Origin of the sequence: Streptomyces sp. NPDC048057 (assembly GCF_040653095.1) — a bacterium.
Lineage (GTDB): Bacteria > Actinomycetota > Actinomycetes > Streptomycetales > Streptomycetaceae > Streptomyces.
In genome coordinates this window covers 169,391-224,577 of the sequence record NZ_JBEZNF010000001.1, presented here as the reverse complement: position 1 = coordinate 224,577, position 55,187 = coordinate 169,391, and the positions used below count along the sequence as shown (strand labels likewise).

The following is a 55,187-nucleotide window of genomic DNA, read 5'->3' as shown; positions in this document are numbered from 1 at the left end:
CTCTGCGAGGTCGAGTGCAGCGCGCTCACGGGGGCGTCGGGCGCGGGCGGGACCGCTGAGGTGGCGGGGCTGGCGGAGCCCGTCGGACCTGCCGGCATTCCGTGCGCCGCCACCTGCGACGCCCCGGCGTCCGGTACGGGCGGCGCACCGACGTCCGGCGTGGGACCCGCCGTACCGGAACCGGCACCGGAACCGGCACCAGAACCCGCATCGGCACCACCGGCACCGGTGCCTGCGCCGGGACCGGCTGGCCCCGGCACCACCTGCGGCGCGTACTGCTGGGCGTCGAGCGCCGCCTGAGCACCATGGCTGCTGCCGATCTCCCGCCAGAGCACCACCGCCTGGGCCAGCAGCGTCGCCGCCAGCACCTTCTGGCCGAGCAACAGGAAGCGGACCGCCCGCTCGTGGGTGAAGTACGCCCTGGCCGCGTTGTCCCCCGCCTGGTCGGCGGCGCGCTGGCCCTGATCCAGCAGTCGGCCCCACACCCCCACCCGCAGTGACCGCGCCAGCAGGGGCGACACCGCCCGAGCGAGGCGCACCGCGCGGTCCGCCTGTCCGTGCCGCTCGGCGAGTTGCGCCGCGATCTCCAGTGCCCGCGCATGATCGGCGACGTCCGCAGGCGTGACGCCCGGGGCGGTCGCCCACTGCGCGAAGTGGTCGCAGAGCCGGTCGGCGGGGAAGGGCTCGGACACCCGGCGCCGCACTTCGGGCACCGCGTCCGCGGCGGCCCGGTAACCCCGCTCCGTGGCGACGACGAGGCCCAGCCCCGCCAGCTCGGTGCAGAGGGCGTCCGGGTCGGACACGTCGCACAGGGTGCCGACGTGCCCTGCGGACAACTCCGCGCCCTGCAACGTCGCGAAGAGGTTCAGCGCACGCAGCTGCGCCGCGCCGAGCCGCTGGAACAACAGCGGGAGCAGGCCGCTGATCTCCGCGGGGCGGGGCAGCGTCACGCTGCTCGCCCCGTCGACGCGGGCGAGGCCCGCGGCCCGCAACAGCAAGAGGGGGAGCCCGAGCGCCAGCGTGCACAGCTCGTCGGCGGCGGCGCGTTCGCCCGCCGGCAACGGCCTGCGCAGTTCCCTCGTCAGCAGGGACAGGCTGGCCTCGGGGCCCAGTCCCCGCAGCTCCACCGACGTGCTCTCGCCGAGCAGGGTCCGCTCCCGGCTGGCCAGGACGAACGTCGCAGCCGGGGCGGCGTCGGTGAGCGCGCGCAGTTGCCGCAGGTCCAGATCCACGTCGTCCACGTAGACCATCAACTCCAGCTGTGCCAGCAGGCGCTGCACCTCCGTCCGCGACGGCGCGTAGTCCGGAGCTTCGTAACAGGCTTCGAAGATCTTCTGGGCGAGGTCGTCGACTTCGTGGTCGATGGCGCTCAGGAAGATCACCCCGTCCCGTCCGGGCTCCAGGCAGTGCGCCGCGTACCGCAGCAGCGCGCTCTTGCCCACCCCCGGCGGCCCCCAGACCTGCACCAGACCGCCGCCCTCCTCGACGGCCGCTTCCAGGGCGTCCAGGTCCCGCTCCCTGCCGACGGGTTCACGCTGCCGGCGCGGGAGCAGCACGGCCTGCTCGCGGCGCACCGGTGCGGGGCGCTGCTGGGGCGCGATCAGGGTGACGTGCGAGCCGTCGCCGTCGATCACGACGTTGTGGTTGCCCACGACCACGGGCCCCGACGCGTCTCCGTCGACGGACGCGCTGTACGAGTCGCCCGTCCGCCCGGCACCCCGCTGCGGCCCCGACCCGTTCTGCCCGTCGCCTCCGGCCGGCTCCCGTCGGTGCATGTCTGGTTCGCCCATGGCTATGTCTCAATCCCGGTCGCGCGGAGCGTGACGGCCTCCTCGGCTGACCACCTTGACCGGCCGTCGATCTTCCGAAGCCCCTTGGTACAGCAGCGAGTTCTGCGGCCCGGGAGCCCCACCACCCCGTCGGTGAGGGACACACGCTAGTGAGCACGTCTGCAGGCGATTCCGTCTTACGACAGTTTCTCGGCACTTTTTCCACAGCTCGTGCCCACCAGCCCACGGCCCGATGCCCGCGTCCGGGACGCGGCGGCCGTCACGGCTGGTCGTTGGCGATGGCGTTCAGCCGGGCGAGGTCCTCGACCTTGATGGCGCGGTAGCCCGTGGAGATGACCCCCGCTTCGCGGAGCCGACGGAGCGCCTTCTGCACGGTGGGCTCGGCCGCCCCGGACAGGGTCCCGAGCTCAGGTTGGGTGATCGGCCAACGGATCACGATGCCGTCGCCCGCGTGCTCGCCGTGGCTCAGCGCGACCTGGTACAGCACGCGGGCCAGCCGGGTGGGGGCGTCGCACCCCGTGAAGTCGACGCGGTAGCTGTTGGCGGCACGGAGTTTGGCGACGATGGACGCGTTGACCGCGTGCGCGATCGCGGGCTCCCGGTCCAGGAAGGAGAGGAAGCCCTTGCGGTCGAGCACTCTGGCGGTCACGATCCCGCACGTGGTGACCGTCGCCGACCGGGGCTTTCCGTCCACCGCGGCGAGTTCGCCCACCAGTTCCCCGCCCATGCGGACGGCCAGCAGCGCGTCCCGGCCGTCGCGGGTGCGCCCGGTCGCCTTGACCACTCCGTCGACGAGGAGCAGGACGAAGGCGGTCTCGTCGCCCTCGCGCATGAGGACGCGGCCCGCCTCGTACCTCACCCGCGTACCGAGCGCGAGGAGCCGGCTGCGGGCCGACGGGGCGAGGGAGCCGAGCAGGCTGGACCGGGGCCAGGTCCACTCCCCGCCCGCGCGCCGGTCGTTCCCGCCGCGGTACGGCGCCGTGCCGCTCATGCGTCTTCGCCTCCCGGCAGCCGGTCGGACCCAGTATTGCTACGGGATTCCGGGCGTTCAATCAGTGCACAGTAGGCGTCCGACAGACGCGTCGACCGTCTTTCCCCGTTTCGACACCAGGAGGTGCGCATGCGTGTAGAGCCGGAGTACCGGGCCTTGTTCGCCGTGGACATCGAACGCTCGGCCGGACGCGGCGACTCGGCGTTCCTGGAGATCCGCCACGCCCTGCTGTCCGCGCTCCGCGAGTCGTTCGGGCGGAGCGGGATCGACTGGGACGCGTGCCTGTGCACCGACCTCGGCGACGGCATCCAGGTGACCGCACCGGCAGGGCTGTGGAAGACGAAGCTGATCCACCCGCTGATCCACGAACTCGACGCCCGCCTCCACGCCCACAACAGGCTGGCCGGTCCGCTGACCCGGATCCGCGTTCGGATCGCCCTGCACGCGGGCGACGTCCACCTCCACCCCGACGGCCAGGTCGTCGGCCGGCCGCTCGAAGTGCTGGCCAGGCTGCTGAACGCAGCACCGACCCGGGTCGCCCTCAACCGGGCCCCCGACGCGGTCGCGGCGCTGATCGTCTCGCAGCACTTCCACGAGGAGACCGTCTGCCACGGCTATCCAGGGATCGAGCCGGCCGCCTTCCACGGCGTCACGGTCACGGAGAAGGAGTACGTCGCATCCGCGTGGCTCCACGTTCCCGGCCAGCGGACCAGCGCGCCCGCTCCGGAGGGAGCCGCGCGGCCCCCCGCAACCGCCGACACCGCTGAAGGCCCCCGGACCGGCGCCCCCGTCCGACCGGAGACCGGCACCGGCACCGGCACCGGCACCGGCACCGGCACGATGCGCAACAAAGCCAAGGGGAACGGCTCCGTCTACGCGGTCCAGAGCGGCACCCAGAACGTCCGAGTCACCGACCGCAGGACCTGACCCCCGCAGCCCACGGAGCTGCCGGAAGACGCAAAGGAGCCCCGCACCTTCGCAGGTGCGGGGCTCCTTCGTTGGCTGGTGCGCCTAGATCACTTGGTGATCTTGGTGACCTGGCCGGCGCCGACCGTACGGCCACCCTCGCGGATGGCGAACTTCAGGCCCTCCTCCATGGCGACCGGCTGGATCAGCTCGACCGTCATGGTGGTGTTGTCGCCCGGCATGACCATCTCGGTGCCCTCGGGGAGGGTCACGACGCCGGTCACGTCCGTGGTACGGAAGTAGAACTGCGGGCGGTAGTTGTTGAAGAACGGGGTGTGACGGCCACCCTCGTCCTTCGACAGGATGTACGCCTGCGCCTCGAACTCCGTGTGCGGGGTGACCGAGCCGGGCTTGATGATGACCTGGCCGCGCTCGACGTCCTCGCGCTTGATGCCGCGGAGCAGCAGACCGACGTTCTCACCGGCCTGGCCCTCGTCGAGCAGCTTGCGGAACATCTCGATGCCGGTGACCGTGGTGGTGGTCTTCTCGGTCTTGATGCCGACGATGTCGACGGTCTCGTTGACCTTGAGGACACCACGCTCGATGCGACCGGTGACGACGGTGCCACGACCGGTGATCGTGAAGACGTCCTCGATCGGCATCAGGAACGGCTTGTCCACGTCGCGCTCGGGCTGCGGGATGGCCTCGTCGACGGCCTTCATCAGGTTGAGGACGGACTCACCCCACTCCTTGTCGCCCTCAAGGGCCTTGAGCGCGGAGACCTTGACGACCGGCAGGTCGTCGCCCGGGAACTCGTACTCGGAGAGCAGCTCACGGACCTCGAGCTCGACGAGCTCCAGGATCTCCTCGTCGTCCACCATGTCGGCCTTGTTCAGGGCGACGACGATGTACGGGACGCCGACCTGGCGGGCCAGGAGCACGTGCTCCTTGGTCTGCGGCATCGGGCCGTCGGTGGCGGCGACCACGAGGATGGCGCCGTCCATCTGCGCGGCACCCGTGATCATGTTCTTGATGTAGTCCGCGTGACCCGGGCAGTCGACGTGCGCGTAGTGACGCGACTCCGTCTGGTACTCGACGTGCGCGATGGAGATGGTGATACCGCGCTGGCGCTCTTCGGGCGCCTTGTCGATCTGGTCGAAGGCCGAGGCCTCGTTCAGCTCCGGGTACTTGTCGTGCAGCACCTTGGTAATGGCGGCCGTGAGGGTCGTCTTACCGTGGTCGATGTGACCGATGGTGCCGATGTTGACGTGCGGCTTAGTCCGCTCGAACTTCGCCTTCGCCACTGGGGTCCTCCTGTGGAGTGGTTCTGTACGCCTTACTCATCGGCGCCAGGTGATCTTTGCTGGGATGCCGGGGCCCGGGGCACTTCCCACCGGTTTGCTGGGAAATGCCCCCACGGGCTCCGGGAACAAGCCTAAAGCGTGTACTCGGGTGAGTTACTCGCCCTTGGCCTTCGCGATGATCTCCTCGGCGACGTTCCGGGGAACCTCGGCGTAGGAGTCGAACTGCATCGAGTAGCTTGCGCGACCCGAGGTCTTGCTGCGGAGGTCGCCGACGTAGCCGAACATCTCCGAGAGCGGCACCAGGCCCTTGACGACCTTGGCACCGGCCCGGTCTTCCATGGCCTGGATCTGGCCACGGCGGGAGTTGATGTCGCCGATGACGTCGCCCATGTAGTCCTCGGGCGTGGTGACCTCGACGGACATCATCGGCTCAAGCAGCACGGGGCTGGCCTTGCGAGCGGCCTCCTTGAACGCCTGCGAACCGGCGATCTTGAAGGCGAGCTCGGAGGAGTCGACCTCGTGGTAGCCACCGTCGAGGAGCGTCAGACGGACGCCCGTCATCTCGTAGCCGGCGAGGATGCCGAACTGCATGGCCTCCTGCGCGCCCGCGTCCACCGAGGGGATGTACTCCTTGGGGATGCGGCCACCGGTGACCTTGTTCACGAACTCGTACGCCGTGTCGCCGCCCTCGATGGGCTCGATCGCGATCTGCACCTTCGCGAACTGACCGGTACCACCGGTCTGCTTCTTGTGGGTGTAGTCCACGCGCTCGACGGCCTTGCGGATCGTCTCGCGGTAGGCGACCTGCGGCTTGCCGACGTTGGCCTCGACGCGGAACTCGCGGCGCATCCGGTCGACCAGCACCTCAAGGTGAAGCTCGCCCATACCACCGATGATGGTCTGGCCGGTCTCCTCGTTGGTGTGCACCTGGAAGGAGGGGTCCTCCTCCGCGAGACGCTGGATGGCAACACCCAGCTTCTCCTGGTCACCCTTGGACTTGGGCTCGATGGCGACCTGAATGACCGGCGCCGGGAAGTCCATGGACTCCAGGATGACCGGGTTCTTCTCGTCGCTCAGCGTCTCACCGGTGGTGGTCTGCTTCAGGCCCATGACGGCGACGATGTCGCCCGCGCCCACCGACTCGATCTCCTCACGCTTGTTCGCGTGCATGCGGTAGATCTTGCCGATGCGCTCCTTGCGGCCCTTCACGGAGTTCAGGACCGCGGTGCCCGAGTTCAGGCGCCCGGAGTAGATCCGGATGAAGGTCAGCTTGCCCAGGTGCGGGTCGCTCGCGATCTTGAACGCGAGGGCCGACAGCGGCTCGTCGTCGGACGGCTTGCGCTTGACGACCAGCTCCGGGTCCTTGACGTCGTGGCCCTCGATGGCCTCGACGTCCAGGGGGGACGGCAGGTAGCGCACGACCGCGTCGAGCAGGGGCTGGACGCCCTTGTTCTTGAACGCGGTACCGCAGAACACCGGGGTGACCGTCGTGCCCGCGGACTTGCCGGAGGCGATGGTGATGCGACGGACGGCGGCGTACAGCTGCTCCTCGGTGGGCTCCTGGCCCTCCAGGTACAGCTCCATGATCTCTTCGTCGTTCTCGGCGACGGTCTCGACCAGCTTGCCGCGCCACTCCTCGGCGGCCTCGGCGTGCGTGGCCGGGATGTCGACGACGTCGTACATCTCGCCCTTGGCGGCCTCGGCGGACCAGACCAGGGCCTTCATGCGGACCAGGTCGACGACGCCCTTGAAGTCGGCCTCGGCACCGATCGGGAGCTGCATCACGATCGGCGTCGCACCCAGGCGGTCGCTGATCATGTCGACACAGCGGTGGAACTCGGCACCGGTGCGGTCGAGCTTGTTGACGAAGCAGATGCGCGGGACGCCGTAGCGGTCCGCCTGACGCCAGACGGTCTCGGACTGCGGCTCGACACCGGCGACACCGTCGAAGACGGTCACGGCGCCGTCGAGGACGCGGAGCGAACGCTCCACCTCGACGGTGAAGTCGACGTGGCCGGGGGTGTCGATGATGTTGATCGTGTGATCGACGTCTTCGAGCGGCCAGTGGCAGGTGGTCGCGGCGGACGTGATCGTGATGCCACGCTCCTGCTCCTGCTCCATCCAGTCCATCGTGGCAGCGCCGTCGTGGACCTCACCGATCTTGTAGCTCACACCGGTGTAGAAGAGGATGCGCTCGGTGGTCGTCGTCTTGCCCGCGTCGATGTGGGCCATGATCCCAATGTTGCGGACCCTGGCCAGGTCAAGCGAAGTGGTGGCCATGTGGCTCAGTCTTCTCTCGGTTCTCGATGGGGGTAGCGACTACCAGCGGTAGTGCGCGAAGGCCTTGTTGGACTCGGCCATCTTGTGCGTGTCCTCGCGCTTCTTGACCGAAGCGCCGAGGCCGTTCGAGGCGTCGAGCAGCTCGTTCATCAGGCGCTCGGTCATCGTCTTCTCGCGACGGGCGCGGGAGTAGCCGACGACCCAGCGGAGCGCGAGGGTGGAGGCGCGACCGGGCTTGACCTCGATCGGCACCTGGTAGGTCGCGCCACCGACACGGCGGGACTTGACCTCGATGGACGGCTTGACGTTCTCCAGCGCGCGCTTCAGCGTGATCACCGGGTCGGCGTTGGTCTTCTCGCGAAGACCTTCCATGGCGCCGTACACGATGCGCTCGGCGGTGGAACGCTTGCCGTGCAGCAGGATCTTGTTGATGAGCGAGGTCACCAGAGGAGAGCCGTAGACCGGGTCGATGATGACCGGGCGCTTCGGGGCGGGGCCCTTACGAGGCATTCTTACTTCTCCTTCTTGGCGCCGTAGCGGCTGCGGGCCTGCTTGCGGTTCTTGACGCCCTGGGTGTCCAGGGAACCGCGGATGATCTTGTAACGAACACCCGGCAGGTCCTTCACACGGCCACCACGCACGAGCACGATGGAGTGCTCCTGCAGGTTGTGTCCCTCACCCGGGATGTAGGCCGTGACCTCGATGCCAGAGGTCAGACGCACACGCGCGACCTTACGGAGGGCCGAGTTCGGCTTCTTCGGGGTGGTCGTGAACACGCGCGTGCAGACGCCGCGGCGCTGGGGAGAGCCCTCAAGCGCGGGCGTCTTGTTCTTCTCGACCTTGTCCTGCCGGCCCTTGCGGACCAGCTGCTGGATCGTAGGCACTACTTCTCCGGTTTCTGTGTGCCGTTAGTAAAACTAACCTGGAACGTCGCCGACCCACGCGGTCGGGTGTGTCGAAGCTGCGGGGCTCCTCCGCAGAGCGGAGAGGGCGCAGATTGCGGTGGCCGGTCAGAGGGCTCGCGTGCGGTTGAGGACACGCACAAGAGCCCAGGCACACCCCAGGCACAAGGTCTGAGCGTACCTACCGCACGGACTTGGGTCAAAACAAATGCCCACGCACGCGACAGCCCGGGCGGCCTCACGGAAACGCCTCGTTCGGGCGGGCGTACGCAGGGCGCGCCAGGTGCCGCGGCCGGGCGGCCCACGAGGGGGCCGTGGCGGTCGTCGGCAGGTCAGTGGCGGGGTCCGCGCTCAGCCCGCGGGCGGCCGGAGGGGGTCAGTCCGCGGTCCGGCGGCGGCTCTCCCTGCGGGAATCACCCTCCGTGACGCCCTCGCTGTCGGGCTCCAGGAACTGGTTCACCACCTTGACGAAGACGCCCATGCGGTCGTCGGGGACGCCGAGCCAGCGCGCGAAGTCCTCCAGGGTGGGCCGGGGCCCGGCGGGTGGCGCGAGGTCCGCACCGAGCGGAAGTTCCTCGGGGGTGACCCGTCCGGACCGGATCAGCATGTCGCGTACGGACACCCCGAGCAGCGGGGCGATCCGGCGCATGGTCTCCAGGTCGGGCATGCTCTGGCGCTGTAGCAGACGGGTGACCGCGGCCCGGTGCACCCCTGCTTCGTCGGCGATCCTGGACTTTCCTCCGCCGCGCGGACTGTCGATGTCGTAACCGCGCTCTCGCATCAGGCCCTCGACCCAGCCCGCGAATTCGTCCAGCCCATGAGTCGTCATGCACTGCTCCTCACTAGCTTCAGATGCACACTCTAGCGTGCTTGCGCGCACGGAATTACGTGATCGAGGGTCCCCTGAGCGGCGAAACAGCAAAGATCCCTTCACATCTTAGTTGCGCGCGTGCACGCAACATGTCAAGGTGACTGCCCATCCCGCTCAGCGGCCACCTGAGCCCCTGGGACCCCATTCGTCCCGTGGGCGCCCCGGCGGCACTCATCCGTCATCCGGCCCTTCGGACCCTGGAGAGACGCCTTGCCCCTGCCCGACACCACCCCCTGGCAGCTGTCCGCCGCGTGCGTCGGGCTCCCCCCGTCCGTCGTCTTCGCCCGCCGGGCCCAACAGGCGGCGCCCGCGCTGCGGGCCTGCGCCCGCTGCCCCGTGCAGCGCGAGTGCGAGGCGACGGTCGCGCCGGCCGAGAGCTGGTTCGACGGCGTCTGCGCCGGACGGCTGTGGCGCAACGGGCGCCCGGCGTCGGCGGCGCGGATCGCGCGGGCCGTGGACCCGGAGACCCTCACCGCCCGCACGTCCCGCACGTCCCGTACGTCCCGCACCGCCGGCACTGCCCTGGGGAGTCATCTGTGACCGATCCCGTTCTGCGCGACATCACCCTGTGGACGGCCGCGCTCGTACGCCAGTTCCCCGAGCTGACCGAGGAACTCGCGCCCGGCCGGCAGGGCCCCGCCGGCCCCGCGCCCACCGCGCCCCGCCCCGACCTGGACGAACTCGTGCGCGAAGAGCGCCGGGAGGTCCTGCTGCTCCACAAGCTGCACGGCCTCACCGGCGCCGGGCGCGGCGCGGCGCCGATCCGGCTGCACGTGTCGGACGCCATCCGGGACGTGACCGACGGGGTCGTGGAACTGGAGGAGGCGGTACGGGCACGGCTCGGCCTGCCGCGGCCGGGGCGGGCCCAGGTCGTCGAACGACTGCGGCGGGTCGCCGCTCTCCTCGACGACGTGGCCGGGGACCCGGTCCTCGCCCGGCACATGCGCGACGAACTCCGCCGCATGGCCCGCCGCTGCGCCCGGGCGCTCGGCGACACCGAGCTGGTCGTACGGGTCTCCGGCCGCTGCCCGTGGTGCGACTCGGTGTCGCTGCGGGCCTTCCCGGACCGACGGGCGGTGCTGTGCGTCAACCCGGCGTGCGTGTGCGACGAGGAGGCGTGCGGATGCCAGGACGATCCGGCGTACCGGCACGTGTGGCTGGAGGAACGGTGGGCGGAGCTGGCGGCGGCGGCCGGGTGCGGCGCGGAGGAGTTCGCGGCGGCGATGGAGGAGGTGCCGTGCTGACGCCGGGCAGGTTGGCCCTGCCGACGCTCGTGCCCGGGCCGCTGGCCGCGGCGGAGGCGGGGGTCGCGCCGGCGACGATCCGCAAGTGGGTGCAGCTGGGCCTGCTGACGGCAGCGGGGAAGGCGGGCCGGGCGCAGTTGTTCCGCCTGGAGGACGTCTTCGCCGCGGAGCGCGCGGCGCGCCGGGGCAGGCGGGGCGGACGCGCGTCCCGCGCGGGTGCGCCTGCGGCGGGCTGACGGTTCACGACGAGGCGCGCCTCGTGTCCCTGAGGGGACGCGGGGCGCGCTTGCGTTTGGCGGTTCGGGGTGCCGCGGTTGCCCTGCGGGTGCGCTGGCCCCTGCGGCCCGGTGGGGCGTGTTCGCGCAGTTCCCCGCGCCCCCAACCCCACCGCCGTAACCCTGCGGGTGCGCTGGTCCCTGCGGCCCGGTGGGGGGTTCTCGCGCAGTTCCCCGCGCCCCTGATTCGCTTCCCCCCGTCGCTGACCTGCGGGGAGCCGCTTGGGGCACCGCAGGGCGGCGGGGCGCTCGCCGTCGGGGAAATGGGGCGGACAGTCGCGGGCGGGTCGCAAGGGTGCTGCGGGCGCAGCGTGCGGAGTAGTTGCGTGCGCGCACGCTCTCTGTCACAGTTGGTGCAGCGGCGGAGCTGTGCCCGGGGCAAACCCACACGGCTCCGCCGTCCGCGTTGGGGCGCGGCAGCGCACCCGCAACGCCCGTCAGTCCCCCGCCACTTCACCGAGGTGATCCGACATGACCACACCCCCGGGTGCCTTCCCCGATGTCGAGGCGCTGGTCGTCGACATCCTCAAGGCCGACGCCGCCCTCGTCGCCACGCAGGCGCACATCGCGGTCGACCCGCCGCCCAACTTCAACGGCACCACCCGCGCGGTCCTCGTCAACCGGCGCGGCGGCGCCTGGACCGGGGACCTGCACGTCGACATGCCGTTGATCGAGTTCGAGGTGTACGGACCGACCAAGGCCGACGCGCACGTCCTGTGCAACGCGGCGCGGCGCGTCCTGCTCGCGGCGATCGGCAGGACGTACGGCGTCAACGCGATCACGGACGTCGAGGAGGAGGACGGCCCGCGGTGGCTGCCCGACTACGTGTACCGCGCCGCGAACCGCTACGTGTGCGTGATCCGGCTCTCGCTGAACGTCTTCTGACGCCGGCCGCCACACCACGCACGCACCACCACCCCCACCCGTTCGGCGCGACCGCGTGCCGAACCCCCAGTCGAGGCCCCGCCACCCGGTGGGGCCTTTGCCGTATCCGGGCCGTCCGGCCCGTCTCACCAAGGAGATCCCACCCATGGCAGGAGCCAACTCGTCCGAGATCCGCGTCGCCGGCAGCGGCCGACTGTACGTCGCCGCCGCCGGAACCGAGGCGCCGGCCGCCTTCACCGACAACTCCGCCACCGACTGGACGGCGGGCGGCTGGAAGGACCTCGGCTTCACCACCGCCGACGGCGTCACCTTCGCCAAGAAGGACAAGCTGGAGCCGGTCGACTCGTGGCAGGCCGTCAGCCCGATCCACTTCGTCTACTCGGACCGGGACCTGACGCTGAAGTTCTCGCTGCTCCAGTTCAACGAGGACACGCTGCCGTTCTTCATGGGCGGCGGCGAGGTCAAGAACGAGGGCACGCCCCCGGCCGTGACCGACGTCTACCGCTACGACATCGCCGAGCGCGCGTACGCCGACGTGCGCGCCCTCGGTCTGGAGTTCACCGACGTCAAGGCCGGTACCAACACCGCCGTGAAGTACCGCTTCGCGATCCCGCGCGGCCAGGTCACCGCGTCCGACGACATCAAGCTGGCGCGCAAGTCCGCGGCCACGCTCGGCATCACCTTCACGGCGATGTCCCGCGGCGAGGGCAAGGCGCTGGCGAGCTTCGTGATGAAGGACAACACCTACTCCCCCACGGTCTGACCTCCGGTCCGACCCGCGCTCTGATCCCTGCTCCCTCGGGGGCGGTCGGCCGCGTGACCGCGTGCCGCACCGCCCCCGCCCCTTCTTTCTTCTCCAGCACACGAACCGAGGAGTACGCGTCATGGCCCGTTTCGACGTCAACGCAGCCCGCGCCCAGCGACTGGAGGCGCGCGGTCGCACCTGGTCCTTCGATCTGGACGGCGAGGCCTTCACCCTCCCCACCGAGCTGAGCCGCGCCACCGCGAAGGCGCTGCGCAAGCTCGACGACAACGACGTGGACGGGCTGCTCGCGCTGCTGATGGGCGAGGAACAGTTCGCCCGCTTCGAGGAGTACGACCTCTCGATGCAGGACGTCGCCGCCGTCCTGGAGGCGTACGGCAAGGAGACCGGGCTCGGCCTGGGGGAAGGCTGAGCCTCGCCGCGTTCGTCGACGAACACGCCGAGGCCCTTGAGGCGGACCTGCTCCGCTACTACGGCGTCGACCTGCTGGACTGGCACCGGGGCGAACTCTCCAGCCGTCGGGTCGCGGTGCTGCTGAAGCACCTGCCGGCGGAGAGCGCCGTCAGCCGGTCCGTGCACGGGGAGGCCGCGGACTGGTCCGTCAGCGACCACCTGCTGGCGGCGGTCGTCGACCACCTCGCGGTCTCCAACTGGATGTTCGCGAGCGCCAACTCCGAGGAGGGCGACCAGCAGGATCCGCCCAAGCCGGTGCCGCGGCCCGGCGACGCGTCGAGCGACGCGGCGCAGGAAGCGGAAGCCGACGCCTCAGCGTCGGCGCCGGCCCCCCAGGAGATCGCTCGGTTCTTCGGCTGATGCCACGGCCCCCGGAGTCCGCCCCGTTCAGGGAGCGGCCTCCGGGGGCGGATCCGGCGTGACCCGTTCCGCCCGTTCGACTCGTTCCACCCGTTCGACTCGTTTCACCTGTTCGACTCGTTTCACCTGTTCGACGTGTTCGTCCCTCTCCTCATGTGCCGTCGCTCCGGACCGTCTTCCCCCACCGACCTGCGGCGGCAGCGGGGCCAGCGGCGGCACGATCGGCCGTCCGCGCTTCCCGCGCAGCACCTTGCGCACGATGCGTGCCGCCTGTCTCTCCCGTACCTCCTGTGCGGTGAGCAGTACGGGAGCCTCCTCGGCGACGACGTCCGGCGCGGGCTCCGGAGCCGGCTCGGGAGGAGGTACGGGACGCGCGGCCCACCCCTCGCCGGGGCGGGGCTCCTCCTCGACCGGCTCGCGCGCCGGCGCCAGCCCGTTGACGTGCGCCCGCTCCTGGTGGACGCGTTCCTCCGCACGTACGACGACGTCCGGCGGTTCCATGAGGCGCGCGAAGGGCAGCGCGATGACCTGGGCTCCGTCGCTGCGCACCACGTCGGTGCGGCGCGGCACCCGCACGCCGCGGGCGACCAGCTGGCCCTGGGCGTAGGCGTCCGCGATCAGCTTCTCGTACGAGTTCCGGATGCCGGGCAGCTCCTCCGACACCGCTTCGGCCCAGCCGGCGGTGAAGGCGGCCGTCTCCCGCCGGTCGACCTCGGCGCGCGGCAGCACGACGAGGTCGGAGGGGCGCAGCCCGTGACGGAAGACGAGTTCGGAGATCCGGGCGAAGAGATGCGGCAGGTCAGGGGCGCAATCCAGCCAGTCAATTCCGGAATCGTCCTGATCCGCCCCCAAGTTCCCGTCCATGTGTAAGCAGTGCCTCCCCACCCGTACGGCAGAGGGACCAACGCCCCCCTGACGCGCGCCTTCTGGCGCTCCATCAATGGTGCATGTCTGGCCTTCACACGGGAGACACGGGTCGTTGACGCTCGACAACCCGAACCTTCACGCTCGACAATGATTCGTACATCAGTTCGAACAGCTCGATAGAGTCCAACGCCGGGGTCCGGCGACCGGCCGTGATCCCGTCGCACCGGCACGTGATCGGAAGGCAGGGGACCATGACGCCTCACACCGGAGGAAGCCACGCGGGCAGCACGTTCCACGACCGGCTGGCCACGCTCCTGCGCACCCCTGGACCCCTCGATGTGAAAGCCCTGCTCGCCACCCTCGACGCGGAAGTCGCGGCTCGCGAGACCCACGCGTACAAGGCCGGCTGGAACGACGCGCTCGCGGAACTCCGCGCGAGGCGCGCCTGACCCGATCGGCCCCGCCCGTACGCCCCCACGCCACCCGCCCGCGCGCTTCCCGGGCGGGTGGTTCGCGTGCGCGGGCGCGCACGGGACTCCGACGCAGCGATGCGAGGTAAAGATGGCTCAGACAGGACACGCGGAGATCCTGGACAGGATCGCCGAGCTCAAAAAGGATATATCCGGCCTCAAAACCCCCGGCAAGGACAGCAAGAACGCCAAGGACTACGTCACTGACGCCGAGTTGCAGGCCAAGACCGAAAAAATCATCAAGGCGGTGGAGAAGGGGCCGAAGAAGGAGGAGAAGGCCCCCTGGGAAGCCATCCTCGAACAGCTCAAGCTGGGCCCGCTCGCCGGCGCGATCAAGGACTTCGGCACGGGGCAGATCGTCCTCCTGGGCGCCATGGGCGCCTTGACGCTGCTCATCATGAGCCTCGGCGGAGCCCTCAACACCTTCAGCCGACTCGTCTACCAGCCGATCACCAAGTTGAACGAGCGGCGGCAGATCCGCGCCGGCACGAGGACCGATCCCGCCGAGGGCCGAGTCCTGGCCAGGAACGACCGGGGTGGCATCGAAAGGATGCGCCCCACGGAGGCCGTCGCCGCCCCCGCCCTCCGCGTCATCCGCTCCAACATCGAGGACGAACAGAAGTTCAATCGCATCAAGGACGCCCTCGAAGCCGTCATCCCCAAGATCAGGAAGTTCAACGAGAAGTGGGGCGCAGCCCCCAAACCCGGCCAGGTGAAGAGCCTTGCCAAGGCGCTGGACAAGCTGAACAGCGTACTCGCCAAGCCGAAGTTGGACCCCACCCACTTGGAGAAGGTCTGGAAGGGCGTGGGCGAGCTCAAGACGAAGGTCGACGGCATCGACCTGCCGAAGCTGAAGGACACCGCCACCGCCGCGGCTTCGCTCTCCCGCTCCACGGACAACCTGAGCACCCGCCTCGGCGAGCTCAGGTCCGTCGCGCAGGGCACCGCCGCAGCGCTCGGCAGCTGACCCGCCCCCCACCGAAAGGAGGGCGGGATGAGTCTCGTCCGTTCCATGAAGAACGCCACCACCTCCCTGAATTCCTTCAGGTCCTCGGCGAACGGCGTCGCCCAACCCATCCGGTCCATCGGCAACGCCAGCAGCACCGCGTCCGGCAAGATCCGCTCCCTGCGGTCCGCCTCGCAGTCCTCCAGCACCCAGCTCCGTCGGCTCAAGACCGCCTGCGACCAGGCCGACCGCGCGATGAAGAAGGCCGGCAACACCGGGCAGACGTCCGGGGCGAAGCTCGGCCGGTTCAAGACCGGCGCCGACCGCGCCGCCCAGGGGCAGAACCGGCTCAACCGCTCGATGCGCGGCAACTTCCTCGTACGGCTGCTGGAACTGTTCATGCCGCTCATCGAGACCGTCGTCCAGATGGCGGCCCGCTCGCGGACCATGCAGCGGGTCATCCGGACCGCGTTCAACGCGATCCGCACCGTCATCAGCACCGTCATGAAGGTCGTCGGGCCGATCATGCGCAAGGCCGGTTCCCTGATCAAGTCGGTCTGGAACGGGATCCGGCGGGCGATCTCCACCGTCGTCAAGGCCGTGGCGACCGTGATCCGGACCTACGTCAACACCTGGCGCCGCATCATCACCACGGTCATGAACGCCATCCGGTCGACGATCCGGGCCGTCTGGAACGGCATCAGGTCCGTGATCACCCCCGTCGTCAACTGGATCCGCAGCGCGATCCCGTCCGCCTTCCGGGCCGTCAAGGACCGGATGTCGAGCATCTGGAACGGCCTCAAGGGCATCGCGTCCAAGGCGTTCAACGGCATCAAGGACGGCGTCCGCACCCCCATCAACGCCGTCATCCGGCTGATCAACTCCATGATCGGCAAGCTGAACGGCATCAAGGTCAGCATCCCCGGCTGGGTGCCGATGGTCGGTGGCAAGACCTTCGGCGTCAACCTGCCCACGATCCCCCAACTCGCCGCGGGCGGCGTCGTCCAGCCGCGGCGCGGCGGCGTGCACGCCATCCTCGCCGAGGCGGGCGAGGCCGAGGCCGTGCTGCCGCTGTCCAAGCTGGACCGGCTGCTGGCGCTCACCGCCAAGCGGGCCAAGCTCGCCCAGGCCAAGGCGCGCGCCGGCAGCGGGCGCGCCGGGTTCCACATCGAGCACTACCACGCGGCGGCCGGCAGTGACCCGCAGGCCACCGCCAACGCCCTGATGTTCCTGGCGAAGGCGCGCGGATGAGTGCCCTCGCCGCCGCACTGCCGCTCAACCCGCTGCGCAACGCCGCCACCGCCGCGGGCGGCCTCGGCCGCGGCGTCGGCGGCGTGTCGGACCAGCTGCGGAAGCTGACCTCCGACATCCGCCGGGCGGCGTCCGGGGTCAACCGGGTCGGCCCGGCGCTGCGCACCTCGCTCCCCGCGCTCCAGCAGCTGCGCAACGGCGCGTCGACCGCCGCCGCCTCGGCGAACAAGGTCGCCCGTTCCAACGCCGCCGGCGGCGTCCGTCGCTTCGGTGCCGCCGCCTCCCGCGCCCGCGCGTCCGTCGCCAAGCTCGGCGGCGGACCGCTCGCCGCGGTCCTCGGCCTGATCGTCTCCATGGTCGACGTCGCCGCCCTGCTCAGCGGGCTCATGGGCCGCTTCGGCACCGTGCTGACCATCGCCTCCGTCGCCATGACGGCGGTCAACACCGCCATGCGGGCCAACCCCCTCGGCTTCGTGCTGGGGATCGTGATCCCGCTGGCCGCGTTCCTCATCGAGTACGCGATGAGCACGAAGACCGGTCAGCGGATCGCCCGTCAGGCGTTCGACGCCGCCCTGCGCGGCATCCGGTCCGCGATCGCGGTCATCGGGCCGGTGCTGAAGGCCGTCGGCAACGGCGTCAGAGCGGCCTTCCGCACCGTCCGCAGCCTGATCGGCGGCGCCCTGCGCGGCATCGGCGCCGCCATCGGCGGGATCTCCCGGGCCGGCTCCGCCATCAGGTCCGCGGTCACCGCGCTGCGGTCGATCGCCTCGCGCGCCTTCCGCGGGCTGAAGAGCGCGGTGGAGAGGCCCCTGAAGTGGGTCAGGGACAACGTGCCGAAGTTCTTCACCCGGGCCAAGGACGCCGTGTCCAAGACCCTGCGGGGCATCGGCGACTTCCTGGAGAGCGGGGCGCAGACCGTGCTCGGGGTCATCAAGGGACCGATCAACGGGCTGATCGCGTTCGCCAACTGGGTCATCGACGGGTTGGGGAAGCTCAGCGTCAACATCCTCGGCAAGAAGTTCGGCGTCGACCTCGACAAGATCCCGATGCTCGCCGACGGCGGCGTCGTCTTCCCCCTCGACAACGGCGGCACCCCCCGCATCGCGCCCGCCGAGGACCTGGACCACCGGCCGGTGTCCACCGGTCCCGAGATCCCGCACGGCCCGCGCCGCATCGCGCACTTCCGCGAGGAGCCCGGCGCCGGCCCCCGCGCCGTCGCCGAGGACCTGCTCTTCCTCGCCACCAGCGCCTGAGCGCCCTCGCCCGCGCGCCGTCGAAGCCCTACGAAGCCCTACGAGAGTGAGGTGACGGCCCCATGGCCGAGACCACCAACCCCTACACCGCCGACCTCGCGCCCGGCTCGCTCATCACCCAGGACGGGCAGATGCAGTGGGCCGGGCTCCTCATCGGCACCGGCACCCCCTTCGCCCTCGACCGCTCCGGCCTCACCGGCTGGGAGGACCTGCCGGAGTACGACTCCTCCGACGCCGAGCGCCCCACCTCGCACGGCGCCTGGCCCGGAGCCCGCTACGCCAAGCCCCGCAAGGTCGGCGGCACCGTGTGGATGGCGCCGGAGAGCGGCGCCGGACCGGCCGTCCTGTACGCGCTGCGCCAGTCGTTCGCCCTCCTCGACGAGGAGCGCTGGCTCGCGGTCCGGCTGCACGGCGAGGTGCTGGCCGTACGCGCCCGGGTCAGCCAGCGCGTGATCCCCGCCGACCGGGTCTTCGCCACCCAGGGCGCGGCCAAGGCGTCCGTGCAGTGGACCGCCACCGACCCGCGGCGCTACCAGGTCACCGAACAGCTCGCGATCACCGGCCGCCCGGAACCCGAGTCGGGGCTGACCTGGCCGCTGGCCTGGCCCCTGAACTGGGGCCAGGCCAAGAGCACCGGCGACGTCGTCGCCGAGAACACCGGCTCGGCACCCGCCCACCCCGTGATCGTCTTCCGCGGCCCCTGCGCCATGCCGACCATCACCGAGCGGATCAGCCGCCGCCGGCTGCGGTACGCCATCGACCTGGCCCAGGGCGACGAACTGGTCGTCGACACCGGCGAGGGCACCGTCACGCTCAACGACACCGCATCGCGTCGCCACACCGCCATGGGCGACTCCTCCCCCGAAGAGCTGTTCACGCTCGACCCGGGCCGCTCCGAGCTGTCCTTCCGCCCTGACTCGGCCGGCCCCCAGGCCCAGATGACCGTCCGCTGGCGCAGCGCCGAGTGGTGACGCGCACCCCTCAAGCCCGCCCCGCCGCCCGCCACCAGCCCCAGAGGTGAAAGATGACCGTACGCGCCACCTGGCTCACGCCCACCGGACAGACCCGTGAGGACACCCGCCTCGCCCAGTCCGCCCTGCTGACCCCCGTCGGCACGAGCTCCACCGACCCCACGCTGCGCTCCCGCTCCGGCATCGTGCCCGGTGGGTTCGTCCTGTCCCAGGCCGGCCCGATGTCGTGCACCATCGGCACCGGCCGGGCCGTGATCCAGGGCCAGGACAACGCCCAGGGCGCCTACACGGTCGCCGTCACCGCCCCGGAGACCCTGACCTTCGCCGACGGCGACCCCCTGTACGGCCGGATCGACCTGATCGAGCTCGCCGTGCTGGACAAGGACTTCGACCTCGGCGGCACGGGGACGCACGAGGCGGTCGTACGCGTCGTCCAGGGCACCCCGTCAGCCACCCCCGCGCTCCCCGCCAGCGGCCCGGGCAGCGCGATCCCGCTCTACTCCGTCCGCGTGCCGGCCAGCACCTCGGCGGGCACCGGCGGCATCCTCTGGGCCTCCGCCACCACCCAGCAGCACTACGCCACCGCCGCCCTCGGCGGCATCACCCCGGCGGGCGGCGCCGGCTTCAAGGGCGCGTACGTCGGCCAGTACCGGGACACCAACAGCCAGCTCCAGCGCTGGGACGGCACCGACTGGATCGCCTATCCGCGGGCCGTCGGCGGCATCGCGTCCAGCGAGGTGACCACCGGTGCGTACGCCGGTCAGTACCGGGACGCCGACGGCCACCTCCTGCGCTGGGACGGCAACAGTTGGACGTACGTCGAAGGTCGTTCGTCGGTGCTGCTCAGCGTGGCTCAGACGACCGCGCAGTCCGTCCCGCCCAACGTCTGGACCATCCTCACGTTCCAGAGCTCCGACGTCGACGACGCCAGGGCCTGGAACGGCAGGGACACCTACACCGTGCCGCGGACGGGCTGGTGGCGGGTCTTCGCCCACGTCGCCTGGGGCGGCGACGCGGCCGCGGGCACCCGCGGAGCCCGCGTCGTGATCAACGGCGTGGGCCTGGCCCGCGCCACCTGGCTGAGCCAGCCCAATGCCACTGCCCACCTCACCGTCGGCGGCCAGTGCCTGGTGCGGCTGAGCGCCGGGAACACCGTCCAACTCGCCGGCCACCAGACGAACAAGGACCCGGTGCGGACGCTCGGCGGCTCCGGCTACGCCACCACCCTCGGCGCGGAGTGGATCAAGTCCTGACCCCGCCGACGCCTGAAAACCCCTTCCCGTCCGACGTACGACAGGAGAACTCCATGAACATGCGCAGCAGTTGGCTCAAGGAGACCGGCCAGACCCGCGAGGACACCCGCCTCACCCAGATCGGCGCCACCACCCCCGCCAACACGGTGGAGGCGCACTCGGGCATCCTGCCCGGCTCGTACGAGGGCCTGCACCGGCTGTCCGGGTTCTGGCTGGGGAACAAGGACGCGATGACGGGCACGCTGCACGGCGGGCGCGCCGTGATCCAGGGCCCCGGCGGCCAGGGCGTCTACCCGGTGGCTCTGACCTCCCCCATCGACCTGCCCTTCGCCCCCGGTGACGCCCAGTACGGGCGGATCGACCTCGTCGTCATCAGGATCTACGACGGCCTGTACGACGCCTCCAACCGCTACGACGCCGTCGCCGAGGTCGTCCAGGGCGTTCCCGGCCCGACCCCGGCGCCGCCGGCGGTGCCGGCCGCCGGCCTGCCGCTTTTCGAGGTGACCGTGCCGGCCGGCGCCAGCGCGGGCAACGGCGGCATCAACTGGGGCACCGCCCTCAAGGACCGGCGCACCACGGTGGTGTCGGTCGGCGGCATCCTGCCCGCCGTGGGCGAGGTCCGCCGGGGCGCCTACCCCGGCCAGTACCAGGACTCGACCGACGGGACGCTCCAGCGCTGGGACGAGCGGGACTGGGTCTCCTACCCGCGGGCGATCGGCGGCATCGCGCCCGCCGGCGCGATCACGAACGGCAGCTACGTCGGCCAGTACCGGGACACCGCGGGCGGAGTGCTCCAGCGCTGGAACGGCACGGTGTGGCAGCCGGCGGCACCGTACCCGGCGTACGTCGAGAACCGGGACGGCGGAAGCACCACGTCCCTCACGTACACCCCCACGCTCACGGGCCGCCCCCCGGCCCCGCTCGCGATCACCTTCACCGCGCCCCCCTCCGGCAAGGTGCTACTCGCCTACGGGAACTCCGCGATGATCGAGCGGAACGGCACCGGTCAGCAGTTCACCAGCGTGCGCGTCACCCAGGGCGCCACCCTCGTGCAGGACGCGACCGACGAGTTCGCCGCCAAGGCGGCCGGTGCCAACCACACGTCGGTCTCCACCCAGCTCCTGCTGGCGAACCTCCAGCCGGGGACCGCGTACACCATCACGGCGGTGCACCGCGTCAAGGACGCCACCCAGCCCGGCTGGTTCGACCACGTCTTCATCCGCGTCGACGCGATGGCGTGAGGACCCCCATGTCACCGTCACTGAACACCCCCTATCGGGCGATCTTCGCCGATCTGCTCACCGACCAGACCATCGACATCCTGCCGCTGCGGGACGTCCAGATCGACGACTACATCGGCAAGCCCGGCTCCCTGTCGGGCACCGTGCCGATCCCGGACGCCGCGATCGCCGAACGGGTGCACCGCGTCGAGGAGGGCCGCACCGCGGTCTACCTGGAGCGCGGCGGCGACCTGTGGTGGGGCGGCATCATCTGGACCAGCACGCTCCAGAGCAGCGAGCGGGGCGTGCTGACGCTCGGCATCCAGGCGGCCACCTTCGACTCGTACCCGGGTCGGCGCCGGATCCGCAAGGACATGCCGTTCACCAACGCCGACCAGCTCCAGGTGGCCCGCACCCTGTGGCGGGAGCTCCAGTCCAGCCCCGGCGGCGACATCAAGGTCCGCTACGGCGACGAGGTGGCGAACCCGCCGCAGCTCGTCACCACCGCCTGGCGGGACGGCGACGAGACCCTGTACTCCGAGGCGCTGGACCAACTCGCCGCACTGTCGGGCGGGTTGGAGTACCACGTCGCCGTCTACCGCGACCCGGCCACCGGCGAGCGGGTGCGCCAGCTGCGGCTCGGCGCACCACGGCTGCGCACCGGCAGCACCGACATCGTGCTGGACCGGCCGGGGACGATCCTGTCGTACTCCTTCCCGCGCGACGCGACCCGCGGCGGCACCACGTCCCGGGCCCGCGGCGCCTCGGTGAACAGCAACCAGGCCGCGGAGTCCCGCCCGCTGATCTCCCAGGAGGAGACGGCCGACGACCTGCTCGCAGGCGGCTGGCCGCGGGTGGACCTCTCGTCGGACCACAACGAGGTCAGCGACCCGGCGGCACTCGCGTCGCTCGCCGTGTCCACCCTGGCGCAGGCCCGCGGCGCCGTGATCGTCCCGGAGATCACGATCCGGCTCGGCGGGGTCGTCCCGCCGGCGCTGCTCGGCCGCTCCGCGCGCATCCGGATCACCGACGAGTGGCATCCGCAGGGGCTCGACGCCCGTTACCGGATCATCGGCGTGAAGGTGCGGCCCCCGGAGCGCGGTCGCGCCGACACCGCCGAGCTCTATCTGGAGGAGTCCTGATGCCCCAGCTCCCCGAGGACATCATCGACCAGATCAACGCGATGAAGCGCCGGCTGCACGTGCTGTCCCGGGCGGTCCACCACCGCCCGGCGCTCAACCGGGTCAGCGGCGGCGCGGTGGAGATCGTGAACGGCGGCTCGCTCGCCGTGCGGGCCTCCGACGGCCAGCCCGTGTTCCAGGTGAGCGACGCCGGACTGGCCCGCCCCTGGCTCGCGCTGCTGGCCCCGCAGGACGTCCGCACCACGGCCTGGCCCCAGACGACCTCCGCCGCGTGGACGACGATCAGCCAGAGCGTGAACCCGATCTGGCAGCCGAAGATGCGCCTCCAGCTCACCACCCGCGCCTCGTCCGGCGCCACCGGGCAGATACGGGTGCTGATCGACGGCGTGCAGTGGGGGCTCCCGGTCGCCGCCGGCCAGCCCTTCGACCACACGGGCGCGGTCGCCACCAGCCTGCCCGCCGCCTTCGGCACCACGATGAAGGTGGAGGTCCAGGGCCAGGTCACCAGCGCCACGGGCACCGTGTACGCCCAGACCCTCGCCGTCTACGGAACCCAGAACTAGCCCGCATCCCGTACGTGGCTCGACCCGCGCCCCGCGCCCTCGCGGCCGGGGCCGCTCTCATTCCTGGAGGCCCACCATGGCCACCCCGCTGACCGCCGACCGCCTCGTCGCCGCACTGCGCGCCGAGGGCGTCACCGTCGTCGAACGCACCGGCTGGCGCACCCACAACCGCAACCACACCGGCGCCTGGGGACCGGTGAACGGCGTGATGATCCACCACACCGTCACCTCCGGCACCACGGCGTCCGTCGACCTCTGCTTCCGCGGCCACTCCGAGCTCCCGGGCCCCCTGTGCCACGCCGTCATCGCCAAGGACGGCACGGTCCACCTCGTCGGCAACGGCCGCGCCAACCACGCCGGCGGCGGCGACCCCGCCGTCCTGCGGGCCGTCGCCGACGAGCGCTACGGCGCCCGCCCGCCGGCCACCAACCAGCACCAGGGCAGCTCCGGCGCCGTCGACGGCAACGCCCGCTTCTACGGCTTCGAGTGCATCAACCGCGGCGACGGCAAGGACCCCTGGCCCGCCGCCCAACTCGACGCCATCGAACGGGCGTCCACCGCCCTGTGCCGGGCCCACGGCTGGAGCGCCAAGAGCGTCATCGGCCATCTGGAGTGGTCCAACCGCAAGGTCGACCCGCTCGGCTTCACCATGCCCGACCTGCGCGAACGCATCGCCCGCCGACTCGCCGGAAAGCCGACGGCCCCGCAGCCGCCCAGCGCGACCAAGCCCCCCGCGGCCCGCCACCACCCCTTCCCAGGCGCCGACTTCTTCACCGAGGCGCCCCGCTCCGCCCTGATCACCGCGATGGGCCGCCGCCTCGTCGCCGAGGGCTGCTCCGCGTACGCCGTCGGCCCCGGCCCCCAGTGGTCCGACGCCGACCGCCGCTCGTACGCCAAGTGGCAGCACAAGCTCGGCTACCGCGGCACCGACGCCGACGGCTGGCCCGGCAAGAAGAGCTGGGACGCCCTGCGCGTCCCCCACACCCCCTGAACCCCGCCCCGTCTCCGCCCCGGAAAGGAGCTCCCGTGTCCGAAGCCGCCAGGCGGACCGCCCGTACGGTCCTACAGAGCGCCGTCGGCATCGCCGTCGTCCTCCCCGCGATCGTGGACGCCTCCGGACTGCCCGCCACCCTGCCCTGGGTGGCCGGCGCACTCGCCGTCGCCGGCGCCCTGACCAGGGTCATGGCGCTCGACGGCGTCCAGCGCCTGCTGCCGTCCTGGCTCCGCAGCGAACCGACACCCGCAGCCGCGCCCGTCCCCGTATCCACCGCTCCGGAAGACCCGGGAGTCGCCGATGACCGACTCTGAACACCAGCACGACCCGGTCGCGGTCGCCGTCGAGCTGGAACGCATGCGCGGCACCCTCGAAGCCGGCTTCGCCCGGGTCGACGGCGCCCTCGCCCTGCTGGTCCAGCGCAGCGACCAGACGGACAAGCAGCTCGCCGACATGGAGTCCCGGCTGGACTCCCTGGAACGCTCCCGCTGGCCGCTGGCCAGCATCGCCGCCCTGACCGCGAGCGCCGGCGTGTTCCTCGCCGTCTGGGAGATGTCCGGGCGCTGACCCGTACGCGCACACGCCGAAGGGCGGTCACCCCGCACCGGGGTGACCGCCCTTCGTCAGACGCTACGCCGCGTCACTCACTGGTTGTACGGACCGTAGTCGTAGTCCTCCAGCGGAACGGCCTGGCCGGAGCCGGTGCCGAACGGCGAGTAGTCGATGTCGTCGTAGCCGACGGCCGAGTACATCGCGGCCTTGGCCTCCTCGGTGGGCTCCACCCGGATGTTGCGGTAGCGGGACAGACCCGTACCGGCCGGGATGAGCTTACCGATGATGACGTTCTCCTTGAGGCCGATCAGGGAGTCCGACTTGGCGTTGATCGCCGCGTCGGTCAGGACCCTGGTCGTCTCCTGGAAGGACGCCGCCGACAGCCACGACTCGGTGGCCAGCGACGCCTTGGTGATGCCCATCAGCTGCGGACGGCCGGAGGCGGGGTGACCGCCCTCGGTGACCACACGACGGTTCTCGGTCTCGAACTTCGACCGCTCGACCAGCTCGCCCGGCAGCAGCTCCGCGTCGCCGGACTCGATGATCGTCACCCGGCGCAGCATCTGCCGGATGATGATCTCGATGTGCTTGTCGTGGATCGACACGCCCTGCGAGTTGTACACCTTCTGGACCTCGCCGACCAGGTGGACCTGGACGGCGCGCTGGCCGAGGATGCGCAGCACGTCGTGCGGGTTGACCGCACCGAAGGTCAGCGGCTGGCCGACCTCGACGTGGTCGCCCTCGCGGACCAGGACCTTGGCGCGCTTCGAGATCGGGAACGGCGTCTCGTCGCTGCCGTCGTCCGGGGTGACGACGAGCTTCTTCGTCTTCTCGGTCTCCTCGATCCGGACGCGACCGGAGGCCTCGGAGATCGGGGCGACGCCCTTGGGCGTACGGGCCTCGAAGAGCTCGACGACACGCGGCAGACCCTGGGTGATGTCGTCACCGGCCACACCACCGGTGTGGAAGGTACGCATCGTCAGCTGGGTGCCGGGCTCACCGATGGACTGGGCGGCGATGATGCCGACCGCCTCGCCGATGTCGACGAGCTTGCCGGTGGCGAGCGAGCGACCGTAGCAGAAGGCACAGGTGCCGACCGCGGACTCACAGGTCAGGACCGAGCGGGTCCTGACCTCCTCCACGCCCGCGGCGACGACCGCGTCGATGAGCACGTCACCGAGGTCGACGTTGGCCGGGGCGATGACCTTGCCGTCGACCACGACGTCCTCGGCGAGCATCCGCGCGTACACGGACGTCTCGACGTTCTCCGCCTTGCGCAGCACGCCGTCGGCGCCGCGCTCGGCGATCCGCAGCTTGAGGCCGCGCTCGGTGCCGCAGTCCTCCTCGCGGATGATGACGTCCTGCGAGACGTCCACCAGACGACGGGTCAGGTAACCCGAGTCGGCGGTCCGCAGGGCGGTGTCCGCCAGACCCTTACGGGCACCGTGCGTGGCGATGAAGTACTCCAGCACGGACAGGCCCTCGCGGAAGGACGCCTTGATCGGCCGCGGGATCGTCTCGTTCTTGGCGTTGGACACCAGACCACGCATACCGGCGATCTGACGCATCTGCATCATGTTTCCACGAGCACCCGAGTGCACCATCATGTAGATGGGGTTGGTCTTCGGGAAGTTCGCGTTCATCGCCTCGGCGACCTCGTTGGTCGCGCGGGTCCAGTTGTCGATCAGCTCGTTCGTGCGCTCCTGCTTGGTGATCAGACCGCGCTCGTACTGCTTCTGGATCTTCTCGTCCTTGGCCTCGTAGGACGCGACGATCTCCTTCTTCGCCTCCGGGACGACGACGTCCGAGATGGCGACGGTGACGCCGGACCGCGTGGCCCAGTAGAAGCCGGCCGCCTTCAGGTTGTCGAGCGTCGCCGCCACGATGACCTTCGGGTAGCGCTCGGCGAGGTCGTTGACGATCTCGGAGAGCTGCTTCTTGCCGACGGTGTAGTCGACGAAGGGGTAGTCCTCGGGCAGCAGCTCGTTGAAGAGCGCACGGCCCAGGGTGGTGTTCAGCCGGAAGCTGTCGCCCTGCTGCCAGGTGCCGCCGATGCCGTCGGCGCCGGCCTCCTCGTCGACCGGCGGGGTCCAGCCGCGCGGCGGGATGGTGCCCACCGGGAAGCGGATGTCCACCTTGGCCTGGAGGGACAGCTCACGGGCGTCGAACGCCATGATCGCCTCGGCGGTGGAGCCGAAGGACCGGCCCTCGCCGCGCACCTCGCGCTCTTCCTCGTCGGTGGTGAGGAAGAAGAGTCCGAGCACCATGTCCTGGGTGGGCATGGTGACGGGACGGCCGTCGGCCGGCTTGAGGATGTTGTTCGAGGACAGCATCAGGATGCGGGCCTCGGCCTGCGCCTCCGCGGAGAGCGGCAGGTGGACGGCCATCTGGTCACCGTCGAAGTCCGCGTTGAACGCGGTGCAGACGAGCGGGTGGATCTGGATGGCCTTGCCCTCGACGAGCTGCGGCTCGAAGGCCTGGATGCCGAGGCGGTGCAGCGTGGGCGCACGGTTCAGCAGCACCGGGTGCTCGGCGATGACCTCTTCGAGGACGTCGTACACCACGGTGCGACCGCGCTCGACCATGCGCTTGGCCGACTTGATGTTCTGCGCGTGGTTCAGGTCGACCAGGCGCTTCATCACGAACGGCTTGAACAGCTCCAGCGCCATGGCCTTCGGCAGACCGCACTGGTGCAGCTTGAGCTGCGGGCCGACGACGATGACGGAACGCGCCGAGTAGTCGACTCGCTTGCCGAGCAGGTTCTGACGGAAACGACCCTGCTTGCCCTTGAGCATGTCGCTCAGGGACTTCAGCGGGCGGTTGCCGGGGCCGGTGACCGGGCGACCGCGACGGCCGTTGTCGAACAGCGCGTCGACGGCCTCCTGGAGCATCCGCTTCTCGTTGTTCACGATGATCTCGGGGGCACCGAGGTCCAGCAGGCGCTTCAGACGGTTGTTGCGGTTGATGACCCGGCGGTACAGGTCGTTCAGGTCGGAGGTCGCGAAGCGGCCACCGTCCAGCTGCACCATCGGACGCAGGTCCGGCGGGATGACCGGCACGCAGTCCAGCACCATGCCCTTGGGGCTGTTGCTGGTCTGGAGGAAGGCGGAGACGACCTTGAGGCGCTTGAGCGCACGGGTCTTCTTCTGGCCCTTGCCGGTGCGGATGATCTCGCGGAGGCGCTCGGCCTCCTCGTTGAGGTCGAAGGACTCCAGGCGCTTCTGGAGCGCGGCGGCGCCCATCGAGCCGTCGAAGTACGTGCCGAAGCGGTCGCGCAGCTCGCGGTAGAGCAGCTCGTCGCCCTCCAGGTCCTGGACCTTGAGGTTCTTGAAGCGGTTCCACACCTCGTCGAGGCGGTCGACCTCGCGCTGCGCGCGGTCGCGCAGCTGCTTCATCTCGCGCTCGGCGCCTTCGCGCACCTTGCGGCGCACGTCGGCCTTGGCACCCTCGGCCTCCAGCTCGGCCAGGTCGCCTTCCAGCTTCTTGGCGCGGGCCTCGACGTCGGCGTCCCGACGGTTCTCGATCTGCTGGCGCTCGACGGAGACGTGGGCCTCCAGCGACGGCAGGTCGCGGGTGCGGCGCTCCTCGTCCACGAACGTGATCATGTACGCGGCGAAGTAGATGACCTTCTCCAGGTCCTTCGGCGCGAGGTCCAGCAGGTAGCCCAGGCGCGAGGGAACGCCCTTGAAGTACCAGATGTGGGTGACGGGGGCGGCCAGCTCGATGTGACCCATCCGCTCGCGGCGCACCTTGGCGCGGGTGACCTCGACGCCACAGCGCTCACAGATGATGCCCTTGAAGCGGACGCGCTTGTACTTGCCGCAGTAGCACTCCCAGTCCCGGGTCGGACCGAAGATCTTCTCGCAGAAGAGTCCGTCCTTTTCGGGCTTGAGCGTGCGGTAGTTGATCGTCTCGGGCTTCTTGACCTCGCCGTGCGACCACTGGCGAATGTCGTCAGCGGTGGCCAGGCCGATCCGAAGCTCGTCGAAGAAGTTGACGTCGAGCACTATGCGTCAATCCCTCTCAGGGTTGTGTCTCTCAGTGGTCTGTACGGAGTCCTTGGGCTTGCGGCCGGGGCCCTGGCGGGGGCCCCGGCCGGACCCGTCAGACCTCTTCGACGCTGCTCGGCTCGCGCCGGGACAGGTCGATGCCGAGCTCTTCCGCAGCGCGGAAGACGTCCTCGTCGGTGTCGCGCATCTCGATGGACATGCCGTCCGAGGACAGCACCTCCACGTTGAGGCACAGGGACTGCATCTCCTTGATGAGCACCTTGAAGGACTCGGGGATGCCGGGCTCGGGGATGTTCTCGCCCTTGACGATGGCCTCGTACACCTTCACGCGGCCGGTGACGTCGTCGGACTTGATGGTCAGCAGTTCCTGGAGGGCGTACGCGGCGCCGTAAGCCTCCAGCGCCCACACCTCCATCTCACCGAAGCGCTGGCCACCGAACTGGGCCTTACCACCCAGCGGCTGCTGGGTGATCATCGAGTACGGACCGGTCGAACGGGCGTGCAGCTTGTCGTCGACCAGGTGGTGGAGCTTCAGGATGTACATGTACCCGACCGAGATCGGCTCCGGGAACGGCTCGCCGGAGCGGCCGTCGAACATCCGGGCCTTGCCGGACGGCAGGACCATGCGGTCGCCGTCGCGGTTGGGCACCGTGGCCTCGAAGAGACCGGCGATCTCGTCCTCGCGGGCGCCGTCGAAGACCGGGGTGGCGACGTTGGTGCCGGGCTGGACCTCGTCCGCGCCGATCGACTTCAGCCGCTCCATCCACTCCTCGTTGCCCTCGACCTTCCAGCCCTGGCTGGCGAGCCAGCCGAGGTGGATCTCCAGGACCTGTCCCGGGTTCATTCGGGACGGGACGCCGAGCGGGTTGAGGATGATGTCGACCGGGGTGCCGTCCTCCATGAACGGCATGTCCTCGATCGGCAGGATCTTGGAGATGACGCCCTTGTTGCCGTGGCGGCCGGCGAGCTTGTCACCGTCGGTGATCTTGCGCTTCTGCGCCACGTACACCCGGACGAGCTGGTTGACGCCGGGCGGGAGCTCGTCGCCCTCCTCGCGGTCGAAGACGCGCACGCCGATGACCTTGCCGGTCTCGCCGTGCGGCACCTTCAGGGAGGTGTCGCGGACCTCGCGGGCCTTCTCGCCGAAGATCGCACGGAGCAGGCGCTCCTCCGGGGTCAGCTCGGTCTCGCCCTTCGGGGTGACCTTGCCGACCAGGATGTCGCCGGCGATGACCTCGGCGCCGATGCGGATGATGCCGCGCTCGTCGAGGTCGGCCAGGACCTCCTCGGAGACGTTCGGGATGTCCCGGGTGATCTCCTCGGGGCCGAGCTTGGTGTCACGGGCGTCGACCTCGTGCTCCTCGATGTGGATCGAGGAGAGGACGTCGTCCTGGACGAGGCGCTGCGACAGGATGATCGCGTCCTCGTAGTTGTGGCCCTCCCACGGCATGAACGCCACAAGGAGGTTCTTGCCGAGCGCCATCTCGCCGTTCTCGGTGGCGGGACCGTCGGCGAGGACCTGGCCCTCGACGACGCGGTCGCCCTCGACGACGATGACCTTCTGGTTGACCGAGGTGCCCTGGTTGGAGCGGGAGAACTTGGCCACCCGGTAGGTGGTGTAGGTGCCGTCGTCGTTGCCGACGGTGATGTAGTCCGCGGAGACCTCCTGGACCACACCGTCCTTCTCGGCCTTGATGATGTCACCGGCGTCGACCGCGCAGCGGTACTCCATGCCGGTGCCGACCAGCGGCGCCTCGGCCGTGATCAGCGGAACGGCCTGACGCATCATGTTCGCGCCCATGAGGGCGCGGTTGGCGTCGTCGTGCTCCAGGAAGGGGATCATGGCGGTCGCGACCGACACCATCTGGCGCGGCGAGACGTCCATGTAGTCGACCTCGGTCGGGGCGACGTAGTCGACCTCGCCGCCGCGGCGACGGACCAGCACCCGGGCCTCGGTGAAGCGCAGGTCGTCATTGAGCGTGGCGTTGGCCTGCGCGATGACGAACCGGTCCTCCTCGTCGGCGGTCAGGTAGTCCACCTCGTCGGTGACCTGGCCGTCGACGACCTTGCGGTACGGCGTCTCGATGAAGCCGAAGGCGTTGATCCGGCCGTACGAGGCGAGCGAGCCGATCAGACCGATGTTCGGGCCTTCCGGCGTCTCGATCGGGCACATGCGGCCGTAGTGCGAGGGGTGCACGTCACGGACCTCGAAGCCGGCCCGCTCGCGGGAGAGACCACCGGGGCCGAGGGCGTTGAGACGACGCTTGTGCGTCAGGCCCGACAGCGGGTTGTGGTGGTCCATGAACTGCGACAGCTGGCTGGTGCCGAAGAACTCCTTGATGGAGGCGACGACCGGCCGGATGTTGATCAGGGTCTGCGGCGTGATCGCCTCGACGTCCTGGGTGGTCATGCGCTCGCGCACGACGCGCTCCATGCGGGCGAGACCCGTACGGACCTGGTTCTGGATCAGCTCGCCGACGTTGCGGATGCGGCGGTTGCCGAAGTGGTCGATGTCGTCGGTCTCGACCATGATCGAGCGACCCGACGCACCGACGGTCTCGGTCTCACCGGCGTGCAGCTTCACCAGGTACTTGATGGTGGCGATGACGTCGTCGGTGGTGAGCACGCCGGCGTTCAGCGGCTCGTCCGCGCCGAGCTTCTTGTTGACCTTGTAGCGGCCGACCTTCGCCAGGTCGTAGCGCTTGGGGTTGAAGTAGAGGTTCTCCAGCAGCGTCTGCGCCGCCTCGCGCGTCGGCGGCTCGCCCGGACGCAGCTTGCGGTAGATGTCGAGCAGCGCGTCGTCCTGACCCTGGGTGTGGTCCTTCTCCAGGGTGGCGCGCATGGACTCGTACTCGCCGAACTCCTGGAGGATCTGCTCGGTCGTCCAACCGAGCGCCTTGAGCAGGACGGTCACGGACTGCTTGCGCTTGCGGTCGATGCGGACGCCGACCATGTCGCGCTTGTCGATCTCCATCTCCAGCCAGGCACCCCGGGACGGGATGATCTTGGCGGTGAAGATGTCCTTGTCGGACGTCTTGTCGATGGAGGAGTCGAAGTAGACGCCCGGGGAGCGGACGAGCTGGGACACCACGACACGCTCGGTGCCGTTGATGACGAAGGTGCCCTTGTTGGTCATCAGCGGGAAGTCACCCATGAAGACCGTCTGCGACTTGATCTCGCCGGTCTCGTTGTTGGTGAACTCCGCCGTGACGAAGAGCGGAGCGGCGAAGGTGAAGTCGCGCTCCTTGCACTCGTCGATCGAGTTCTTGGGAGGCTCGAAGCGGTGGTCGCGGAAGGTCAGCGACATGGACCCGCTGAAGTCCTCGATCGGGGAGATCTCCTCGAAGATCTCCTCCAGACCGGACTTGGTCGGGACGTCCTGTCCGCTGTCCAAAGCCGCCTCGACGCGAGCCTTCCACGCGGCATTGCCGAGCAGCCAGTCGAAGCTCTCGGTCTGGAGCGCGAGGAGGTTCGGAACCTCAAGGGGCTCTTTGATCTTTGCAAAGGAGATGCGCAGCGGGGCGGTGCTGGCGCCGTTGTTCGTATTCGCGGTCGAGGCGTTGCGCGAGGCGGCCAAGAGGGGGTCCTTCCGAGGGCTCGGACTCACTACGCGCGTACCGGTCCCGTACCGGCACGGGGGAGAAATCCCAGGTGAGGGATGGCTCTGGCCCACTGTGCTCAGACGGGGAATGCCCCTGGTGACGGGCAGGAGGCAGTTAACAGGCAGCGCAAAGGGTCAGTGTAGCCACTTGGCCCACTGATGTCCAGTGCGGGCTTTTCGAGACCCTCGCTGCCCTCGTTGTTCTCAACTCCGCGTCACCCTCGCGCCCGGGAGGCGCACATCGATACTGCCCACTCGGTCACCGATCCATGCCTCGGATCCGGATCGGCGTGACCACGCGTCCTGAGAATTGCGCGCTGCGTGCGGTTCGTCAAGGCCCCCTGTCCGGGACCCGCCCACCGTCGCCGTCACTGACCGGGTACCCCCAGGGACTCAGTGCGGTTCCCCGGAAGGCGGGGCGCACGGAGATGATCACCATACTCCCCGCGCCGCCCGGCGCAAGGCAGCACGGCCGGCGTCGACATGCCGGAAGGGCGACCACCCGGATGGGTGATCGCCCTTCGGCGGTGTCCCGTTACGTCGCTAAGCAGCTTCGATCACGAGACGAGCCTCACAGGCCCCGGCGCGGCCGGATGCCCGCAGCGACTCTGCGACTCTGCAAGTCGACGAGTTACTTGACCTCGACGGAGGCGCCGGCGCCCTTGAGGGCCTCGGCGGCCTTCTCGGCGGCGTCCTTCGCGACCTTCTCCAGGACCGGCTTCGGGGTGCCGTCGACCAGGTCCTTGGCCTCCTTCAGGCCGAGGGAGGTCAGCTCGCGCACGACCTTGATGACCTGGATCTTCTTGTCGCCAGCGCCGGTGAGGATGACGTCGAACTCGTCCTGCTCCTCGACCGCGGCGGCGTCGCCGCCGGCAGCGCCACCCGCGACGACGACCGGGGCCGCAGCGGCAGCGGTGACGTCGAACTTCTCCTCGAAGGCCTTCACGAACGCGGAGAGCTCGATGAGGGTCATGTCCTCGAACTGCGCAAGCAGGTCGTCCTGGCTGAGCTTCGCCATGGTAGGCGTCCTTCCACTAATTCGGCTGGTGCCGGATGTACATGTAGGCGGGCGTACGTGCGGCCCGCTGTGACCGTCGCGTCAGGCAGCGACGGTCAATGCGCGAGCCGAGTTACTCGGCACCGCCCTGCTCGTCGCGCTGGGCACGGAGCGCGTCCACGGTGCGGACGAGCTTCGAGGGAAGCGCCTGGAAGAGCGAGGCAGCCTGGGACTGCTTGCCCTTCATGGCGCCCGCCAGCTTGGCGAGCAGAACCTCGCGGGACTCAAGGTCCGCGAGCTTCTTGATCTCATCGGCGGACAGCGCCTTGCCGTCAAGGACACCGCCCTTGATGATCAGGTTCGGGTTGTCCTTGGCGAAGTCACGAAGACCCTTAGCCGACTCCACCGGGTCACCGGTGATGAAGGCAACCGCCGTCGGACCGTTGAACAGGTCGTCGAGCGAGGAGATCCCGGCCTCGTTGGCCGCAATCTTGGTCAGCGTGTTCTTCACCACGGCGTACTGGGCGTTCTCACCGAGCGAACGGCGCAGCTGCTTGAGCTGAGCCACGGTGAGACCCCGGTACTCGGTCAGCACGGCGGCGTTCGAGCCGCGGAACTGGTCCGCCAGCTCGGCTACCGCGGCAGCCTTGTCGGGCCTAGCCATGAGCGTCGGCCTCCTTCCGGGTGATGAGGACCGCGCGGACCCGAAGGAGGGGGACTGGGCAAAACGAAACGCCCCGGCGCAGGCGCACGGGGCGTAGCTCGACCGAATGGAACCCGGGAGCATGTCCACTGTCACCTGCGCAGGTCGTCCGCTGCTAGCGGATCCTTCGGCCGCCGCATCCTCTTGCGAGCACGCGGCAACGACCAGCGGTCTTTGGCTTCCGTGGCAGCGTACGCGAGGGGCGGCGGCCGAGGCAAATCGCCTCCGGGGCCGCCCCGCGGCGCCCGCGGGGCCGGGCCGTCTCCCCGGGGGTCGTACGGGCCGGGGGCCTCCCGCAGGAGGCCCCTCAGGGCCCGGGAGGGCACCACCGGGACCTGGGGGGCACGGCACCCGCGTCCGGGCCCGGCTCAGCCGTTGAGGTTCTCCAGCGTCTTGTCGACGTCGGCGAGGTCCTTGTCGACCGCCTTCAGCTGCTTGTCGATGTCCTTCATCGCCTGCTCGAAGTCGACGACGTCCTTGGCCGGCGGGGCCTCGACGTGGGCTGCGGCGCCGTACTCCGAGTACTTCGCGGAGATGGTCACCGGGCCCTCCTTGGAGGCCATGACGATGTCCATCTTCACCGGGAACCCGTCCTCGTTCACCCAGACCTGGGTCTCGTACGAGGTGATGCCGGCCCTCTTGACCGCCTTGATCATCTCCTCGCGGTCGGCCTTGCCGAGGACCAGCGAGTCGTTGTTGTTCACCATCTCTTCGACGCTGATCGAGCCCTTGTAGTGCTCGGTGTCGACGCCGTCGACCTTCGCGGAGCCGACGTGCTTGATGTCCTTGGACTCCAGGAGCACGGCCAGGGACTCGGCCGGGCTCTGGTTCATGCTGTCCAGGTTGCCGGTGAGCTGCTTCTCCAGCGCCTTGTTGCCAGACCCCTCGGCGATGGCCTTGAGGTCCATCTTCATCCAGCGCTTGCCACCGAACATCTCGGCGGTCTCAGCGCCCGCGGCGCCCACGTCCGTGTACAGGACGTTGTCGACCCAGATCGTACGGACCTCCGAGGGGCCGCCGAGCGCAGCGGCGCCGCTGGCCGTCACCTTCATGTCCATCACGGTCGGGTCCCAGCCCATGACGCCGGTCATCGTGGTCGCCCCGCCGCCCTCGATGGCTTCCGGCGCGCTGATCGTCATGGCGACCTTGGCGGACTTCGCCTCGGTCGTCTTCTTGAAGGCGGCCGTGAGGACCTTCGTCACTTCACCGCCGGACTGCGGCTTGCCCTCGGAGCTCGCGCCCTTCTTCCCGCCGCCGTCGCCACCGCTCTGGCAGGCGGTCACGCCCAGCACGACGGCCACGGCCGTCGCCGCCAGCCCGGCCCGCTTCCACGAGGACTTGCTCATGCCCCACCCCATTTGCTTGCTTTACGAACTCTTGAACGGTATCTCACGGCTCTGACACCGCCCCACCGGATATCGGCGCCGCCTCGCGCCGCCTCCCCGGGGCCGTGAACGCAAACGAACCGGCCCCCACACCCCGCGAGGGGCGTGAGGGCCGGTTCCAGCCTGCGTGGACCGCGGCTGCCGTCGGATCAGACGGCCGCCGGGTCCTCCTCGACGAGGAGGTTGCGGGTGCGGTTGGAGTCCAGCGGGATGCCGGGGCCCATCGTGGTGGCCAGGGTCGCCTTCTTGATGTAGCGGCCCTTCGCGGCGGACGGCTTCAGACGGAGGATCTCCTCCAGCGCCGCGGCGTAGTTCTCCACCAGCTTGGTCTCGTCGAAGGAGACCTTGCCGATGATGAAGTGCAGGTTCGCGTGCTTGTCGACACGGAACTCGATCTTGCCGCCCTTGATGTCGGTGACGGCCTTGGCGACGTCGGGGGTGACGGTGCCGGTCTTCGGGTTCGGCATCAGACCACGCGGACCGAGCACCCGGCCGAGGCGGCCGACCTTGCCCATGAGGTCCGGGGTGGCGACGACGGCGTCGAAGTCCAGACGGCCCTTCGTCACCTCGTCGATCAGCTCGTCGGCGCCGACGATGTCGGCGCCCGCGGCACGCGCGGCCTCGGCGCGGTCACCGGTCGCGAAGACCAGGACCCGGGCGGTCTTGCCGGTGCCGTGCGGAAGGTTCACGGTGCCACGGACCATCTGGTCCGCCTTGCGCGGGTCGACGCCCAGACGCAGGGCGACCTCGACGGTGCCGTCGAACTTGGCGGACGCGGTGTCCTTGGCGAGACGGACGGCCTCAAGCGGGGCGTACAGACGCTCCCGGTCGATCTTGGCGTCCGCAGCGCGGAGATTCTTGCTGCGCTTCACTTCTGCTCCTGGTGTGTTTCAGGTGTGGAGTCGTGGTCCGGGCCAGCGCCTGGCCCTACCACTCAAGGTCAAGAGGGGTTGAGTCAGCCCACGGCAACTTCTGCTCGGGCTTCCTCACTCACTCGCTCCGCGGACGACCTCGTACCTCGGTCGGCCACTGCGCGAGCTCGATCGTCAGCCCTCGACGGTGACGCCCATCGAACGCGCCGTACCCGCGATGATCTTCTCCGCGGCGTCCAGGTCGTTCGCGTTGAGGTCGGGCATCTTCGTCGTGGCGATCTCGCGGACCTGCTCGCGCGTCAGCTTCGCGACCTTGGTCTTGTGCGGCTCGCCGGAGCCCTTGTCCACGCCCGCGGCCTTGAGGATCAGCTTGGCGGCCGGCGGAGTCTTGGTGATGAAGGTGAAGGAACGGTCCTCGTAGACCGTGATCTCCACCGGCACGACCATGCCGCGCTGCGACTCGGTCGCAGCGTTGTAGGCCTTGCAGAACTCCATGATGTTGACGCCGTGCTGACCCAGGGCCGGGCCCACCGGCGGAGCCGGGTTGGCCGCGCCGGCCTGGATCTGGAGCTTGATAAGCCCCGTGACCTTCTTCTTCTTGGGAGGCATTGCTCTCTCCGGGTCCTAGTGAGAGTTTCCAGCACCCCACCCGATCATCCGGATGGAGGCATACCGCACAACGATAACGGGTATGGCCGCACGGTTAAAAACCGACAGGTCAGAACAGCCACACGGGCGGTTCTGACCTGGTCGGAAGCGAGTGTCAGTTCTTCTGGATCTGGTCGAAGCTCAGCTCGACCGGGGTCTCGCGGCCGAAGATCTCGACGAGGCCCTTGACCTTCTTCGAGTCGGCGTTGATCTCGTTGATCGTGGCCTGGAGCGTGGCGAACGGGCCGTCCGTGACCGTGACGGAGTCGCCGACCTCGAAGTCCAGCACCTGGACCTCGACCTTGCGGGCCGGCGCCGGCTCGCCCTTGGCCTCCGCGGCCTCGCGCGCCGCCTTCTCCTCCGCCTCCGGGGCGAGCATCTTGACGATCTCGTCCAGGGTCAGCGGGTACGGGTCGTAGGCGTTGCCCACGAAGCCGGTGACGCCGGGCGTGTTGCGCACGACGCCCCACGACTCGTTGGTGAGGTCCATGCGGACCAGGACATAGCCGGGAAGCTTGTTCTGGCGGACGTTCTTACGCTCGCCGTTCTTGATCTGGACGATCTCTTCCTCGGGCACTTCGGCCTGGTAGATGAACTCCTCGACGTTCAGCGAGACGGCGCGCTGCTCCAGGTTCGCCTTCACGCGCTTCTCGTACCCGGCGTACGTGTGGATGACGTACCACTCGCCGGGCAGGGTGCGCAGCTCGTCGCGGAGCGCGGCGATCGGGTCGACCGGCTCCTCGGCCTCGACCTCGGCGTCTTCCTCGTCCTCGGAGGCGTCGGCGGCATCCTCGTCGATGACCTCGGCCTCGCCGGCGGAGTCCACCTCGATGTGCAGCGCGGCCTCCTCGGCCGGCTCGCCGGCGGCGGCGTCCGCAGCTTCCGCCTCGTCCGGGTCGACGGCGTCCGCAGCCTCAACGACGTCGAGCTCGTCCTCGGTGGACTCCACGGACTGCACGTTCTCGCCGTCCGGCTCAACGGCCTCGTTCAGGTTCGGGTCAGACACGGTGGCTGCTTCTTCCTCGATACAGATGGGTGGAACATGCAAAAAGGGCGCCGCGCCGATACTCCCGGCCGACGCCACTCCTCGCGGGAGGGATCAGCCGAAGACGTACCCGACGGCTTCCTTGAGCCCATAGTCAATCACGGTCACCAGACCGATCATGATGACGACGAAGATGATCACGACGGTGGTGTACGTCGTCAGCTGGCTGCGCGTGGGCCAGACGACCTTGCGGAGCTCGGCCACGATCTGCCGGTAGAAGAGCGCGAGGCGCCCGAAGGGGCCCTTCTTCCCGCGCTTGCCGCCCTTGCGGGTCTTGTCCCGGGACGACTTGTCCTCGGCATCAGGCGTGTCGATGGAGCCCACGGCATCCGTCACTTTCGTTCACCTGATTCCCGGGTCGTGGCCGTGCCGCGCCCGGTGGAGCCGCACGGCGATTCATTGAACGTACGTACATGCGCACACATCCTGGCGGTGGTGTGTGTAGCAGGGCCGGAGGGACTTGAACCCCCAACCGCTGGTTTTGGAGACCAGTGCTCTACCAATTGAGCTACGACCCTTTGTGGCGTCCCCAACCTACAGCATCCGGAACAGGTCCGAAGATGCGGTCGGTGAGGGCCAACGACCAGTGAGTGTACGTGGTCGCGGCGCTGACGTCGAACGGAAAGCTCCCGAGCGGGTCTTGGACGTGCGCCGCGGGGCCGTCCGCGGGGGCGGCGGAAGCACTCGTGCCCAAGCGGTGAAACGCGCGTGCCGCCCCGGTTTGCCGTCTGGGACGATGGGTCGTATGAGCGCTGTCAACCCATCCGCCGAGCGCCGGGTCTCCGCCCGCGTCGGTGCGATCTCCGAGTCCGCGACCCTCGCCGTCGACGCCAAGGCGAAGGCCCTCAAGGCCGCCGGGCGTCCGGTGATCGGCTTCGGTGCGGGCGAGCCCGACTTCCCGACCCCCGACTACATCGTCGAAGCCGCGGTCGAGGCGTGCCGGACGCCGAAGTACCACCGCTACACGCCCGCCGGGGGCCTGCCCGAGCTGAAGAAGGCGATCGCCGAGAAGACGCAGCGCGACTCCGGGTACGCGGTCGACCCGGCGCAGGTCCTGGTGACCAACGGCGGCAAGCAGGCGATCTACGAGGCGTTCGCCGCGATCCTCGACCCGGGTGACGAGGTCATCGTCCCCGCGCCGTACTGGACCACCTACCCGGAGTCGATCCGGCTCGCCGGCGGCGTTCCGGTCGAGGTGGTGGCCGACGAGACGACCGGCTACCGCGTCTCCGTCGAGCAGTTGGAGGCGGCCCGCACCGAGCGCACCAAGGTCGTGCTCTTCGTCTCGCCGTCCAACCCCACCGGCGCGGTGTACAGCCGCGAGGACACCGAGGCGATCGGCCGCTGGGCCGTCGAGCACGGCCTGTGGGTGCTGACGGACGAGATCTACGAGCACCTGGTCTACGCCGACGCGGTCTTCACGTCCCTGCCGGCAGTCGTCCCGGAGCTGCGGGACAAGTGCGTCGTCGTCAACGGCGTGGCCAAGACGTACGCCATGACGGGCTGGCGCGTGGGGTGGATCGTCGGCCCGAAGGACGTCGTGAAGGCCGCGACGAACCTCCAGTCGCACGCGACGTCCAACGTCTCCAACGTCTCCCAGGTCGCCGCGCTCACCGCGGTCTCGGGCGACCTCGACGCGGTGGCCGAGATGCGGTCCGCCTTCGACCGTCGCCGCCGCACGATCGTGCGGATGCTGAACGAGATCGACGGCGTCCTGTGCCCGGAGCCGGAGGGCGCGTTCTACGCGTACCCCTCGGTGAAGGCGCTGCTCGGCAAGGAGATCCGCGGGCAGCGTCCGCAGACCTCCGTGGAGCTGGCCGCGCTGATCCTGGACGAGGTCGAGGTCGCGGTCGTCCCGGGTGAGGCGTTCGGCACACCGGGCTATCTGCGGCTGTCGTACGCGCTGGGCGACGACGACCTGGTGGAGGGCGTGTCACGGATCCAGAAGCTGCTGGCCGAGGCGCGGGACTGAGGTCCCCGGTGGCTGGAAGTGCGGCTCCGGCCGACCGGAACGGCCCTCGGCGCCCGCTGGCGCCGGGGGCCGTTTCTTCGTTCGGGCAAGCGCCCGATCAGGGAAAACGGCTTCCCGGCACCGGTGTGGTGCGGCAAGATCCGAGGATGGAACGCGTACGTGACGTCAGCCGGCTGCCCAAGGCACATCTGCACCTGCACTTCACGGGGTCCATGCGGCCCGGCACCCTGCTGGAACTGGCCGACAAGTACGGCGTCCATCTACCCGACGCGCTGACCAGCGGAGAGCCGCCCAAGCTGCGGGCCACCGACGAGCGCGGCTGGTTCCGCTTCCAACGGCTGTACGACATCGCCCGGTCCTGTCTGCGGTCCCCCGAGGACATCCAGCGGCTGGTGCGCGAGGCCGCCGAGGAGGACGTCCGGGACGGCTCCGGCTGGCTGGAGATACAGGTCGACCCGACCTCGTACGCCCCGATGCTGGGTGGCTTGATCCCGGCGTTGGAGATCATCCTGGACGCGGTGGAGCGGGCGAGCAGGGGCACCGGGCTCGGGATGCGCGTCCTGGTGGCGGCGAACCGGATGAAGCACCCGCTGGAGGCCCGCACCCTGGCGCGGCTCGCGGTGCGCTACCGGGACCAGGGGATCGTCGGCTTCGGCCTCTCCAACGACGAGCGGCGCGGCATGGCCCGGGACTTCGACCGCGCGTTCGCCATCGCGCGCGACGGAGGGCTGCTCGCGGCCCCGCACGGCGGCGAGCTGACCGGCCCGGCGTCCGTGCGCGACTGCCTGGACGACCTGCACGCCTCCCGCGTCGGCCACGGCGTGCGCGCCGCCGAGGACCCGCGGCTGCTGCGGCAGCTGGCGGAGCGCGGGGTGACGTGCGAGGTGTGTCCGTCGTCGAACGTGGCGCTGGGCGTGTACGAGACGCCGGGCGACGTGCCGCTGCGGACGCTGTACGAGGCGGGCGTCCCGATGGCGCTGGGCGCGGACGACCCGCTGTTGTTCGGCTCCCGGCTGGCCGCGCAGTACGCGTTGGCGCGGCGGCACCACGGCTTCACGGACGGCGAGTTGGCGGAGCTGGCGCGCCAGTCGATCCGCGGGTCCGCGGCGCCGGAGGACGTCCGCAAGAAGCTGCTGGTGGGCGTGGACGACTGGCTCGCCGCCGAGCCCGCGGCTTCCTGAGCCCCAGAAGCCTCAGATGCCTCAGATGCGCCTCAGAGTGAGACGCCGACGGTGACCGGTTCGTTGACCAGGGTCACTCCGAAGGCGCTCTCCACCCCCGCCACGACCTCGCGGGCGAGGGCGAGCAGGTCCGCGGTGCTGGCCTCGCCGCGGTTCGTGAGCGCGAGGGTGTGCTTGGTGGAGATGCGGGCCGGCCCGCTGCCGTACCCCTTGGTGAAGCCGGCCTTGTCGATCAGCCAGGCCGCGGAGGTCTTGGTGCGGCCGTCGCCGGCGGGGTACGCGGGCGGGGCTGCGTCGGCGCCGAGGCGGTCGCGCACCCGGTCGAGGAACGTTCCGTACGCGTCGGCGTCGAGGATCGGGTTGGTGAAGAACGACCCGGCCGACCAGGTGTCGTGGTCGTCGGGGTCCAGGACCATGCCCTTGCCGGCGCGCAGCGCGAGGACGGTGCGGCGGACCGCGTCCAGCTCCGCGCGCTCGCCGGGCTCGACGCCGAGGGACCGCGCCGTCTCCGCGTACTTGATCGGCGCGGACAGCCCTTCGGCGTCCTCCAGGTCGAAGCGGACGCGCAGCACGACGTAGCGGTCCGGGTGCTCCTTGAAGACGCTGTGCCGGTAGGTGAAGGCGCAGTCGGCGTTGGCCAGCGTCACGGTCTCGCGCAGGCGGCGGTCGTACGCGACGACCTCGGTGACGGTGGCGGAGACCTCCTGGCCGTACGCCCCCACGTTCTGGATGGGCGTGGCGCCGGCGGAGCCGGGGATGCCGACCAGGCACTCGATGCCGGCGAGGCCCGCGGCGACGGTCCGGGTGGCCGCGTCCGTCCACACTTCGCCGGCGGCGAGTTCCAGGCGGGTGCCGGTCAGCTGGAAGCCGGTGGTGGCGATGCGCAGCGCGGTGCCGTCGAAGCCCTTGTCCCCGATGACCAGGTTGCTTCCGCCGCCGACGATCAGCAGCGGGGTGCCGGTGTCGTCCGCCTGGCGCACCGCGGCGACGACCTCGTCGTCGGTGGTCGCCGTGAGCAGCCGACGGGCCGGGCCGCCGAGCCGGAAGGTGGTCAGGGGGGCGAGGGGGGCATCGTGAAGTTCGTGCACGGGCACAAGGGTACGAAACGAAGGCCGCCCACTCCGCGCGCCTCGGCCCACCGGGCCGCGGGGGCTCGGTGGGCCGGGGCACGTGGGGTCGGTGGGCGGGGGTTCAGACAGTGACGGGCTGCCGCTCGTCCTCCTGCCCCTGCGGCTCCCAGTCGGCCGCGGGCTCCGTGCGGTCCGTCCGTCGCGTCCCGGGGATCAGCAGCCCGGCGAGGGCCGCGAGCCCGACCGCCGCCGCGCCGATCCACAGCGCCGGCACGATTCCGTCCACGAACACCCGCGGCGAGCCGTAACCGCCCTGCGCGGCGAAGACGGCGCCGAGCGCGGCGACTCCGAGGGCCCCGCCGACCTCCCGCAGCGCGTTGTTCGCGCCGGACGCCATGCCCTCCTCCCCCGGTCGGACGCTGGACATCAGCACGTTCATCGCGGGGGCGAAGAAGAGCGCCATGCCCACGCCGCCGACGAGGAGCGCCGGGAGCAGCGCCGGGTAGGACACGTCGGGGGCGAGTACGAGGGCGAAGAGCGCGAGGCCGGCGGCCTGGAGGGCGAGCCCGGTGACGACGACGGGCCGGCCGCCGATCCGGTCGGAGAGCACGCCGGCGACGGGCGCGACGAGCAGGGGCATCGCGGTCCACGGCAGCATCCGCAGCCCGGCCTCGGTGGGCGAGTAGCCGAGCGCGTTCTGGAAGAACTGGCTGAGCAGGAAGATCGATCCGAACATGCCGAGGAACATCAGGACGCCGGCGATGTTGATCCCGGTGAACGCGCGGTCGCGGAAGAGCCGCATGGGGAGCATGGGGCGGGCGCTGACGATGCCGTGGCGGACGAAGGCGGCCAGCAGGAGTGCGCCGCCGACCAGCCCGCCGAGCACGGGCGCGCTCGTCCAGCCTTCGACGTGCCCGTTGATCAGCCCGTACACGATGCCGAAGAGGCCGCCACTGGCGAGGAGCGTGCCGGGGACGTCGATCCGGGCGTCGGGGGCGTACGACTCGTTCAGGCGCCAGGCGGCGAGGGGCAGCAGGAGCAGTCCGACGGGCACGTTGAGCCAGAAGATCCACTGCCAGGAGAGGTGCTCGGTGAGCACGCCGCCGACGAGCGGACCGCTGGCGACGGCGAGGCCGTTGGCGGCGCCGAAGACGCCGAGCACGGCGCCCCGGCGGGCGACGGGGACGGCCGTGGTGAGCAGGGTCATGGTGAGCGGCATCATGATCGCGCCGCCGACGCCCTGGAGCGCGCGGGCGGCGATGAGGGAGTCGATCCCGGGCGCCAGCGCCGCTGCGGCCGATGCGACGGTGAAGATGCCGAGGCCGACGGAGAAGAGCCGGCGCCGCCCGTAGCGGTCGCCGAGCGCGGCGCCGAACAGCAGCAGGACCGCGAAGGTGAGGGTGTAGGCGCTGACCGTCCATTCGAGGTCGGCGAGACCGCCGCCGAGGTCGTCGCGGATGGCGGGCAGTGCGGTGGTGACGACGAGGTTGTCGAGCGCCGCCATGAATCCGGCGACGCAGGTGATGACCAGCGTCCACCCGACGCCGCCCCTGCCGGTCCTGTCGTCCTTGCCCGTCCTGCCGGTCCTGTCCTTGCCGTGCTCCGGTCGCTGTGCCGTGTCCTTCACGGTGTCCTCCCCCATTTCTGGTGTGTGCTCTCGGGTTCCGCCGTGCGGCGCACCCACAAAGATTAGTAATCAGTCACTAACTTTCTTGGCCATGCGACATCCACCCCGCCCGGGGTGGAGACCGCACGCGGACGCGCCCTACTCGACGGCGCCGCTGCCGGGCCTGAGCGGGAAGTAGTCGCGCCACACCCGGTGGTCGTCGGGGAAGCCCAGGGACACCAGCACGTTGATCAGCATCCCGTAGCTCATGAACCGCCCCAGGTGCTCGGGGTCGCCCCCGAGGGCGTCGCTCGCCAGGTCCCAGATCTCCAGCCAGGCGCGCCGCACGGCATCGCCGAACTCGGTGTCCCCCGCGGCCTCGGCCGTGGCCACGGCCACGTAGACCTGCATCTGCATCAGGAGCTTCTCCCGGTCGCCGATCAGCCGGAAGTACGCGCCGGCCATCACGACCTCGGGGTCGGCGTCGGGCGACTCCTCCAAGGCGCCCGCGAACACCCGGACCATGTCCTCCATGCAGCGCCTGGTGGCCGCGAGGAACAACTCCCGCTTGCTCTTGAAGAGCCGGAAGAGATACGGCTGGGAGACGCCGACGCGGCGGGCGATCGCCTCCGTCGACGTGCCGTTGTACCCCCCGACGGCGAACTCTGAGATCGCCGCCCGGATGACGCTCTCGCGCCGCTCTTCCGCACTCATCCTGACCATGGAGAGAAAGTTAGTGACCAATCACTACCCTGTCAAGCGCCGCCGGCGCGCTCCCGCGGACAGCCGCCCGCACGCGAAAGGGGACCCCCCTCGGGAGGGTCCCCTTTCCCTGCGTTCCCCACGTCCAAGAGCCGGGCCGTACGGCCGTGGCTCAGGCCAGCCGGACGACCGCGCGGGCCATCCCCAGCACCTTCTGCCCGGCGCTGACGGCCGTCAGGTCGACGCGCACCGCGTGGTCGTCCAGCAGCGCCGCGACCTTCCCGCTGACCTCGATCAGCGCGCCCTCGTCGTCGTTGGGCACGACCACGGGCTTGGTGAAGCGCACCGAGTAGTCGACGACAGCCCCCGGGTCGCCGACCCAGTCCGTGACCACCCGGGCCGCCTCGGCCATGGTGAACATGCCGTGCGCGATCACGTTCGGCAGCCCGACCTCGACGGCGAACTTCTCGTTCCAGTGGATCGGGTTGAAGTCCCCGGACGCCCCCGCGTACCGGACCAGCGTCGACCGCACCACGGGGAAGCTCTGCGCCGGCAGCTCGGTCCCGACCTCGACGTCCGCGTAGGACACCTTCGCCGCCATCACGCCTCCTCGGCAGCGCGCGCCACCAGTTTGGTCCACGCGGTCACCACGTGTTCACCGGACTCGTCGTGCACCTCGCCCCGGATGTCCAGGACGTCGTTGCCCGCCATGGACTTGACGCCCTCGATCGTCGAGACGACGGTGAGCCGGTCCCCGGCCCGCACCGGCCTGGTGTACGCGAAGCGCTGCGCGCCGTGCACCACCCGGCTGTAGTCCAGCCCGAGCTGCGGGTCCTGCACCACGACGCCGGCCGCCCGATAGGTGATCGAGAAGACAAAGGTCGGCGGGGCGATCACGTCCTGGTACCCGAGCGCCTTCGCGGCCTCCGCGTCGGTGTACGCCGGATGGGCGTCCCCGATCGCCTCTGCGAATTCGCGGATCTTCTCCCGGCCGACCTCATAGGGCGAGGTGGGCGGATAACTCCGCCCCACGAAGGACTGATCGAGGGCCATGTGGTGGCTCACTCCTCACAATGATCTGACGGGGTGATCGCGAGGCCACGCAGGATCGCGGCCGTTCACTCACGATCGGGTGATCAAACGACGGAAGGCCGTCCCCATGGCGGGAACGGCCTCTGTCGTGCCTGAGCGTACGAGCCTGCGTCAGCGGGTCTCGCGGTGCGCGGTGTGCGCCTTGCAGCGGGGGCAGTGCTTCTTCATCTCAAGACGGTCCGGGTTGTTGCGCCGGTTCTTCTTGGTGATGTAGTTCCGCTCCTTGCACTCCACGCAGGCCAGCGTGATCTTCGGGCGGACGTCGGTGGCAGCCACGTGAGTGCTCCTTGGACGGACGGATGGGCGGGGGATACAAACGCATAAAAGAGTAGCCGATCGGAGGACCGACCCCACAATCGGCTACTGTGTGTAGCGGTGACCGGACTTGAACCGGTGACACAGCGATTATGAGCCGCTTGCTCTACCGACTGAGCTACACCGCTGCGACATCGGATTCCCTCGCCCGAAAGCGAGGGTCCCCGACATCAGAGCCCCAATACGGAATCGAACCGTAGACCTTCTCCTTACCATGGAGACGCTCTACCGACTGAGCTATTGGGGCGAGCGATGAAGACATTACACGGTCGCCGGCCGTTCGCCCAAATCCGTTTCGCGGTCCTCGTCCCGGTCCACGCCCACTCCTCCCCTTGCTCGCCCCCGGTCCGTCTCCGGGGCCCGGCGTGGGCGCTCACCCGGGTTCCTCACTCGGGCCCTCACCCGGGTCCTTACGTGGCACTGGAGCCCCTCCGCCGCCCGGGGCCGCGAACATCGCCCCACCGGCCCCATCCGCCATCGCAGGCGCCGCGCTCCGGCTCGTACTCCGGCGCCCTTCGGGCAAACCGCAGGTGGGCACACCGGTACGACTATTCCGCTCTTCCTCGAAGCCGGCCCCGGCCACCCCTAGGCTCGACTCACGCTGCGTGACCTTCCCGGTCCTTCCCCTCCCCCACGCGGCCAGCCCGGTCCGGTCCGACCCGATGCGATCCGACTCCATCCGTCGAGATCGCCGGGGCCCGATCCACAGGAGCGCGATGCCCGACAGCCAGCCGCAGCCCTCCGACGGCCCCACCTCCGACTCCACCGCGCTGCTGCTCTGCGGCGCCCGGCTGGCGGACGGCCGCACCGTCGACGTGCGGCTGAGCTGCGGGCGCATCGAGGCCGTCGGCACCGCCGGCAGCCTCACCCCGCACTCCTCCCGGGTCGACCTGACCGGCTACCTGCTGCTGCCCGCGCCCGCCGAACCGCACGGCCACGGCGACACCGCCCTCACCGCGGACGTGCCGGGCCCCGTCTCGTACCAGACGGACGACGTGCAGCGCCGCGCCACCGAGGCCGCACTGCTGCAACTCGGCCACGGCGCGACGGCGCTGCGCTCGCACGTGCGCATCGGGGACGTGCAGGGCCTCGGACCGCTGGAGGCGGTGCTCCAGGCGCGCCGCTCGCTGCGCGGGCTGACCGATCTGACGGCCGTGGCGGTGCCGCGGCTGCTGACCGGCGTCGCCGGCGCGGACGGGCTCGCGATGCTGCGGGACGCGCTGAAGATGGGCGCCGCGGTGGTCGGCGGCTGCCCGGACGCCGACCCCGACCCGACCGGGTACGTGGAGGCCCTGCTGGAAGTCGCGGCCGAACACGGCTGCCCCGTCGACCTGCACACGCACGGCGACGACCCGGCCCGGCTCGCCCGGCTCGCCGCCATGGCCGGCGCGGTGCGGCCGGGCGTGGCGATCGGACCGTGCGCCGGGCTCGCACGACTGCCCCACGAGATCGCCGCCCGCGCCGCCGACCAGCTCGCGGCGGCCGGCGTCACCGTGGTCTGCCTGCCGCAGGGCGGCTGCGGCGCACTGGAGCAGCGCGGCTCGGCGCCGGTGCGCCTGCTGCGCGCCGCGGGGGTGCGGGTGGCCGCCGGCAGCGGTGCGCTGCGGGACGTGTCGAACCCGGTCGGCCGCGGCGACCCGCTGGAGGCGGCGTACCTCCTGGCGTCGCGCGACGGGCTGGCCGCGGAGGAGGCGTACGCGGCGGTCGCGGCGTCGGCCCGGGCGACGATGGGGCTGCCGGAGGTACGGGTGGAGGCGGGGTTCCCCGCGGAACTGCTGGCGGTGCGCGGGGAGCGGATCTCGGGCGTGCTGTCACTCGCGTACAGCAGGATCGTCATCCACCGGGGGCGCGTGGTGGCACGCACCAGCGCGGTGCGGGAGTACTGCGACTCGGCGGTGGCGGTGGCGCTGGAACTGCCGCGTCAGGTCCGCCACTGAGCCCGACCGGATCGGGCCCCGCCCCGGCGGTCGACGATCGCGCGCGGAAGCGGCGGGGCGTACGGTCGGACCCATGCGCATTGTGATCGCTGGAGGACACGGTCAGATCGCCCTGCGGCTGGAGCGGTTGCTCTCGGCGGGCGGGCACGAGGTGGCGGGGATCATCCGCTCGGCCGGGCAGTCGGACGACCTGCGGGAGGCCGGCGCGGAGCCGGTGGTGCTGGACCTGGAGTCAGCGGCGGTCGACGAGGTCGCCGACGTGCTGCGGGGCGCCGACGCCGCGGTGTTCGCCGCGGGCGCCGGGCCGGGCAGCGGCGTCCCCCGCAAGGACACCGTCGACCGGGGCGCGGCGGTCCTCTTCGCCGACGCGGCCGAGCGGGCGGGCGTACGGCGCTTCGTCGTCGTCTCCTCCATGGGGGCGGACGCCCGGCACGAGGGCGAGGGCCAGTTCGACGTGTACCTGCGGGCGAAGGGCGCCGCGGACGACGACGTACGGGCCAGGTCCGGCCTCGACTGGACGATCCTGCGCCCCGGCTCGCTGACGAACGACGCCGGGACGGGCCTGGTGGACCTTCAGGCGTCGACGGGCCGCGGGCTGGTGGCGCGGGACGACGTGGCGGCGGTCCTCGCCGAGCTCCTCGACACCCCGGCGACGGCGGGCCTGACCCTCGAACTGATCGGCGGCGCGGTGCCGGTGATGGTCGCGGTGCGGGACGTCGCGGGGAACTGAGCGGCTGGAAGAGCGCGGGCGGCGCACGGGGGCGATGAGTTCACGAGCGTACGGAGGTCCAAGCACCATGAACCACGACAGCCACAACGAGACCGCCACCGGACCGAACGGCACATCAGGGGCCGCTGCGGGCGCGGCGCTTCGGCCCGTGCTCAGCGTCCAGCCGGACCAGCCGTACGCCTTCATCCGCGGCTCGGTCCGCATGGACAACTTCGGCCTGATCGCCGACCGACTGGGCGAGCTGATCGGCTGGCTCTCCGCGCAGGGCGCGGAGTTCGCCGGGGCGCCGTTCTTCCGCTTCAACACCGTCGACATGGACGGCGAGTCGGACGTGGAGGCGGGCGTGCCCGTCGTCGCCGCGCCGGCCCCGGAGGGTGACATCCAGACGGGCGCCCTGCCCGCCGGCCGCTATGCCACGGTCCGCCACACCGGCCATCCCGACCAGCTCTTCGACGTCATCACGGCCCTCCGCACCTGGGCGGACGAGGAGGGTCTGACCTGGGACATGACCCCGCTGGAGGGCGGCGCGGAGCGGTGGGGCTGCCGGTTGGAGTCGTATCTGACCGACCCGAGCGTCGAGCCCGACATGGACAAGTGGGAGATCGAACTCTCCTTCCGCCTCGCGGACACCGACTGATCCGTGGCGCGAGCCCGTCCACACTCCGTCCACACAGGCGGGCAGAGAGGGTGGCCGGGCGGCACTTACACACCAGAACGGCCCCTGGTCAGCGTTTCCGCAGATCAGGGGCCGTTCCAAAGTGTGGCGGCGCCAGGATTCGAACCTGGGTAGGCTAAGCCGACGGATTTACAGTCCGCTCCCATTGGCCACTCGGGCACACCGCCATGGGACGTCACCCCGAGCCTTGAAGAAGTCCGCTGTCCTGCGGCGCTCCCCGCGGTGCTCCGTGGCGACGACGTAAACGATACCCGATGCGCAGGGGTGCTCCGCCACCGGATTGATCAGCCGTGGAGGAACGCCGGGGTGACTAGGCTTGGCCGAGCGGTTCGGAGCTTCGGGCCGCGTGTTTCCGCATCCAGATACAAGGAGCACAGGACATGGCCGACTCCAGTTTCGACATCGTCTCGAAGGTCGAGCGGCAGGAGGTCGACAACGCCCTCAACCAGGCCGCGAAGGAGATCTCCCAGCGCTACGACTTCAAGAACGTCGGGGCGTCGATCGCCTGGTCGGGCGAGAAGATCCTGATGCAGGCGAACTCCGAGGAGCGGGTCACCGCGATCCTCGACGTGTTCCAGTCCAAGCTGATCAAGCGGGGCATCTCGCTGAAGGCGCTGGACGCCGGGGAGCCGCAGCTCTCCGGCAAGGAGTACAAGATCTTCGCGTCCATCCAGGAGGGCATCACCCAGGAGAACGCGAAGAAGGTCGCGAAGATCATTCGTGACGAGGGCCCCAAGGGCGTGAAGGCACAGGTCCAGGGCGACGAGCTGCGGGTCAGCTCGAAGAGCCGGGACGACCTCCAGGCCGTGCAGACGCTGCTGCGCGAGCAGGACCTGGACTTCGCCGTCCAGTTCGTCAACTACCGCTGACGCACCGGCCCGGTCCGCACGGAACGCGGCCGGGCCGTCCGCACTCTTCCGGTGCTGCTGTCGCCACCTGGGTGCCACGTCCGTTTTCCGCCAGCTCCGGCGGGGCGCACGGCGCAGACTCATAGGCGTACGGACAGCGGGGACGCCGCCGCGGACTCCCCGCGGGCGCCACGAAGAGAGGAGCGAGCCATGACCGACGTCACGACCGTCGCACCCACGACGGCCGCCGAGGCCCTTGCGGCCGACACGGTCCACACGACCTTCGACAGCCCGGTGGGCGAACTGCTGCTCGTCGGCGTCGCGTCCGCCGAGGCCCCCGGCGGCACCGCGCTCGTCTCGCTGTCGCTCCCCGAGCAGAAGGGCGCGGCCACCGTGCAGGACGGCTGGCGCCGCGACGCCGCCGCCTTCGCGGAGGTCCGCAGCCAGCTGACCGCGTACTTCGAGGGGCGGCTGACCCGCTTCACCCTCGCCTACGCGGACGAGGGCACCGACTTCCAGCGGCGCGTGTGGCGCGCGCTGGAGACCATCCCGTACGGGACGACCTGCACCTACGGCGACATCGCGCGCCAGGTCGGCACCTCGCAGGCCGGGGTGCGGGCGGTGGGCACCGCGATCGGGCGGAACCCGCTGCTGGTGGTCCGGCCCTGCCACCGGGTGATCGGGGCGGACGGCGCACTGCGGGGGTACGCCGCGGGGCTGGAGCGCAAGGAACGACTGCTGGGCCTTGAGGGCGCGCTGGCGTCATGAGCCCCGGCGGTACGGAGGAAGGCGCGGGCGGCGAGGGGGCGCTCTTCCCGAGGGAGCCCCGGGTCATCGCCCCCGGCGCGGTGCACGTGCCGGGGTGGCTGTCGACGGCGCGGCAGCGGGAACTCGTCGAGTCCTGCCGCACCTGGGCCCGCGGACCGGTGCCGATGCGGCACACGCTCCTGCCGGGCGGCGGTGTGATGTCCGTGCGGACGGTGTGCGTGGGCTGGCACTGGCAGCCGTACTGGTACAGCCGCACCGCGGACGACGTGAACGGCGCCCGCGTCGCCGACTTCCCCGACTGGCTGGTGGAGTTGGGCCGCGCTGCGCTGACCTCGGCATACGGCTCCGAAGGCCGCGCCGAAAGCGGCGGCGGGGGGAGCGGCGTGGCGCCGGGGACGTACACCCCCGACACCGCGCTGATCAACTTCTACGACGACGCCGCCCGCATGGGCATGCACCAGGACAAGGAGGAGCGCTCCGGCGCACCGGTGGTGTCGCTGAGCATCGGTGACACCTGCCTCTTCCGCTTCGGGAACGCGCAGACCCGCGGACGGCCCTACACGGACGTGGAGTTGGTCTCCGGGGACCTCTTCGTCTTCGGCGGGCCCGCACGGTTCGCGTACCACGGGGTGCCGAAGGTGTACCCGGGGACGGCCGACCCCGCGACGGGGATGAACAGCGGGCGGCTGAACATCACCCTGCGGGAGACGGGCCTGCCCGGCTGACCCCGCCCACCGAGCGAAGCCTGGCGGAGCCCGGCTGACCGGCGGACGCCGGGCCGGGCGCCGGCCTCAGCGGGACCGCGAGTGGCCGAAGAGCAGGCGGTAGCCGATGAGCAGCACCAGGGAGCCGCCGATCGCCGATATCCAGGTCGTGCCGTCGAAGAACTCCTTGGTGATCTCACGGTCGAAGAACTCGGCCGAGATCCACCCGCCGACGAAGGCGCCGAGCACCCCGATCAGGATGGTGCCGATGAATCCGCCCGGGTCGCGGCCGGGCAGCAGGATCTTGGCTATGGCTCCGGCGAACAGCCCGAGGAAGATCCAGGCGAGGATGCTCATGCAGTGAACCTGCCTTTCGTGCGGTGTCATCCGGGATGACGTCGAGTGGTCGGTCAGTGGTTGCGCGGGCTCAGTAGGGTGCGGCGCATGACACAGCAGCTCAGGCGGACGCTCGGGGTCTTCGACGCGGTCGTGATCGGGCTCGGTTCGATGGTGGGGGCCGGAATCTTCGTGGCGTTGGGGCCGGCGGCCGGGGCCGCCGGGTCGGGGCTGTTGTTGGGTCTGGGGCTCGCTGCCGTGGTCGCGTACTGCAATGCCATGTCATCTGCCCGGCTCGCCGCCGTCTACCCCACCTCGGGCGGCACGTACGTCTACGCACGGGAACGGCTCGGCCCTTTCTGGGGCTACCTCGCCGGGTGGGCGTTCGTCGTCGGGAAGACGGCGTCCTGTGCGGCGATGGCCCTGACGGTCGGGGCGTACGCCTGGCCGGAGCAGGCGCACGCGGTGGCCGTCGCCTCGGTCGTGGCGCTGACCGCCCTGAACTACCGCGGTGTCCAGAAGTCGGCGTGGCTGACGCGGGTCGTCGTCGCGGTGGTGCTGGCCGTCCTCGCGGCCGTGGTGGTCTCCTCTCTCAGCTCGGCCCGGGCCGACCCGGGGCGGCTGGGCTGGGGCGGCGACGTCTCGGCCAGTGGGGTGTTCCAGGCCGCCGGGCTGCTGTTCTTCGCCTTCGCGGGGTACGCGCGGATCGCCACGCTGGGCGAGGAGGTGCGGGACCCCGCCCGGACGATCCCGCGGGCCGTCCCGCTGGCGCTGGGCATCGCTCTGGTCGTCTATGCGGCTGTCGCCGTCTCGGTCCTCTCCGTCCTGGGGCCGGTGGCGCTGGGCCGGTCCGGTGCTCCGCTCGCGGACGCGGCGCGCGCCGCGGGCGCTGACTGGTTGGTGCCGGTGGTGCGGGTCGGCGCCGCCGTCGCGGCGCTCGGCTCGCTGCTCGCGCTGATCCTCGGGGTGTCCCGCACGACACTGGCGATGTCGCGGGACGGCCATCTGCCGGGCACGCTCTCCGCGGTCCATCCGCGCTTCCAGGTGCCGCACCGGGCGGAGGTGGCGGTCGGGCTGGTCGTCGCGGTGGTGGCGGCGACGGCGGACGTGCGGGGAGCGATCGGCTTCTCGTCATTCGGAGTGCTGCTGTACTACACCCTGGCCAACGCGTCGGCGTGGACGCTCTGTTCCGGACCTCCGGCAGGTACACCCGTTCGTGTGACGAAGGTGCGTGCGGACGGTGAGCGGGCGACGGCGGCGGACGGCGGGGCGCCACGGCGTCCCTGGGTCGTGCGGACCACCGCGGTCTGCGGGGCCGTCGGCTGTGTGGCGTTGGCCTTCGCGCTGCCGGGGCCGTCCGTGGCGGCCGGGACCGTCGTGGTGGCGCTGGGCGCACTGCTGTACGCCGTACGCACGGGAACGCAGAAGCGCAAGGAAACGCAGAAGCGGCCGTAGGACGGGCGCGGGCGCATGCGAGGTGCGCCGTCGCGCGGCGTCAGCGGGCGGCGAACGGCTGGTCCGTGGGGACGATCTCCTTGCCCAGCGGCATCAGGGACACCGGAATCAGCTTGAAGTTCGCGATGCCCAGCGGGATTCCGATGATGGTGATGCAGAGGGCGATCCCGGTGAAGATGTGCCCGAGGGCCAGCCACCAGCCCGCGAGGATCAGCCACAGCACGTTGCCGACGCACGACGGCGCGCCCGCGTCGCGCCGGTCGACCACCGTGTAGCCGAAGGGCCAGAGGGCGTAGACGCCGATGCGGAAGGCGGCGAGCCCGAAGGGGATGCCGATGATCGTGATGCACAGCAGCAGCCCGGCGAGCACGTACCCCAGGAACATCCAGAAGCCGCAGAGTATGAGCCAGATGATGTTCAGAATCGTCTTCATGGACGTCGACCTGCCATCTGTTCGAGTCGGGCGATGCGCTCGGCCATGGGCGGATGGGTGGAGAAGAGCTTGGCTCCCTTGCCCGGGCGGAAGGGGTTCGCGATCATCATGTGGCTCGCGGTCTCCAGCCGGGGCTCGGGCGGCAGCGGCAGCTGCTTCGTACCGGCGTCGAGCTTCCGCAGCGCGCTGGCCAGAGCCAGCGGGTCACCCGTGAGCTGGGCTCCGGACGCGTCCGCCTCGTACTCCCGGGAACGGCTGACCGCGAGCTGGATGATGGCCGCCGCCACCGGCCCCAGGATCATGATCAGCAGCATGCCGAGGATGCCGGGGCCGTCGTCGTCCGAGCGGCCGACGGGGATCAGCCAGGCGAAGTTCACCAGGAACATCACCACGGAGGCGAGGGCGCCGGCGACGGACGAGATCAGGATGTCCCGGTTGTAGACGTGGCTCAGCTCGTGGCCGATGACGCCGCGCAGCTCGCGCTCGTCGAGGATCTGGAGGATGCCCTCCGTGCAGCACACGGCGGCGTTCCGGGGATTGCGGCCGGTGGCGAAGGCGTTCGGCGCCTGGGTCGGGGAGATGTAGAGGCGCGGCATCGGCTGGCGGGCGGCGGTCGAGAGCTCGCGGACCATCCGGTACAGCCCGGGGGCCTCGAACTCGCTCACCGGGCGGGCGCGCATGGCGCGCAGGGCGAGCTTGTCGCTGTTCCAGTAGGCGTACGCATTGGTGCCGATCGCCACGACGAGGGCGACGATCAGGCCCGTACGGCCGAAGAAACTGCCGATGACGAGGATGAGTGCGGACAGTCCCCCGAGGAGTACGGCGGTCTTCAGCCCATTGTGCCGGCGGTGCACGGTACGCCCTCCAGGTGGTGCGGCAGGGGAACCCTCTTGCGTCGTGGTCTCCACTCTCCAGTGGACCCTTCTGTACTGGTCAACGCCAGGCGAGGGGGTCGAGTTCCCTGGTGCTCCGGTGGGCGTCCCGGCCATCCGGGTGACGGCCGGAGCCGCCGCCACGGGGCGGTGCCGTCACCACGGGGGTTGGCGGCGTCAGAACAGGTCGACGGCCGCGAAGCGCAGGACGAGCTGCGGGTAGCCGGACAGGACGACGCCCGCGACGGCGGTCAGCGCCAGCGCGGCGGCGAGGGACCGGGGCACGGCCAGGGTGCCGCCCGCCGCCGCGGCCGGCCCCGCTTCCGCGGTGCCTTCGCCGGCCCCCTCGGGGGCGCGGAAGAGGACCGCCGTCCAACGCAGGTAGTAATAGAGCGCGATGACGACGTTGACGGCCATGACCACGGCCAGCCAGCCCAGACCCGCGTCGACGGCCGAGGAGAAGACGGTCACCTTGGCGAAGAGGCCGATGATGCCCGGCGGCAGCCCGGCGAGGCACAGCAGGAAGAAGCCCATGGTCAGGGCGGTCAGCGGTCGGGTCGCGTACAGGCCGCGGTAGTCGGAGATCCGGTTCAGCCGGTGCGTGCGGGCGACCAGTGCGGCCACCGCGAAGGCGCCGAGGTTCACCACCGCGTACATGAGCGCGTACGCGACCGTGGAGCCGATCTGGTGGTCGCTGGAGTACGCGGCGGCGGCGATCGGCAC

At 70.5% G+C, this 55,187-nt stretch carries 56 protein-coding genes and 4 tRNA genes (2 of these 60 running past the window's edge); 29 read left to right on the top strand and 31 right to left on the bottom strand.

Going from position 1 to position 55,187, the window contains the following annotated elements:
- Positions 1-1,790, bottom strand: the 5' portion of a protein-coding gene (locus AB0E05_RS01070) for an ATP-binding protein (protein ID WP_361956677.1). The gene continues 649 nt to the left of window position 1, outside the view; only the first 1,790 of its 2,439 coding nucleotides appear in the window; the start codon lies at positions 1,788-1,790; its stop codon lies off the left edge, out of view.
- Between the two features lie 259 nt (positions 1,791-2,049).
- Complete coding sequence (locus AB0E05_RS01065; protein ID WP_361956674.1) at positions 2,050-2,781, bottom strand: Crp/Fnr family transcriptional regulator; 732 nt, start codon at positions 2,779-2,781, stop codon at positions 2,050-2,052.
- 129 nt (positions 2,782-2,910) lie between these two features.
- Between AB0E05_RS01065 and AB0E05_RS01060 the strand changes: the two genes are divergently transcribed.
- Positions 2,911-3,708 (top strand): hypothetical protein, encoded by a 798-nt coding sequence (locus AB0E05_RS01060; RefSeq protein ID WP_361956671.1) that lies wholly within the window; start codon positions 2,911-2,913, stop codon positions 3,706-3,708.
- A gap of 89 nt (positions 3,709-3,797) precedes the next feature.
- Here AB0E05_RS01060 and tuf read toward each other — a convergent pair whose 3' ends face one another.
- From tuf to AB0E05_RS01035, 5 genes are all read right to left on the bottom strand, one after another.
- Positions 3,798-4,991 carry an elongation factor Tu gene (gene tuf / locus AB0E05_RS01055; protein ID WP_361956668.1) on the bottom strand — a complete coding sequence of 398 codons (1,194 nt, stop codon included), beginning with the start codon at positions 4,989-4,991 and terminating at the stop codon, positions 3,798-3,800.
- A gap of 153 nt (positions 4,992-5,144) precedes the next feature.
- Complete coding sequence (gene fusA / locus AB0E05_RS01050) at positions 5,145-7,271, bottom strand: elongation factor G (RefSeq protein ID WP_361956665.1); 2,127 nt, start codon at positions 7,269-7,271, stop codon at positions 5,145-5,147.
- A gap of 39 nt (positions 7,272-7,310) precedes the next feature.
- Positions 7,311-7,781, bottom strand: a complete 471-nt coding sequence (gene rpsG, locus AB0E05_RS01045) for a 30S ribosomal protein S7 (protein WP_361956662.1) — start codon at positions 7,779-7,781, stop codon at positions 7,311-7,313.
- Between the two features lie 2 nt (positions 7,782-7,783).
- Positions 7,784-8,155, bottom strand: a complete 372-nt coding sequence (gene rpsL / locus AB0E05_RS01040) for a 30S ribosomal protein S12 (protein ID WP_003948652.1) — start codon at positions 8,153-8,155, stop codon at positions 7,784-7,786.
- Positions 8,156-8,549: 394 nt separating this feature from the next.
- Positions 8,550-9,002, bottom strand: coding sequence for a helix-turn-helix transcriptional regulator (locus AB0E05_RS01035; RefSeq protein ID WP_361956659.1), 453 nt, complete (start codon positions 9,000-9,002; stop codon positions 8,550-8,552).
- A 252-nt stretch (positions 9,003-9,254) separates the two neighbouring features.
- On the opposite strand from AB0E05_RS01035, the gene AB0E05_RS01030 reads away from it, so the two are divergent.
- The 7 genes from AB0E05_RS01030 to AB0E05_RS01000 all read left to right on the top strand — a co-directional run bounded on the left by AB0E05_RS01030 (position 9,255) and on the right by AB0E05_RS01000 (position 13,024).
- On the top strand, positions 9,255-9,584 hold the full coding sequence (locus AB0E05_RS01030; protein ID WP_361956656.1) for a WhiB family transcriptional regulator: 330 nt from the start codon (positions 9,255-9,257) through the stop codon (positions 9,582-9,584).
- Positions 9,581-10,288, top strand: a complete 708-nt coding sequence (locus tag AB0E05_RS01025) for a hypothetical protein (RefSeq protein ID WP_361956653.1) — start codon at positions 9,581-9,583, stop codon at positions 10,286-10,288. The genes AB0E05_RS01030 and AB0E05_RS01025 overlap by 4 nt, the downstream gene beginning before the upstream one ends.
- Positions 10,282-10,524: a hypothetical protein gene (locus AB0E05_RS01020; RefSeq protein WP_361956650.1), complete on the top strand. Its 243-nt coding sequence runs from the start codon at positions 10,282-10,284 to the stop codon at positions 10,522-10,524. Before AB0E05_RS01025 ends, AB0E05_RS01020 begins: the two co-directional genes overlap by 7 nt.
- Before the next feature lie 510 nt (positions 10,525-11,034).
- Positions 11,035-11,448, top strand: a complete 414-nt coding sequence (locus AB0E05_RS01015; protein ID WP_361956647.1) for a hypothetical protein — start codon at positions 11,035-11,037, stop codon at positions 11,446-11,448.
- Positions 11,449-11,593: 145 nt separating this feature from the next.
- On the top strand, positions 11,594-12,211 hold the full coding sequence (locus AB0E05_RS01010) for a phage tail protein (RefSeq protein ID WP_361956644.1): 618 nt from the start codon (positions 11,594-11,596) through the stop codon (positions 12,209-12,211).
- A 121-nt stretch (positions 12,212-12,332) separates the two neighbouring features.
- On the top strand, positions 12,333-12,623 hold the full coding sequence (locus tag AB0E05_RS01005) for a hypothetical protein (protein WP_361956641.1): 291 nt from the start codon (positions 12,333-12,335) through the stop codon (positions 12,621-12,623).
- A 116-nt stretch (positions 12,624-12,739) separates the two neighbouring features.
- Positions 12,740-13,024 carry a hypothetical protein gene (locus tag AB0E05_RS01000; RefSeq protein WP_361956638.1) on the top strand — a complete coding sequence of 95 codons (285 nt, stop codon included), beginning with the start codon at positions 12,740-12,742 and terminating at the stop codon, positions 13,022-13,024.
- Positions 13,025-13,051: 27 nt separating this feature from the next.
- On the opposite strand, the gene AB0E05_RS00995 is transcribed toward AB0E05_RS01000, so the two are convergent.
- Positions 13,052-13,888, bottom strand: coding sequence for a hypothetical protein (locus tag AB0E05_RS00995; RefSeq protein ID WP_361956635.1), 837 nt, complete (start codon positions 13,886-13,888; stop codon positions 13,052-13,054).
- A 254-nt stretch (positions 13,889-14,142) separates the two neighbouring features.
- Between AB0E05_RS00995 and AB0E05_RS00990 the strand changes: the two genes are divergently transcribed.
- The 12 genes from AB0E05_RS00990 (at position 14,143) to AB0E05_RS00935 (ending at position 24,521) form a co-directional block, all read left to right on the top strand.
- A complete protein-coding gene (locus AB0E05_RS00990; RefSeq protein WP_361956632.1) occupies positions 14,143-14,340 on the top strand; it encodes a hypothetical protein in 198 nt (65 codons plus the stop codon).
- 112 nt (positions 14,341-14,452) lie between these two features.
- The gene (locus tag AB0E05_RS00985; protein WP_361956629.1) at positions 14,453-15,328 is read left to right on the top strand and encodes a hypothetical protein; all 876 of its coding nucleotides are present in this window, start codon (positions 14,453-14,455) and stop codon (positions 15,326-15,328) included.
- Positions 15,329-15,355: 27 nt separating this feature from the next.
- On the top strand, positions 15,356-16,558 hold the full coding sequence (locus AB0E05_RS00980; RefSeq protein ID WP_361956626.1) for a phage tail protein: 1,203 nt from the start codon (positions 15,356-15,358) through the stop codon (positions 16,556-16,558).
- Positions 16,555-17,811, top strand: coding sequence for a tape-measure protein (locus AB0E05_RS00975; protein WP_361956623.1), 1,257 nt, complete (start codon positions 16,555-16,557; stop codon positions 17,809-17,811). Before AB0E05_RS00980 ends, AB0E05_RS00975 begins: the two co-directional genes overlap by 4 nt.
- Before the next feature lie 62 nt (positions 17,812-17,873).
- Positions 17,874-18,782 (top strand): phage tail protein, encoded by a 909-nt coding sequence (locus tag AB0E05_RS00970; protein ID WP_361956620.1) that lies wholly within the window; start codon positions 17,874-17,876, stop codon positions 18,780-18,782.
- A 53-nt stretch (positions 18,783-18,835) separates the two neighbouring features.
- On the top strand, positions 18,836-20,035 hold the full coding sequence (locus AB0E05_RS00965; RefSeq protein ID WP_361956617.1) for a hypothetical protein: 1,200 nt from the start codon (positions 18,836-18,838) through the stop codon (positions 20,033-20,035).
- Between the two features lie 53 nt (positions 20,036-20,088).
- A complete protein-coding gene (locus tag AB0E05_RS00960; RefSeq protein WP_361956614.1) occupies positions 20,089-21,276 on the top strand; it encodes a hypothetical protein in 1,188 nt (395 codons plus the stop codon).
- 8 nt (positions 21,277-21,284) lie between these two features.
- A complete protein-coding gene (locus tag AB0E05_RS00955) occupies positions 21,285-22,397 on the top strand; it encodes a hypothetical protein (protein WP_361956611.1) in 1,113 nt (370 codons plus the stop codon).
- Positions 22,397-22,960 (top strand): hypothetical protein, encoded by a 564-nt coding sequence (locus tag AB0E05_RS00950; protein WP_361956608.1) that lies wholly within the window; start codon positions 22,397-22,399, stop codon positions 22,958-22,960. The genes AB0E05_RS00955 and AB0E05_RS00950 overlap by 1 nt, the downstream gene beginning before the upstream one ends.
- 76 nt (positions 22,961-23,036) lie before the next feature.
- Complete coding sequence (locus AB0E05_RS00945) at positions 23,037-23,951, top strand: peptidoglycan-binding protein (RefSeq protein WP_361956605.1); 915 nt, start codon at positions 23,037-23,039, stop codon at positions 23,949-23,951.
- Positions 23,952-23,986: 35 nt separating this feature from the next.
- Positions 23,987-24,268, top strand: a complete 282-nt coding sequence (locus tag AB0E05_RS00940) for a hypothetical protein (protein ID WP_361956602.1) — start codon at positions 23,987-23,989, stop codon at positions 24,266-24,268.
- Positions 24,255-24,521 (top strand): hypothetical protein, encoded by a 267-nt coding sequence (locus AB0E05_RS00935; RefSeq protein ID WP_361956599.1) that lies wholly within the window; start codon positions 24,255-24,257, stop codon positions 24,519-24,521. Before AB0E05_RS00940 ends, AB0E05_RS00935 begins: the two co-directional genes overlap by 14 nt.
- 77 nt (positions 24,522-24,598) lie before the next feature.
- Here the strand turns inward: AB0E05_RS00935 and AB0E05_RS00930 are convergent, their stop codons facing one another.
- The 10 genes from AB0E05_RS00930 to AB0E05_RS00885 all read right to left on the bottom strand — a co-directional run bounded on the left by AB0E05_RS00930 (position 24,599) and on the right by AB0E05_RS00885 (position 38,285).
- A complete protein-coding gene (locus tag AB0E05_RS00930) occupies positions 24,599-28,513 on the bottom strand; it encodes a DNA-directed RNA polymerase subunit beta' (RefSeq protein ID WP_361956596.1) in 3,915 nt (1,304 codons plus the stop codon).
- A 97-nt stretch (positions 28,514-28,610) separates the two neighbouring features.
- Entirely contained in the window at positions 28,611-32,093 is a 3,483-nt protein-coding gene (rpoB, locus tag AB0E05_RS00925; protein ID WP_361956593.1) for a DNA-directed RNA polymerase subunit beta, read from the bottom strand.
- A 655-nt stretch (positions 32,094-32,748) separates the two neighbouring features.
- On the bottom strand, positions 32,749-33,135 hold the full coding sequence (gene rplL, locus AB0E05_RS00920) for a 50S ribosomal protein L7/L12 (protein WP_361956590.1): 387 nt from the start codon (positions 33,133-33,135) through the stop codon (positions 32,749-32,751).
- 112 nt (positions 33,136-33,247) lie between these two features.
- Entirely contained in the window at positions 33,248-33,778 is a 531-nt protein-coding gene (rplJ, locus tag AB0E05_RS00915) for a 50S ribosomal protein L10 (protein ID WP_361530412.1), read from the bottom strand.
- A 407-nt stretch (positions 33,779-34,185) separates the two neighbouring features.
- Positions 34,186-35,163, bottom strand: a complete 978-nt coding sequence (locus tag AB0E05_RS00910) for a hypothetical protein (RefSeq protein WP_361956586.1) — start codon at positions 35,161-35,163, stop codon at positions 34,186-34,188.
- A 188-nt stretch (positions 35,164-35,351) separates the two neighbouring features.
- A complete protein-coding gene (gene rplA / locus AB0E05_RS00905; protein WP_361956583.1) occupies positions 35,352-36,074 on the bottom strand; it encodes a 50S ribosomal protein L1 in 723 nt (240 codons plus the stop codon).
- A gap of 174 nt (positions 36,075-36,248) precedes the next feature.
- Positions 36,249-36,683 carry a 50S ribosomal protein L11 gene (gene rplK, locus AB0E05_RS00900; RefSeq protein WP_361530421.1) on the bottom strand — a complete coding sequence of 145 codons (435 nt, stop codon included), beginning with the start codon at positions 36,681-36,683 and terminating at the stop codon, positions 36,249-36,251.
- Between the two features lie 154 nt (positions 36,684-36,837).
- Positions 36,838-37,728, bottom strand: coding sequence for a transcription termination/antitermination protein NusG (gene nusG / locus AB0E05_RS00895; protein ID WP_361956578.1), 891 nt, complete (start codon positions 37,726-37,728; stop codon positions 36,838-36,840).
- A gap of 93 nt (positions 37,729-37,821) precedes the next feature.
- On the bottom strand, positions 37,822-38,103 hold the full coding sequence (gene secE, locus AB0E05_RS00890) for a preprotein translocase subunit SecE (RefSeq protein WP_361956575.1): 282 nt from the start codon (positions 38,101-38,103) through the stop codon (positions 37,822-37,824).
- Positions 38,104-38,212: 109 nt separating this feature from the next.
- Positions 38,213-38,285: transfer RNA gene (locus AB0E05_RS00885), tRNA-Trp, on the bottom strand.
- A gap of 227 nt (positions 38,286-38,512) precedes the next feature.
- Between AB0E05_RS00885 and AB0E05_RS00880 the strand changes: the two genes are divergently transcribed.
- Together AB0E05_RS00880 and AB0E05_RS00875 are read left to right on the top strand one after the other, a co-directional pair.
- Positions 38,513-39,739 (top strand): pyridoxal phosphate-dependent aminotransferase, encoded by a 1,227-nt coding sequence (locus AB0E05_RS00880; RefSeq protein WP_361956572.1) that lies wholly within the window; start codon positions 38,513-38,515, stop codon positions 39,737-39,739.
- 146 nt (positions 39,740-39,885) lie between these two features.
- Positions 39,886-40,920: an adenosine deaminase gene (locus AB0E05_RS00875; protein ID WP_361956569.1), complete on the top strand. Its 1,035-nt coding sequence runs from the start codon at positions 39,886-39,888 to the stop codon at positions 40,918-40,920.
- Between the two features lie 32 nt (positions 40,921-40,952).
- Here AB0E05_RS00875 and AB0E05_RS00870 read toward each other — a convergent pair whose 3' ends face one another.
- The 8 genes from AB0E05_RS00870 to AB0E05_RS00835 all read right to left on the bottom strand — a co-directional run bounded on the left by AB0E05_RS00870 (position 40,953) and on the right by AB0E05_RS00835 (position 45,952).
- Positions 40,953-42,008 (bottom strand): UDP-N-acetylmuramate dehydrogenase, encoded by a 1,056-nt coding sequence (locus AB0E05_RS00870; RefSeq protein WP_361956566.1) that lies wholly within the window; start codon positions 42,006-42,008, stop codon positions 40,953-40,955.
- A gap of 103 nt (positions 42,009-42,111) precedes the next feature.
- Positions 42,112-43,521, bottom strand: a complete 1,410-nt coding sequence (locus AB0E05_RS00865) for an MFS transporter (protein WP_361957244.1) — start codon at positions 43,519-43,521, stop codon at positions 42,112-42,114.
- Positions 43,522-43,755: 234 nt separating this feature from the next.
- A complete protein-coding gene (locus tag AB0E05_RS00860) occupies positions 43,756-44,319 on the bottom strand; it encodes a TetR/AcrR family transcriptional regulator (RefSeq protein ID WP_361956563.1) in 564 nt (187 codons plus the stop codon).
- Between the two features lie 151 nt (positions 44,320-44,470).
- On the bottom strand, positions 44,471-44,899 hold the full coding sequence (locus tag AB0E05_RS00855) for a MaoC family dehydratase (RefSeq protein ID WP_361956560.1): 429 nt from the start codon (positions 44,897-44,899) through the stop codon (positions 44,471-44,473).
- Positions 44,899-45,351: a MaoC family dehydratase N-terminal domain-containing protein gene (locus tag AB0E05_RS00850; protein ID WP_361956557.1), complete on the bottom strand. Its 453-nt coding sequence runs from the start codon at positions 45,349-45,351 to the stop codon at positions 44,899-44,901. The genes AB0E05_RS00855 and AB0E05_RS00850 overlap by 1 nt, the downstream gene beginning before the upstream one ends.
- Positions 45,352-45,501: 150 nt before the next feature.
- Positions 45,502-45,666: a 50S ribosomal protein L33 gene (gene rpmG / locus AB0E05_RS00845; RefSeq protein WP_006347275.1), complete on the bottom strand. Its 165-nt coding sequence runs from the start codon at positions 45,664-45,666 to the stop codon at positions 45,502-45,504.
- A 94-nt stretch (positions 45,667-45,760) separates the two neighbouring features.
- A tRNA-Met gene (locus tag AB0E05_RS00840) sits at positions 45,761-45,833 on the bottom strand.
- Positions 45,834-45,879: 46 nt separating this feature from the next.
- Positions 45,880-45,952: transfer RNA gene (locus tag AB0E05_RS00835), tRNA-Thr, on the bottom strand.
- 469 nt (positions 45,953-46,421) lie between these two features.
- On the opposite strand from AB0E05_RS00835, the gene AB0E05_RS00830 reads away from it, so the two are divergent.
- From AB0E05_RS00830 to AB0E05_RS00820, 3 genes are all read left to right on the top strand, one after another.
- Positions 46,422-47,642, top strand: coding sequence for an amidohydrolase family protein (locus AB0E05_RS00830; RefSeq protein ID WP_361956554.1), 1,221 nt, complete (start codon positions 46,422-46,424; stop codon positions 47,640-47,642).
- A gap of 73 nt (positions 47,643-47,715) precedes the next feature.
- Positions 47,716-48,372: an SDR family oxidoreductase gene (locus AB0E05_RS00825; protein WP_361956551.1), complete on the top strand. Its 657-nt coding sequence runs from the start codon at positions 47,716-47,718 to the stop codon at positions 48,370-48,372.
- A gap of 67 nt (positions 48,373-48,439) precedes the next feature.
- Positions 48,440-49,009: a GyrI-like domain-containing protein gene (locus AB0E05_RS00820; protein ID WP_361956548.1), complete on the top strand. Its 570-nt coding sequence runs from the start codon at positions 48,440-48,442 to the stop codon at positions 49,007-49,009.
- A 124-nt stretch (positions 49,010-49,133) separates the two neighbouring features.
- Here AB0E05_RS00820 and AB0E05_RS00815 read toward each other — a convergent pair.
- Positions 49,134-49,215 (bottom strand) — tRNA-Tyr (locus AB0E05_RS00815).
- 213 nt (positions 49,216-49,428) lie between these two features.
- Here AB0E05_RS00815 and AB0E05_RS00810 point away from each other — a divergent pair.
- From AB0E05_RS00810 to AB0E05_RS00800, 3 genes are all read left to right on the top strand, one after another.
- A complete protein-coding gene (locus AB0E05_RS00810; RefSeq protein WP_361956545.1) occupies positions 49,429-49,917 on the top strand; it encodes a YajQ family cyclic di-GMP-binding protein in 489 nt (162 codons plus the stop codon).
- 189 nt (positions 49,918-50,106) lie between these two features.
- A complete protein-coding gene (locus AB0E05_RS00805; protein WP_361956542.1) occupies positions 50,107-50,664 on the top strand; it encodes a methylated-DNA--[protein]-cysteine S-methyltransferase in 558 nt (185 codons plus the stop codon).
- Positions 50,661-51,389 (top strand): alpha-ketoglutarate-dependent dioxygenase AlkB, encoded by a 729-nt coding sequence (locus tag AB0E05_RS00800; protein WP_361956539.1) that lies wholly within the window; start codon positions 50,661-50,663, stop codon positions 51,387-51,389. Before AB0E05_RS00805 ends, AB0E05_RS00800 begins: the two co-directional genes overlap by 4 nt.
- Before the next feature lie 66 nt (positions 51,390-51,455).
- On the opposite strand, the gene AB0E05_RS00795 is transcribed toward AB0E05_RS00800, so the two are convergent.
- The gene (locus AB0E05_RS00795; protein ID WP_361956536.1) at positions 51,456-51,725 is read right to left on the bottom strand and encodes a GlsB/YeaQ/YmgE family stress response membrane protein; all 270 of its coding nucleotides are present in this window, start codon (positions 51,723-51,725) and stop codon (positions 51,456-51,458) included.
- A gap of 87 nt (positions 51,726-51,812) precedes the next feature.
- On the opposite strand from AB0E05_RS00795, the gene AB0E05_RS00790 reads away from it, so the two are divergent.
- A complete protein-coding gene (locus AB0E05_RS00790; RefSeq protein ID WP_361956533.1) occupies positions 51,813-53,159 on the top strand; it encodes an APC family permease in 1,347 nt (448 codons plus the stop codon).
- 40 nt (positions 53,160-53,199) lie between these two features.
- Here AB0E05_RS00790 and AB0E05_RS00785 read toward each other — a convergent pair whose 3' ends face one another.
- The 3 genes from AB0E05_RS00785 to AB0E05_RS00775 all read right to left on the bottom strand — a co-directional run.
- Positions 53,200-53,592 (bottom strand): YccF domain-containing protein, encoded by a 393-nt coding sequence (locus tag AB0E05_RS00785; protein WP_361956530.1) that lies wholly within the window; start codon positions 53,590-53,592, stop codon positions 53,200-53,202.
- Positions 53,589-54,446, bottom strand: coding sequence for a zinc metalloprotease HtpX (htpX, locus tag AB0E05_RS00780; RefSeq protein ID WP_361530530.1), 858 nt, complete (start codon positions 54,444-54,446; stop codon positions 53,589-53,591). Before htpX ends, AB0E05_RS00785 begins: the two co-directional genes overlap by 4 nt.
- A 195-nt stretch (positions 54,447-54,641) precedes the next feature.
- Positions 54,642-55,187 carry the 3' portion of an NADH-quinone oxidoreductase subunit N gene (locus AB0E05_RS00775; protein WP_361957241.1) on the bottom strand. 1,002 nt of this gene lie beyond the right edge of the window, so the window shows 546 of its 1,548 coding nt (coding positions 1,003-1,548); its start codon lies beyond the right edge, outside the window — the gene reads right to left on this strand; it ends in the stop codon at positions 54,642-54,644.

What these genes read in the sequence shown, in the direction of transcription:
- AB0E05_RS00830 (WP_361956554.1), top strand. Translation starts at nt 46,422, where the DNA reads ATGCCCGACAGCCAGCCGCAGCCCTCCGACGGCCCCACCTCCGACTCC.
- AB0E05_RS00825 (WP_361956551.1), top strand. Translation starts at nt 47,716, where the DNA reads ATGCGCATTGTGATCGCTGGAGGACACGGTCAGATCGCCCTGCGGCTG.
- AB0E05_RS00820 (WP_361956548.1), top strand. Translation starts at nt 48,440, where the DNA reads ATGAACCACGACAGCCACAACGAGACCGCCACCGGACCGAACGGCACA.
- AB0E05_RS00995 (WP_361956635.1), bottom strand. Translation starts at nt 13,888, where the DNA reads ATGGACGGGAACTTGGGGGCGGATCAGGACGATTCCGGAATTGACTGG.
- AB0E05_RS00985 (WP_361956629.1), top strand. Translation starts at nt 14,453, where the DNA reads ATGGCTCAGACAGGACACGCGGAGATCCTGGACAGGATCGCCGAGCTC.
- AB0E05_RS00955 (WP_361956611.1), top strand. Translation starts at nt 21,285, where the DNA reads ATGTCACCGTCACTGAACACCCCCTATCGGGCGATCTTCGCCGATCTG.
- AB0E05_RS00910 (WP_361956586.1), bottom strand. Translation starts at nt 35,163, where the DNA reads ATGAGCAAGTCCTCGTGGAAGCGGGCCGGGCTGGCGGCGACGGCCGTG.
- AB0E05_RS00790 (WP_361956533.1), top strand. Translation starts at nt 51,813, where the DNA reads ATGACACAGCAGCTCAGGCGGACGCTCGGGGTCTTCGACGCGGTCGTG.
- AB0E05_RS00875 (WP_361956569.1), top strand. Translation starts at nt 39,886, where the DNA reads ATGGAACGCGTACGTGACGTCAGCCGGCTGCCCAAGGCACATCTGCAC.
- AB0E05_RS01065 (WP_361956674.1), bottom strand. Translation starts at nt 2,781, where the DNA reads ATGAGCGGCACGGCGCCGTACCGCGGCGGGAACGACCGGCGCGCGGGC.
- AB0E05_RS00800 (WP_361956539.1), top strand. Translation starts at nt 50,661, where the DNA reads ATGAGCCCCGGCGGTACGGAGGAAGGCGCGGGCGGCGAGGGGGCGCTC.
- AB0E05_RS00945 (WP_361956605.1), top strand. Translation starts at nt 23,037, where the DNA reads ATGGCCACCCCGCTGACCGCCGACCGCCTCGTCGCCGCACTGCGCGCC.
- AB0E05_RS01060 (WP_361956671.1), top strand. Translation starts at nt 2,911, where the DNA reads ATGCGTGTAGAGCCGGAGTACCGGGCCTTGTTCGCCGTGGACATCGAA.
- AB0E05_RS00990 (WP_361956632.1), top strand. Translation starts at nt 14,143, where the DNA reads ATGACGCCTCACACCGGAGGAAGCCACGCGGGCAGCACGTTCCACGAC.
- rpsG (WP_361956662.1), bottom strand. Translation starts at nt 7,781, where the DNA reads ATGCCTCGTAAGGGCCCCGCCCCGAAGCGCCCGGTCATCATCGACCCG.
- rplK (WP_361530421.1), bottom strand. Translation starts at nt 36,683, where the DNA reads ATGCCTCCCAAGAAGAAGAAGGTCACGGGGCTTATCAAGCTCCAGATC.
- AB0E05_RS00860 (WP_361956563.1), bottom strand. Translation starts at nt 44,319, where the DNA reads ATGGTCAGGATGAGTGCGGAAGAGCGGCGCGAGAGCGTCATCCGGGCG.
- AB0E05_RS00880 (WP_361956572.1), top strand. Translation starts at nt 38,513, where the DNA reads ATGAGCGCTGTCAACCCATCCGCCGAGCGCCGGGTCTCCGCCCGCGTC.
- AB0E05_RS00970 (WP_361956620.1), top strand. Translation starts at nt 17,874, where the DNA reads ATGGCCGAGACCACCAACCCCTACACCGCCGACCTCGCGCCCGGCTCG.
- AB0E05_RS00975 (WP_361956623.1), top strand. Translation starts at nt 16,555, where the DNA reads ATGAGTGCCCTCGCCGCCGCACTGCCGCTCAACCCGCTGCGCAACGCC.
- fusA (WP_361956665.1), bottom strand. Translation starts at nt 7,271, where the DNA reads ATGGCCACCACTTCGCTTGACCTGGCCAGGGTCCGCAACATTGGGATC.
- AB0E05_RS00850 (WP_361956557.1), bottom strand. Translation starts at nt 45,351, where the DNA reads ATGGCCCTCGATCAGTCCTTCGTGGGGCGGAGTTATCCGCCCACCTCG.
- AB0E05_RS01010 (WP_361956644.1), top strand. Translation starts at nt 11,594, where the DNA reads ATGGCAGGAGCCAACTCGTCCGAGATCCGCGTCGCCGGCAGCGGCCGA.
- rplJ (WP_361530412.1), bottom strand. Translation starts at nt 33,778, where the DNA reads ATGGCTAGGCCCGACAAGGCTGCCGCGGTAGCCGAGCTGGCGGACCAG.
- AB0E05_RS01035 (WP_361956659.1), bottom strand. Translation starts at nt 9,002, where the DNA reads ATGACGACTCATGGGCTGGACGAATTCGCGGGCTGGGTCGAGGGCCTG.
- AB0E05_RS00950 (WP_361956608.1), top strand. Translation starts at nt 22,397, where the DNA reads ATGCCCCAGCTCCCCGAGGACATCATCGACCAGATCAACGCGATGAAG.
- AB0E05_RS00960 (WP_361956614.1), top strand. Translation starts at nt 20,089, where the DNA reads ATGAACATGCGCAGCAGTTGGCTCAAGGAGACCGGCCAGACCCGCGAG.
- AB0E05_RS01005 (WP_361956641.1), top strand. Translation starts at nt 12,333, where the DNA reads ATGGCCCGTTTCGACGTCAACGCAGCCCGCGCCCAGCGACTGGAGGCG.
- AB0E05_RS00855 (WP_361956560.1), bottom strand. Translation starts at nt 44,899, where the DNA reads ATGGCGGCGAAGGTGTCCTACGCGGACGTCGAGGTCGGGACCGAGCTG.
- AB0E05_RS00965 (WP_361956617.1), top strand. Translation starts at nt 18,836, where the DNA reads ATGACCGTACGCGCCACCTGGCTCACGCCCACCGGACAGACCCGTGAG.
- AB0E05_RS00935 (WP_361956599.1), top strand. Translation starts at nt 24,255, where the DNA reads ATGACCGACTCTGAACACCAGCACGACCCGGTCGCGGTCGCCGTCGAG.
- AB0E05_RS00805 (WP_361956542.1), top strand. Translation starts at nt 50,107, where the DNA reads ATGACCGACGTCACGACCGTCGCACCCACGACGGCCGCCGAGGCCCTT.
- AB0E05_RS00795 (WP_361956536.1), bottom strand. Translation starts at nt 51,725, where the DNA reads ATGAGCATCCTCGCCTGGATCTTCCTCGGGCTGTTCGCCGGAGCCATA.
- AB0E05_RS01015 (WP_361956647.1), top strand. Translation starts at nt 11,035, where the DNA reads ATGACCACACCCCCGGGTGCCTTCCCCGATGTCGAGGCGCTGGTCGTC.
- AB0E05_RS00980 (WP_361956626.1), top strand. Translation starts at nt 15,356, where the DNA reads ATGAGTCTCGTCCGTTCCATGAAGAACGCCACCACCTCCCTGAATTCC.
- AB0E05_RS00810 (WP_361956545.1), top strand. Translation starts at nt 49,429, where the DNA reads ATGGCCGACTCCAGTTTCGACATCGTCTCGAAGGTCGAGCGGCAGGAG.
- AB0E05_RS00785 (WP_361956530.1), bottom strand. Translation starts at nt 53,592, where the DNA reads ATGAAGACGATTCTGAACATCATCTGGCTCATACTCTGCGGCTTCTGG.
- rplL (WP_361956590.1), bottom strand. Translation starts at nt 33,135, where the DNA reads ATGGCGAAGCTCAGCCAGGACGACCTGCTTGCGCAGTTCGAGGACATG.